General features: G+C 56.2%; 46 protein-coding genes and 3 tRNA genes (1 of these 49 only partly in view). 13 read left to right on the top strand and 36 right to left on the bottom strand.

The features are described from left to right. Positions 1-279: transposase (locus AB5Y97_RS05670; RefSeq protein WP_368157254.1), on the bottom strand; the 279-nt coding region annotated here is incomplete at its 3' end. Positions 280-537: 258 nt separating this feature from the next. Between AB5Y97_RS05670 and AB5Y97_RS05665 the strand changes: the two genes are divergently transcribed. Together AB5Y97_RS05665 and AB5Y97_RS05660 are read left to right on the top strand one after the other, a co-directional pair. After that, the gene (locus AB5Y97_RS05665) at positions 538-2,487 is read left to right on the top strand and encodes an ATP-dependent endonuclease (protein WP_368157356.1); all 1,950 of its coding nucleotides are present in this window, start codon (positions 538-540) and stop codon (positions 2,485-2,487) included. Positions 2,488-2,489: 2 nt separating this feature from the next. Beyond that, the gene (locus AB5Y97_RS05660; RefSeq protein ID WP_368157355.1) at positions 2,490-4,241 is read left to right on the top strand and encodes a UvrD-helicase domain-containing protein; all 1,752 of its coding nucleotides are present in this window, start codon (positions 2,490-2,492) and stop codon (positions 4,239-4,241) included. A gap of 494 nt (positions 4,242-4,735) precedes the next feature. Here AB5Y97_RS05660 and cysS read toward each other — a convergent pair whose 3' ends face one another. Beyond that, entirely contained in the window at positions 4,736-6,112 is a 1,377-nt protein-coding gene (gene cysS / locus AB5Y97_RS05655) for a cysteine--tRNA ligase (protein WP_368157354.1), read from the bottom strand. A 212-nt stretch (positions 6,113-6,324) separates the two neighbouring features. Between cysS and AB5Y97_RS05650 the strand changes: the two genes are divergently transcribed. The 5 genes from AB5Y97_RS05650 to AB5Y97_RS05630 all read left to right on the top strand — a co-directional run bounded on the left by AB5Y97_RS05650 (position 6,325) and on the right by AB5Y97_RS05630 (position 9,265). Then, a complete protein-coding gene (locus AB5Y97_RS05650; RefSeq protein ID WP_005337417.1) occupies positions 6,325-6,822 on the top strand; it encodes a peptidylprolyl isomerase in 498 nt (165 codons plus the stop codon). Then, on the top strand, positions 6,812-7,609 hold the full coding sequence (locus AB5Y97_RS05645; protein ID WP_368157353.1) for a DUF4269 domain-containing protein: 798 nt from the start codon (positions 6,812-6,814) through the stop codon (positions 7,607-7,609). The genes AB5Y97_RS05650 and AB5Y97_RS05645 overlap by 11 nt, the downstream gene beginning before the upstream one ends. Continuing rightward, positions 7,606-8,337 carry a UDP-2,3-diacylglucosamine diphosphatase gene (gene lpxH / locus AB5Y97_RS05640; protein ID WP_201946036.1) on the top strand — a complete coding sequence of 244 codons (732 nt, stop codon included), beginning with the start codon at positions 7,606-7,608 and terminating at the stop codon, positions 8,335-8,337. The genes AB5Y97_RS05645 and lpxH overlap by 4 nt, the downstream gene beginning before the upstream one ends. A 256-nt stretch (positions 8,338-8,593) precedes the next feature. Further along, the gene (locus AB5Y97_RS05635; protein WP_019445078.1) at positions 8,594-8,770 is read left to right on the top strand and encodes a DUF3606 domain-containing protein; all 177 of its coding nucleotides are present in this window, start codon (positions 8,594-8,596) and stop codon (positions 8,768-8,770) included. Positions 8,771-9,016: 246 nt separating this feature from the next. Beyond that, entirely contained in the window at positions 9,017-9,265 is a 249-nt protein-coding gene (locus AB5Y97_RS05630) for a GlsB/YeaQ/YmgE family stress response membrane protein (protein WP_368157352.1), read from the top strand. Positions 9,266-9,330: 65 nt separating this feature from the next. Here AB5Y97_RS05630 and AB5Y97_RS05625 read toward each other — a convergent pair whose 3' ends face one another. Both AB5Y97_RS05625 and tctD read right to left on the bottom strand, forming a co-directional pair. Continuing rightward, on the bottom strand, positions 9,331-10,686 hold the full coding sequence (locus AB5Y97_RS05625; protein WP_368157351.1) for a sensor histidine kinase: 1,356 nt from the start codon (positions 10,684-10,686) through the stop codon (positions 9,331-9,333). Positions 10,687-10,729: 43 nt separating this feature from the next. Beyond that, positions 10,730-11,404, bottom strand: a complete 675-nt coding sequence (gene tctD / locus AB5Y97_RS05620; RefSeq protein ID WP_368157350.1) for a transcriptional regulator TctD — start codon at positions 11,402-11,404, stop codon at positions 10,730-10,732. Between the two features lie 222 nt (positions 11,405-11,626). Between tctD and AB5Y97_RS05615 the strand changes: the two genes are divergently transcribed. From AB5Y97_RS05615 to AB5Y97_RS05600, 4 genes are all read left to right on the top strand, one after another. Next, on the top strand, positions 11,627-12,613 hold the full coding sequence (locus tag AB5Y97_RS05615; RefSeq protein WP_042082378.1) for a tripartite tricarboxylate transporter substrate binding protein: 987 nt from the start codon (positions 11,627-11,629) through the stop codon (positions 12,611-12,613). A gap of 11 nt (positions 12,614-12,624) precedes the next feature. Further along, positions 12,625-13,056: a tripartite tricarboxylate transporter TctB family protein gene (locus AB5Y97_RS05610; RefSeq protein ID WP_042082375.1), complete on the top strand. Its 432-nt coding sequence runs from the start codon at positions 12,625-12,627 to the stop codon at positions 13,054-13,056. 9 nt (positions 13,057-13,065) lie between these two features. Next, on the top strand, positions 13,066-14,598 hold the full coding sequence (locus tag AB5Y97_RS05605) for a tripartite tricarboxylate transporter permease (protein WP_368157349.1): 1,533 nt from the start codon (positions 13,066-13,068) through the stop codon (positions 14,596-14,598). Positions 14,599-14,781: 183 nt separating this feature from the next. Further along, a complete protein-coding gene (locus AB5Y97_RS05600) occupies positions 14,782-15,132 on the top strand; it encodes a hypothetical protein (RefSeq protein WP_368157348.1) in 351 nt (116 codons plus the stop codon). A 48-nt stretch (positions 15,133-15,180) separates the two neighbouring features. Here AB5Y97_RS05600 and AB5Y97_RS05595 read toward each other — a convergent pair whose 3' ends face one another. The 23 genes from AB5Y97_RS05595 to AB5Y97_RS05485 all read right to left on the bottom strand — a co-directional run bounded on the left by AB5Y97_RS05595 (position 15,181) and on the right by AB5Y97_RS05485 (position 35,780). After that, positions 15,181-16,740, bottom strand: a complete 1,560-nt coding sequence (locus AB5Y97_RS05595; protein ID WP_368157347.1) for a terminase large subunit — start codon at positions 16,738-16,740, stop codon at positions 15,181-15,183. 64 nt (positions 16,741-16,804) lie between these two features. Beyond that, positions 16,805-17,185 (bottom strand): phage terminase small subunit P27 family, encoded by a 381-nt coding sequence (locus AB5Y97_RS05590; RefSeq protein WP_216977918.1) that lies wholly within the window; start codon positions 17,183-17,185, stop codon positions 16,805-16,807. Beyond that, complete coding sequence (locus tag AB5Y97_RS05585; protein ID WP_368157346.1) at positions 17,133-17,393, bottom strand: hypothetical protein; 261 nt, start codon at positions 17,391-17,393, stop codon at positions 17,133-17,135. The genes AB5Y97_RS05590 and AB5Y97_RS05585 overlap by 53 nt, the downstream gene beginning before the upstream one ends. Before the next feature lie 206 nt (positions 17,394-17,599). Then, a complete protein-coding gene (locus AB5Y97_RS05580; protein ID WP_236356527.1) occupies positions 17,600-17,779 on the bottom strand; it encodes a hypothetical protein in 180 nt (59 codons plus the stop codon). Positions 17,780-17,793: 14 nt separating this feature from the next. Further along, positions 17,794-18,096 (bottom strand): phage head closure protein, encoded by a 303-nt coding sequence (locus AB5Y97_RS05575; RefSeq protein WP_368157345.1) that lies wholly within the window; start codon positions 18,094-18,096, stop codon positions 17,794-17,796. Between the two features lie 14 nt (positions 18,097-18,110). Then, positions 18,111-18,398, bottom strand: coding sequence for a head-tail connector protein (locus AB5Y97_RS05570; RefSeq protein ID WP_335829251.1), 288 nt, complete (start codon positions 18,396-18,398; stop codon positions 18,111-18,113). Continuing rightward, positions 18,395-19,399 carry a phage portal protein gene (locus tag AB5Y97_RS05565; protein ID WP_368157344.1) on the bottom strand — a complete coding sequence of 335 codons (1,005 nt, stop codon included), beginning with the start codon at positions 19,397-19,399 and terminating at the stop codon, positions 18,395-18,397. Before AB5Y97_RS05565 ends, AB5Y97_RS05570 begins: the two co-directional genes overlap by 4 nt. 31 nt (positions 19,400-19,430) lie before the next feature. After that, a complete protein-coding gene (locus AB5Y97_RS05560) occupies positions 19,431-19,955 on the bottom strand; it encodes an HK97 family phage prohead protease (RefSeq protein ID WP_368157343.1) in 525 nt (174 codons plus the stop codon). A gap of 50 nt (positions 19,956-20,005) precedes the next feature. After that, a complete protein-coding gene (locus AB5Y97_RS05555) occupies positions 20,006-21,145 on the bottom strand; it encodes a phage major capsid protein (RefSeq protein WP_368157342.1) in 1,140 nt (379 codons plus the stop codon). A 629-nt stretch (positions 21,146-21,774) separates the two neighbouring features. Further along, a complete protein-coding gene (locus tag AB5Y97_RS05550; protein WP_368157341.1) occupies positions 21,775-23,916 on the bottom strand; it encodes a VapE domain-containing protein in 2,142 nt (713 codons plus the stop codon). Positions 23,917-24,045: 129 nt separating this feature from the next. Further along, on the bottom strand, positions 24,046-24,261 hold the full coding sequence (locus AB5Y97_RS05545; protein WP_368157340.1) for a hypothetical protein: 216 nt from the start codon (positions 24,259-24,261) through the stop codon (positions 24,046-24,048). A 192-nt stretch (positions 24,262-24,453) separates the two neighbouring features. Further along, entirely contained in the window at positions 24,454-25,476 is a 1,023-nt protein-coding gene (locus tag AB5Y97_RS05540; protein WP_368157339.1) for a tyrosine-type recombinase/integrase, read from the bottom strand. 89 nt (positions 25,477-25,565) lie between these two features. After that, positions 25,566-25,652, bottom strand: a tRNA-Leu gene (locus AB5Y97_RS05535). A gap of 41 nt (positions 25,653-25,693) precedes the next feature. Continuing rightward, positions 25,694-25,767 (bottom strand) — tRNA-Cys (locus AB5Y97_RS05530). Between the two features lie 35 nt (positions 25,768-25,802). Beyond that, a tRNA-Gly gene (locus tag AB5Y97_RS05525) sits at positions 25,803-25,878 on the bottom strand. Between the two features lie 181 nt (positions 25,879-26,059). Continuing rightward, entirely contained in the window at positions 26,060-26,614 is a 555-nt protein-coding gene (pgsA, locus tag AB5Y97_RS05520; RefSeq protein ID WP_031227442.1) for a CDP-diacylglycerol--glycerol-3-phosphate 3-phosphatidyltransferase, read from the bottom strand. A gap of 199 nt (positions 26,615-26,813) precedes the next feature. Then, positions 26,814-28,667, bottom strand: coding sequence for an excinuclease ABC subunit UvrC (gene uvrC, locus AB5Y97_RS05515; protein WP_368157338.1), 1,854 nt, complete (start codon positions 28,665-28,667; stop codon positions 26,814-26,816). Positions 28,668-28,794: 127 nt separating this feature from the next. Continuing rightward, positions 28,795-29,439 carry a UvrY/SirA/GacA family response regulator transcription factor gene (gene uvrY / locus AB5Y97_RS05510; protein ID WP_005337448.1) on the bottom strand — a complete coding sequence of 215 codons (645 nt, stop codon included), beginning with the start codon at positions 29,437-29,439 and terminating at the stop codon, positions 28,795-28,797. 212 nt (positions 29,440-29,651) lie between these two features. Next, positions 29,652-30,401: a 3-deoxy-manno-octulosonate cytidylyltransferase gene (gene kdsB / locus AB5Y97_RS05505; RefSeq protein ID WP_368157337.1), complete on the bottom strand. Its 750-nt coding sequence runs from the start codon at positions 30,399-30,401 to the stop codon at positions 29,652-29,654. Further along, a complete protein-coding gene (locus AB5Y97_RS05500; protein WP_005347033.1) occupies positions 30,398-30,586 on the bottom strand; it encodes a Trm112 family protein in 189 nt (62 codons plus the stop codon). Before AB5Y97_RS05500 ends, kdsB begins: the two co-directional genes overlap by 4 nt. Positions 30,587-30,709: 123 nt before the next feature. Then, positions 30,710-31,711 (bottom strand): tetraacyldisaccharide 4'-kinase, encoded by a 1,002-nt coding sequence (gene lpxK, locus AB5Y97_RS05495; protein ID WP_368157336.1) that lies wholly within the window; start codon positions 31,709-31,711, stop codon positions 30,710-30,712. Continuing rightward, entirely contained in the window at positions 31,711-33,474 is a 1,764-nt protein-coding gene (gene msbA / locus AB5Y97_RS05490; protein WP_005359702.1) for a lipid A ABC transporter ATP-binding protein/permease MsbA, read from the bottom strand. The genes lpxK and msbA overlap by 1 nt, the downstream gene beginning before the upstream one ends. A gap of 104 nt (positions 33,475-33,578) precedes the next feature. After that, positions 33,579-35,780, bottom strand: coding sequence for a DNA internalization-related competence protein ComEC/Rec2 (locus AB5Y97_RS05485; protein ID WP_368157335.1), 2,202 nt, complete (start codon positions 35,778-35,780; stop codon positions 33,579-33,581). Between the two features lie 27 nt (positions 35,781-35,807). Between AB5Y97_RS05485 and AB5Y97_RS05480 the strand changes: the two genes are divergently transcribed. Next, on the top strand, positions 35,808-36,326 hold the full coding sequence (locus tag AB5Y97_RS05480; RefSeq protein WP_368157334.1) for a DUF2062 domain-containing protein: 519 nt from the start codon (positions 35,808-35,810) through the stop codon (positions 36,324-36,326). After that, the gene (locus AB5Y97_RS05475) at positions 36,320-36,823 is read left to right on the top strand and encodes a DUF2062 domain-containing protein (protein WP_368157359.1); all 504 of its coding nucleotides are present in this window, start codon (positions 36,320-36,322) and stop codon (positions 36,821-36,823) included. Before AB5Y97_RS05480 ends, AB5Y97_RS05475 begins: the two co-directional genes overlap by 7 nt. Before the next feature lie 107 nt (positions 36,824-36,930). Here the strand turns inward: AB5Y97_RS05475 and AB5Y97_RS05470 are convergent, their stop codons facing one another. The 9 genes from AB5Y97_RS05470 to glpT all read right to left on the bottom strand — a co-directional run. After that, positions 36,931-38,121, bottom strand: a complete 1,191-nt coding sequence (locus tag AB5Y97_RS05470; protein ID WP_368157333.1) for an amino acid aminotransferase — start codon at positions 38,119-38,121, stop codon at positions 36,931-36,933. Positions 38,122-38,266: 145 nt separating this feature from the next. Further along, positions 38,267-39,208: a hypothetical protein gene (locus tag AB5Y97_RS05465; protein WP_368157332.1), complete on the bottom strand. Its 942-nt coding sequence runs from the start codon at positions 39,206-39,208 to the stop codon at positions 38,267-38,269. Positions 39,209-39,379: 171 nt separating this feature from the next. Further along, the gene (gene hdfR, locus AB5Y97_RS05460) at positions 39,380-40,252 is read right to left on the bottom strand and encodes an HTH-type transcriptional regulator HdfR (protein WP_279498441.1); all 873 of its coding nucleotides are present in this window, start codon (positions 40,250-40,252) and stop codon (positions 39,380-39,382) included. Next, positions 40,252-40,623, bottom strand: a complete 372-nt coding sequence (maoP, locus tag AB5Y97_RS05455) for a DUF413 domain-containing protein (RefSeq protein WP_005337527.1) — start codon at positions 40,621-40,623, stop codon at positions 40,252-40,254. The genes hdfR and maoP overlap by 1 nt, the downstream gene beginning before the upstream one ends. A 298-nt stretch (positions 40,624-40,921) precedes the next feature. Beyond that, a complete protein-coding gene (gene eco, locus AB5Y97_RS05450; RefSeq protein WP_005337529.1) occupies positions 40,922-41,404 on the bottom strand; it encodes a serine protease inhibitor ecotin in 483 nt (160 codons plus the stop codon). Positions 41,405-41,622: 218 nt separating this feature from the next. Continuing rightward, positions 41,623-42,711, bottom strand: a complete 1,089-nt coding sequence (gene glpQ, locus AB5Y97_RS05445) for a glycerophosphodiester phosphodiesterase (RefSeq protein ID WP_368157331.1) — start codon at positions 42,709-42,711, stop codon at positions 41,623-41,625. A 106-nt stretch (positions 42,712-42,817) separates the two neighbouring features. Next, positions 42,818-44,305, bottom strand: coding sequence for a glycerol-3-phosphate dehydrogenase (glpD, locus tag AB5Y97_RS05440; protein ID WP_368157330.1), 1,488 nt, complete (start codon positions 44,303-44,305; stop codon positions 42,818-42,820). Between the two features lie 317 nt (positions 44,306-44,622). Then, positions 44,623-45,381, bottom strand: coding sequence for a DeoR/GlpR family transcriptional regulator (locus AB5Y97_RS05435; RefSeq protein WP_005337538.1), 759 nt, complete (start codon positions 45,379-45,381; stop codon positions 44,623-44,625). Positions 45,382-45,483: 102 nt separating this feature from the next. Then, on the bottom strand, positions 45,484-45,896 hold the 3' portion of the coding sequence (glpT, locus tag AB5Y97_RS05430; protein WP_005337540.1) for a glycerol-3-phosphate transporter. 946 nt of this gene lie beyond the right edge of the window; only the last 413 of its 1,359 coding nucleotides appear in the window; its start codon lies beyond the right edge, outside the window; its stop codon occupies positions 45,484-45,486.

The raw sequence follows: 45,896 nt of genomic DNA, 5'->3' as shown, positions 1-45,896 counted from the left end.
TATCTGCTCCGGGCTCCACCACCAGGCGAGTGTCAGCTCGACAAACTGGATGACATCGGCAGATAGCCGAGATTTGGCCGCACTGGCCCGTCGGTGGGTGGCGTGCTGATGCGCATTGTCTGGCTGGTAGCCCTGCGGCCCGGCGTTACGACGCAGCTCCCGGTAGAGGGTGGAGCGATGAACGCCAATGGCGCGTGCGGTGGCAAGGATGGACATCCCCTGTGCGCGAAGCACCGATAACTGGTATCGTTGCCCCTCGGTCAACTGCTGATAGCTCATGGTGATACTGCTTTTACTTTGGCGAGCATAAGGGTACCACCAATCATCAGTTGGCCACCTCTCGCCATTCATCCATGAGTGTCGCACTTATTATCTGAATTCCCGCGATAGTGAGTATTTCACCGTAATAAAACCTGATTTCTCATACGTCCGATTACGCTTAGCTACTCGCCCCTTGGCCCTGAAGAATTAAAATCATGCCACCAAACCCATTTAAATATAGAATGATTGCAGAATAGAATATATAGGGAAAAATATATGTACTTAAGTGAGTTAAGAACACAAGGATTTCGCTGCTTTGATAATGAATTCAAGATCCAACTAACTGCGGGTTTGAACGTAATAGTTGGTGAAAATGGAGCAGGGAAAACAGCTATCATCAGTGCAATGCGCCAGCTTTTCTACGATTCCGAATCAGGAAGATACAGCATCAGTAGTGATGATTTTTTCTGTCCATTTAGCATAGATGGAAAACCAGCTAAATCTTTTTCAATTCAAGCTGAGTTTGATGGTTTAGATATAAACGATAAAGTAACTTTACTTCCATGGATTGGCACATCTAACACTGCATTGTTGAATCTACAAGCTGAGAATAAAGAAATACAAGGTAGATTTAAAAAACTTATCTGGGGAGGTATTTCAAAAAGCTCTCAGTTTGACCCTGAGTTATTAGACCTAATCCAATGTATCTACTTACCACCATTGAGAGATGCCGAATCCAAGCTATCCAATGGTCGTCAGTCTCGATTATCAAAGCTCCTTAAAGCTCTAAACCGCAAAGAGTTAATCCAATGCAGAAAAGCTGGAACACTACATCCACTTGAAGAGAAAGTTAAGGAATTTAACTCTTCCCTAGCCACAAATACAAGCTTGAGCATAAAGGATGCAAATAAGTTAATAACTGAAAATTTAACAATGGCTATTGGTCATCATTTTGGGCAAAACACTAGTATTCAATTTGCAGAAACTGATTTCACGAAAATTGCTGAAAGTCTTACATTATTATTTTTCCCTAATCTATCAATTGACGACCAGGAGTTATTCAGAAGTTTAAGTCAGAATAGTTTGGGCTATAATAACCTATTATATATAGCGTCTATTCTTGCTGAGCTTACATTGGATGAAGAAGGTGAGGGACAACCACTTTTTAAATTGCTTCTCATTGAAGAGCCTGAAGCACACTTACATCCTCAATTGCAAATAAGGCTACTAGACCACTTAAAGTCAGTAGCTGAAAAGAATAAGAATGTTCAAGTTATTGTGACTACACACTCTACTGTTTTAGCCTCATCTGTCAATATTGAATCGATTATTCATCTGTCTAAATCTTGTAATCCTATTGCAACCCCATTGAGAACCTGTGGGCTTCGCCAAAATAGCTCTCAATTCATTAACCGCTGGTTAGATGTCACAAAATCTAACCTTCTATTTGCAAGTGGTGTAATCCTAGTTGAAGGAATAGCAGAACAAATGCTCATTCCTGCCATAGCGAAGATCGTACTCAAAGGTCAAGCTGAAGGGAAAAATAGTCTTGAAAACCTAGGTGTTTCTACAATAAATCTAAATGGGATATATTTTAAGCATTTCATGCAATTATATTGCAATATCAAAAATGTTGATGACGATGATGAAGAAATTGAAGGAAGCAATATTCCAATTAGATGCGCTGGACTGACAGATTTAGACCCACCCAAAACCATAACAACTAAAGTTCCCAAGCCAGAGAAAGAAGATGAGTTACAAGAGATAATTGAAGATTTTATTCCTTATGATGGGAACTTAAAAGAGGGAACTAATCATGCTATACAGCTCATAGGTTCAATTAATAGTTCAACTCATGCTAGATTATTTGTAAGCAAGTACAAAACTTTAGAGTATGACTTAGCAATGGAAGGTAATAATGCTGCACTAATGTCGGAAGTAATTGCGTCTCTTTGGCCTAAACCAAAAACAGGGAGCAGTACTATAATCAATGAATTCAGTCTAATGTCTAAGATAGACTGGAGAAAAAAAACGCCAAAGGAAATTGCAGAGGCCGCTCATAAAATTCTCTATCGGATTGATGATGATAAAATTGGGAAAGGGATATTTTCCCAAGTAATGACTGATAGGATACTTAAAGAAAGCGCAGATTTTACTGTTCCAGAATATATAAGGAATGCCATTTTCTGGGCGTCATCATTGGATGACAGCTCTGGAGTTGAATAAATATGGAATTCACTGATGAGCAACTTAAATATATTAACTCCAGCATTGAAAAACATACTTTCTTAGAAGCCTGTCCGGGCAGTGGTAAAACTGAGGTTGTTGCTGCCAAAGTAGCAAAAGAAATCAGCAGCTGGAAGAAGGCACCGGGAGGTATTGCGATACTTTCCTTTGCCAATAGTGCTACAGATGAGCTAGCGAATCGGATATCAAAGCATACTAATCCAAGCAAAAGTATGTATCCTCATTTCCTAGGAACATTTGATAGCTTTATCTATAAAAATATAGTCTCTCCACTAGCGATAGACCTCACCGATTATGCAGGAGAAGGGAAAGATGCATCAATTAAAATAATTGAGCCTTCTGCATTTTTAGGCTACAGAACAAAATATAGTTATGCCTCACGCGGGAATATCTCAGCACATCATTTTTCTTTTGATTTAATAAACGAAAAAGTACTATTCGATACTGGCGATTCAATTTTAAATAGAACGTTAAGTGCTATTTCTCTGGCAGAGTGGCAAATTAAAGATCTATTTGAAACAAAACTAAAAATGCTCAAAGGTGGTTTTGCAACCTACAGAGACATTGAGTTTTTAACTCTCAATGTCATGAAAGATATAAAATACGAAAATTTTATCGAGCTGCTTGTAAAACGCTACCCTTTGATATTTATTGATGAATGCCAAGATCTGTCAAAAGAGCAACTATTTATCCTCCAAACTCTTGCTGACAAAGGATCAATCCTGCACTTTGTGGGAGATCTTCATCAAGCTATTTACGGTTTTCGTGATGTTGAACCAGCAGCAGTAAAACAATTCACTGACGACAACAATTTTGAACACTATAAATTAACTCGGAACTTTCGCAGTTGCCAAAACATCGTTGATATCTGCGCGAAGCTAACTGGTCGCCACGATATCACCGGAGATGTATCTTGGTTATATCCAAGGTGCATCGTTGTTCAATATAGCAACTGCCCGACCGAACTCATTGGTTTCTTTGAAGAAAAATTTGTGGGTTTTAATAAAAATGTCATTTTATCGAGAGGGCATTCAATACTGCGTAGGTTTCAAACTACAATTGATGAATTTAATAACATTCAAAGGTTAGCTCTAGCTATTAAACTATATAATCCTAATGATATAGATGCATTAAAAAATTCGCTACAACTACTCTCTGAATTCATTATGTATCATCTTAAGGAAAGTTCTAGATCAAATAGCTTCAATTGTCCTCAATCTATAAGTTCAAATATTGCATGGAGAATATTTTTATGTGATTCATTAACCTATTTTATCAGTAGTGGCCTTAATAACATGAATGTTTCTTGGTCTACATGGGCTAAAAGTGCAAAATCGATGATTCGTACATTGTCCAAACAAGGCTTCTGTTCAGAATCAATTTCGATGGTATTAGCTCCATTAGATGATGTAAATCTAAAATCGCCATCTGGCTCAGCCAAAACCACTGTATCAACCTCATTGGGGCCTATTTTAAAATCAAATGTAGAGTATAGAAAATCAACTATTCATGGCGCTAAAGGAGAAACTCATGATGTAACCGTAGTCATATCCTCAGCTACTGCGGGAAATGATGCTCATTGGATGAACTGGATTAAAGATCCAAATAGTGAAGCAGCTAGGTTTGCTTATGTTGCATCATCTAGACCCAGACATTATCTAATATGGGCAGTAAAAACACTTAAAGAGCCTGAAAAAGAAATACTTAAAGCGATAGGTTTTTGCATTCATTAATATACTCTGAGCAATAGAGTATTTATTACAATGAAATTATATTCAACATGTCTGTCTACAAAATATTGTGTTGTAGCTAAATGGATTCATAGTAAAAAACGCAGCCCTTGGGCATCATTTTTTATTCCTAGTTTCTATTTCCCCACCCCCTTGCACTGCTCTCCCCTTCCAGCGGAAAAGGCGGCCAACATGCACGCTAAAGCCATGGGCGGACACGGTATTGGTTCCCCCTGCAAACCGCCGAGTCGAGTTCAACGGGTCAGGAGCGCGATCAGGGATGATGAGCCATGCCATCCAAGCGTTGGACGACATTCAGCCGAGGAATGACGTTAGCCCCCCTCACCCTAACCCTCTCCCACAAGGGGAGAGGGGATCAGAACACAGGCCACCGAGGCTTAAGAGGTGTCGAGGGAAAAACCACAAACAAAAACCGCAGCCCTTGGGCTGCGGTTTTTTATTGGCTCAACCTGTTGGCACCAACAGGCCCATCGCCCTTACGCACGGCGCCAGCTGGTTTTACCGGCGCTGTCTTCCAGTACGATACCCATCTCGGTGAGACGGTTGCGGGCGGCATCGGCAGCAGCCCAGTTCTTGTCGGCACGGGCCTGATTGCGCTCGGCGATCAGGCGCTCGATCTCGGCAACCTCTTCGTCCGCTTCATCACCCTTCAAGAAAGCCTCAGGGTCTTGCTGCAGGATACCGAGCACGGCGCCCAGCTCGCGCAGACGGGCGCCCAGTGCGGCGGCAACGGCCATGTCTTCACCCTTCTGGCGGTTGATCTCGCGCACCAGATCGAACAGGGCGGAGTAGGCTTCCGGGGTGTTGAAATCGTCGTCCATCGCTTCCTTGAAGCGAGCCACCTGCTCGTCGCCACCGGCAGCAGGGGCCAGCGGCAGATCGCGCAGGGCGGTGTACATCCGCTCCAGCGCGGCGCGGGCTTGCTTGAGGTTATCTTCCGAGTAGTTGAGCTGGCTGCGGTAGTGGCCAGACATCAGGAAGTAACGGACGGTTTCGGCATCGTAGTGGGCCAGCACGTCACGGATGGTGAAGAAGTTGCCAAGGGATTTGGACATCTTCTCTTTATCCACCATCACCATGCCGCTGTGCATCCAGGTGTTGACGTAGTCGCCACCGTGGGCGCAGCAGGACTGGGCGATCTCGTTCTCGTGGTGCGGGAACTGCAGATCGGAGCCACCGCCGTGGATGTCGAAGTGGTTGCCAAGGTGCTTGGAGTTCATGGCGGAGCACTCGATGTGCCAGCCAGGACGGCCCGGGCCCCAGGGGCTTTCCCAGGTCGGCTCGCCGGGCTTCGACATCTTCCACAGCACGAAGTCGAGCGGGTTGCGCTTGGCATCGACCACGTCAACACGGGCACCGGCTTGCAGCTGCTCCAGATCCTGACCGGAGAGCTTGCCGTAGTCGGCGTAGGATTCGACGATAAACATCACATCGCCGTTATCCGCCACATAGGCGTGCTCTTTATCCAGCAGGGATTGCACCAGCTCGATGATCTCTTCGATGTGCTGGGTGGCGCGCGGTTCGATATCCGGGCGCACCATGCCGAGGGCGTCGAAGTCGGCGTGCATGTCGCCGATCAGACGCTCGGTCAGCTCGTCGCAGGTGACGCGGGTTTCAGCGGCACGCTTGATGATCTTGTCATCCACGTCGGTGATGTTGCGCACGTAGGTGAGGTCATAACCGGCGTAACGCAGGTAACGAGCGACCACATCAAAGGCGACGAAGGTGCGGCCGTGGCCGATATGACAGTGATCGTAGATGGTGACACCACACACATACATGCCCACCTTGCCCGGGTGGATAGGTTTGAATTCTTCTTTTTGACGAGTGAGTGTGTTGTATATCTTCAGCATCTTCTAACCACTGCCTGTGAGTAAAATGGTTGGTCATAATACCCCGTTCAGGGGCAGAAAACGAGGCAGAAAAGAGGGCCAATCCCGCCTGCCAGCACGGTTACGGCGCCTGAGAGACTATGCCGCCAGCCCCTGATGGGCTAGAATTGCCACCACTTTATGCCATACACCTGCGGGCACTTCGTCGTCCGCATCAAATGAAAGGACATATCATGGTCACTCTGCACACCAATCACGGCGACATCACCCTCACCCTGAATGCTGAAAAAGCCCCGGAAACCGTGGCCAACTTCCTGCAATACTGCCGTGACGGTCACTACGACAACACCATTTTCCACCGCGTTATCGACGGCTTCATGATCCAGGGCGGCGGCTATGCCCCGGGCTTTGAAGAGAAAGACACTCGCGCTCCCATCAAGAACGAAGCGGCCAATGGTCTCTCCAACAAGATCGGCACCATCGCCATGGCCCGTACCATGGAGCCGCACTCTGCCAGCGCCCAGTTCTTCATCAACGTGAACAATAACGACTTCCTCGACTTCAAATCCGCCACCACTCAGGGCTTCGGCTACTGCGTATTCGGTGAAGTGACCGCCGGTATGGACGTGGTCAACAAGATCAAGGGCGTCAAGACCGGTAACTACGGCCGCATCCACCAGGACGTGCCGGTAGAAGATGTAGTGATCACCAAGGTGACCCTTGCTGACTGATCTCTGCCGACTCGGCACTGACAAAACTGCGGCCCCGGCCGCAGTTTTTCCATCTGCCTCCCCCACTGCCAGCCCAAACTGGCGCCGCCTCGACTATCTGGCCCACGGCAACCCGCGTCAGCGCTCGGCCCATACCCTGCTCACCGCCGGTGTGTGGGATGAGCTGGCCGCACAGTGCGCCGATCTGGCGCTGGTGAGCACGCTCGCCATCGGCCTCGATCGGCCGGGCAGCGATCTCGATATCCTCTGCCAGCATCCAGATCCCGCCGAGTTTGCCGCTATTTTTGCAGAGCAAGGCTGGCAGGCGAGCCCCAAGGGCGACAATATCTGGTTGCTGGAGCGCATCTTTGCCTGCCTCGACCAGCACAGTGTCGATAGCAGTTGCGACAAGAGCGAGGCCAGCTGGCCGCTGGAGCTCTACGTCACCGCCGCCCCCATCGAGACGCTGAATGGCTGGCGCCACCTCACCCTGATGGCCGCGTTGCTCAAGCGGTTTGGCGATGCTTTCTACCGCGAAGTGCTGCGTCTGCGCCTTGAGGAGGGATTGAAAGGGGAAGCGGCCATGTGCCGGTTGCTGGGGCTGGCGGGCGATCCTTACGCCGCCCTGCTGACGCTGGAGGGACGCAATCTGGCCGAGCTGTCATGGCAGCCGCCATCCCGTGACGATATCCATACCTCAACTGGCGCGGCGGCGCCCGCAGCGCACTATTCGTCCCCAGTTGTTTCTACTATCTCTGCCACCCCTGTTTGCCCTGTTTCGACCGAGAGCCCGACCCCCACATCATGAGCACCCTCTTTATCAGTGACATTCACCTCTCTGCCCAGCGGCCCGATATGACCGCGGCACTGGTGCGCTTTCTCGAGCACGACGCCCCCGGCGCCGATGCCCTCTATGTGCTGGGGGATCTCTTCGAATTCTGGATTGGCGACGATGATCCAAATCCGCTTCATCAACAGATGGCCGATGCCTTTTTGGCCCTGAGCCAGCAGAACGTGCCCATCTACTTTATCCACGGCAACCGCGACTTTCTGCTGGGCCAGCAGTTTGCCAAACGCGCGGGGATGACATTGCTGGGTGACCCTTGCGTTATTGACCTCTATGGGGAGCGGGTGCTGCTCAGCCACGGCGATCTGCTCTGCACCCTGGATGAGGGGTATCAGAAGTTTCGTCGCATCACCCAGCTCAAGTGGCTGCGCTGGCTGTTCCTGCGCCTGCCGCTCGCCCGCCGTCAGGCCATCGCCTGCAAGATGCGCGGCCAAAGCCAGATGGAGAATGCCCACAAGAGCCAGATCATCATGGATGTGACGCCCGCGGCGGTGGACGACACCCTGCGCGCCCACGACTGCCGGATGATGATCCACGGCCACACCCACAGACCCGCCATCCACGACTTCACCCTGGACGGCCAGCCCGCCCGCCGCATCGTGCTGGGGGACTGGTTCGAGCAAGGCTCGGTGCTGATCTGCCGCCCCGGCGAGCAACGGCTGGAAATGCGGGCGCTGGCAGAGGCTTGATAGCCCGTCAGTCCGGTTGACCACAAAGCCCCCAGCCCTCCATCACTCCCCATCGTTCGCGCCATCCGGTTCACTGCCCATCAGGCGCGAGCGAATAAGTGGTGATCGCTCACAGATCAACAAAGCAAACCTGCACTCCTCCCTCAGTCCCCGGGTTGTGTGAACCCCGTCACCTTGCCCCTTGCCAATTGAGAGGATGATGGCGCTCAGGCAGAAACGTCTTTCTCGCCAGCTATTTCAACAAGTTGAGGTTTGTATGCCTGACAGCAATGCGGTCGCTCACCCGTTCGATGCCAAGAAGATCAATGTCAACGATCCCTATGAGATGAAGCAGTGGATCAAAATGTTCGAGTGCACCGAAGTCCAGCTGAAACGGGCGGTCAAGGCAGTCGGCACCTCAGGCAAGGCGATCAGAAAACACCTCAAGAAGTGAGGGCACAACCCCGTCACAAACCCGGCCCCGCTTGCGGGGCTTTTCTCATTTTGGCCTTTACGTGGGCCATCCCCCGCCTGTTTGGCGGCGCACATAACGCCATTCAACCGCTCATAACCGGACTGTGCAGCCCGACCAGCGCCGGCCGCCGTCCGACAGCTTGTGACCAGCCAGCGCCGTCCGGCCCTTCGCATCCCGGCAACCCTGCTTATAATGCGGGCTCAAACACACAGAGAGGATTAATCCATGGGCTTTATCGCCTGGATCGTATTGGGACTGTTGGTGGGTATTCTGGCGAAGTGGATCATGCCGGGTCGCGACGGTGGTGGTTTCTTTATGACTGCCCTGCTGGGGATTGTCGGCGCCATGGTTGGCGGCTATGTGGGTACCCTGCTGGGGCTGGGCTCGGTGACCGGTTTCAATATCCCGAGCATCGCGCTGGCGACCGTGGGTGCCCTTATCGTCCTGTTTGTCTTCAACAAGATCCGCAGCTGACCCCCAACGCCATCTATGTGTAGATAAACAGGGCACCGCGAGGTGCCCTCTCTTTTTTATCGCCCTCACGATGTTGCCAGCGGCAAGATCAACCTCACCAACAAGCCCCCCAGCTGGGTTGCCGGCAGCAACACCACTTCGCCGTGGTGGTAGTGGGCGATATCGCGCACCAGCGCCAGACCCAGCCCCGCTCCCGGCTGTTCACTCCCCTGCTCGAGGCGCTGGAACGGCTGCCAGACTCGTTCCGCCAGCTCGGGGGCGATGCCGGGACCGCTATCCTCTACCTCCAGCCAGATCTGCCCGTTGCTTTGCACCACCCGCGCCGTCACGGTGCCGTGGGGCGGGGTGTATTTGATGGCGTTGTCGAGCAGGTTGGCGCACAGCTCCCCCAGCAGCAGCGGCTCCCCCGCCACCATGATGGCGGACTCCTTCCCTTCGTAACCGAGATCGATCCCCTTGCTGCGGGCCTGCGCCAACCGTGACAGACAGGCCTGCTGCACCAGCGCCGTCAACTCCATGGGCTCACGCTGGCGCAGCCCGGAGCACTCGTCCGATTTGAGCCGGGCCAGCAACAGTAACCGTTCGGTCAGGGCGATGGTGTGATCGAGCCGCACGGCCATGGCATCGAGGCTTTCGCTCATCAGGGCCGGATCGCCACTGCCGCGGGCCACCTCAACTTGGGTTTTCAAAATGGTGAGCGGCGTGCGCAGCTGATGGGCGGCATCGGCGCTAAAGCGCTCCTGCCGGGCCACCAGCTGGCGCAATCGGGCCAACTGGCGGTTGAACGCCTGCACCAGCGGCCGGGTCTCCTGCCAGGGGAGCAAATCCGGCAAGGGGGCGAGATTGGCGGCATCGCGGCGCAGGATCTCCCGCGACAGGCGCCGCATCGGGGTGAGCAGCCGCTTGAGCAACAGATAAGCAAGCAGCAGGGTGAGCACCACCAGTGCCCCCTGGGTCAGCAGGGCCGACCAGAGCAACTGCTCCGCCAACTGCTGGCGGCCGAGCAGGGTTTCCGCCACCGTGATGCGGGCCATGCCGTTGACGCCCCCCTCACCTACCGGTTGCAGCAGCATCACGGCGCGGATCGGCGCCTCCTGATAAAGCCCGTCATAGAAGTAGGCGAGCGCCGGATAACGGTCGGTCAGCGGCGTACCGTCCGGCATGGGGGGCAGATCGTCAAAGCCGGAGATGACCCTATCGTCGATACCGCGCACCTGATAGAAGAGGCGATCGCGCATGTTGCGCTCGAAGCTGTCGAGCACCACATAGGGCACATCCACCCTGAGGCTGCCTTCGGCTGCCGTCAGCCGCTCGGCAACGGTGCGGGCCGAGGCGAGCAGAGTGCGATCATAGGCCGAGGTAGCCGCCGCCAACGCGCCGTAGTAGCTGTACCAGGCCGAGGCAGCCCAGAGGATCAGCAAGGGGCCCCCCAGAAACAGCAGCAGTTGATGGAGCAGGGAGCGACTAATGGGAGGCCTCCGGCGCCGCTTCCAGCAGATAGCCGAGGCCGCGCAGGGTGGTGATTACCACCCCGCTGCCCACCAGTTTTTTGCGCAGCCGGTGGATATAGAGATCGATGCTGTCGAGCCCTACCTCGTCATCGAGGTTGAACACCTGCTCGAACAGCTGCCCCTTGGCGACCGGCCGCCCGTGGCGGTACATCAGCGCTGTCAGCAGCGCCAGTTCGCGCGGAGTCAGGGCAAGGCGGGCATCGGCCAGCAGAAAATAGCCATCGGGATGCAGGGTCAGACGCCCCAGCCGCAACTCGGTACCGCCACTTTCGCTGCGCCGCAGCAGGGCTCGCAACCGGGCATCCAGCTCCCCCAGATCGAACGGCTTGGCCAGATAGTCATCGGCTCCCGCATTGAGACCGCAGATCCGCTCCTCCACCGCGCCGCGGGCGGTGAGCAGCAGCACCGGCACCCCCTGCCCCCTACTGCGCAACCGGCCGAGTACCGCCAGCCCGTCGAGCTTGGGCATCTCGATATCGAGCACCGCCAGCGCGTACTGTTCGTGGCACAGCAGGTGGTCAGCCTGAGCCCCGTCAGCCACCCAATCCACCGCGAAACCGGCGCTGGTGAGTGCCCGCGACAACCAGTGGGCCAGTTCGTGATTATCTTCTGCCAACAGCAAACGCATCCCTCTCCCCTTGTTCCTAACCACGGCATTCAGCCGCACTGCTTCAACTGCATCCCTTCGTCACTGCTATTGCGGGAGAAGGTGCGATCAGGGTCACACTCCCGGCTCTTGGTCAGCGATTGAAAGGTGAATGAAAGGTTGTTGTTTTAACAATTTCGCATCACTTCGTCCATCGACGGAGTCACACCCAGGAAAAACAACGACAAGATGGAGCACACAACCATGAAGCAACGCACACGTCATGCCCTCGCCCTGCTGACCCTGCTCGGCGCCCTGCCACTGCAGGCGGCCGAAAGTGCCGCGACCCCGAGCCGTACCGAATGCATCGCACCGGCCAAACCGGGCGGTGGTTTCGATCTCACCTGCAAGCTGCTGCAGGTGAGCCTGCAAGAGACCGGCACCATCGACAAGCCGATGCGGGTCACCTACATGCCGGGCGGGGTCGGCGCCGTGGCCTACAACGCCATCGTGGCCCAGCGCCCCGCCGAGGCGGGGACCGTGGTCGCCTTCTCCGGTGGCTCCCTGCTCAACCTCTCACAGGGGAAATTTGGCCGTTACGGGGTGGACGATGTGCGCTGGCTGGCGGCGGTGGGCACCGATTACGGCATGATCGCGGTGCGCCACGATGCCCCCTATCAGAACCTCAAGGAGCTGGTGAGCGCCATGGAACGCGATCCCAACAGCGTGGTGATCGGCGCGGGTGCCTCCATCGGCAGTCAGGACTGGATGAAGACGGCGCTGCTGGCCAAACAGGCCGGGGTTGACCCCCACAAGATGCGCTACGTCGCCTTTGAAGGGGGTGGCGAGCCGGTCACCGCGCTGCTTGGCAACCATGTGCAGGCGGTCTCTGGCGATCTGAGCGAGATGGTGCCCTATATCGGCGGCGACAAACTGCGGGTGCTGGCGGTGTTCTCTGCCGAGCGGCTGCCCGGCAAGCTGGCCACCATCCCCACCGCCAAGGAGCAGGGTTATGACCTGGTGTGGCCGGTGATCCGCGGCTTCTATGTCGGCCCCAAGGTGAGCGACAGCGAATACCAGTGGTGGAAGCAGACCTTCGATCAGTTGGTGAAGACCGACACCTTCAAGGCGCAGCGGGATCTGCGCGGCCTGTTCGAGTTTGACCTCACCGGCGAGGCGCTCGACAGCTACGTCAAGGAGCAGGTGGCGCAATATCGCGAGCAGGCCAAAGCCTTCGGTCTGGCCAAATAGGAGCCGCAGCCATGAGCGATCGCATCTTCGCCGCCATCTGGCTGCTGCTCTGTCTGGCAGGCGCCGCTATCGCCTGGCAGATCCAGAGCGAATACAGCTATGAGCCGCTGGGGCCACGCCCCTTCCCGCTCGGCATCATCGGCCTGATGGCGCTCTGCGCCCTGTTGCTGCTGCGCCGCCAGCCGGACACCGTTACCTGGCCGCCACTGCGTACCCTGCGCCACCTCGCCATCATGGTGGTGGCGCTGGCCGGGTACGGTGCCAGCTTCGAGTGGCTGGGCTTTCCGCTGGCCACCACCCTGCTCACCTTTGTGCTGGGGCGCCTGTTTGGCGCCTCTGCCAAGGCTGCCCTGCTCTCCGGCGTCGTCGGTGGTCTGGTGCTCTATCTCGCCTTCGACCGGCTGCTGGATGTCACCCTGCCCCTCGGCGTCTGGTTCTCTTAAGGAGTCAATATGGATACCTGGATGTACCTATCCCAGGGCTTTGCGGTGGCACTCACCCCGGAGAATCTGGTGATTGCCCTGATCGGCTGCTTTGTCGGCACCGTGGTCGGCCTGCTGCCAGGCCTTGGCCCCATCAACGGGGTCGCCATCCTGTTGCCGCTGGCTTTTGCCCTGAAACTGCCCCCCGAATCGGCGCTCATTCTGCTCGCCACCGTCTACATAGGTTGCGAGTATGGCGGGCGGATCTCCTCGATCCTGCTCAACGTGCCGGGGGATGCCGCCGCCATCATGACCGCGCTGGATGGCTACCCCATGGCCCAGCAGGGCAAGGCGGGAGTGGCCCTCTCCATCTCGGCGGTCAGCTCCTTTGTCGGCTCCATGCTCGCCATCGGGGGGATCATCCTGTTCGCCCCGGCGCTGGCGCGCTGGTCACTGGCCTTCGGCCCGGCTGAGTATTTCGCCCTGATGGTGTTCGCCATCGCCTGCCTTGGCAGCATGATGAGCCAGAACCCGCTCAAGTCCTTTATGGCGGCGCTGATTGGGCTGGGGCTCGCCACCGTTGGAGTGGATGCCAATACCGGCGTCTATCGCTTCACCTTCGACAGCGTTCACCTCTCGGACGGGGTACAGTTTATCGTGGTGGTGATCGGCCTCTTCTCGGTGAGCGAGATCCTGCTGATGCTGGAGCACACCAGCGGCGGCGGCAAGCTGGTGCGCACCACCGGACGGATGCTGTTCAACTTCAAGGAGCTGGTCCATTGCACCGGCACCATGTTGCGCTCCTCCACCATCGGCTTCTTCGTCGGCATTCTGCCCGGCGCTGGCGCCACCATCGCCAGTGCCATCACCTACATGACCGAGAAGCGACTGGCGGGGCCCAATGCCAAATTCGGCGAAGGGGATATTCGCGGCGTGGCCGCGCCGGAGGCGGCCAACAACGCCTCAGCCTGCGGATCCTTTATCCCCATGCTGACCCTGGGAGTGCCGGGGTCGGGTACCACAGCGGTGATGATGGGGGCGCTGACCCTCTATAACATCACCCCCGGCCCCACCATGTTCACCGAACAACCCGATGTGGTGTGGGGACTGATCGCCGCCCTCTTGCTGGCCAACGTCATGCTGCTGGTGATGAACATCCCCATGGTGGGGCTCTTTACCCGCATGCTCTCCATCCCGCTCTGGTTTTTGGTGCCCGCCATCGCCAGCGTCTCGGCGGTGGGTGTCTATGCGGTGCACAGCACCACCTTCGATCTGCTGCTGATGGTGGCCCTCGGGGTCTTTGGCTACCTGCTGCGCAAGATGCACTTCCCCATGTCACCGCTCATTCTGGGCTTCGTGCTGGGTGAAATGCTGGAGCAGAACCTGCGCCGCGCCCTCTCCATCAGCAATGGCGACACCGCCATCCTGTGGAGCAGCGGCATCAGCCAGACCCTGCTGGTACTGGCCATCGTAGTAATCACCCTACCCCCGCTGGTACGCCTGCTGCGCCGCCGCAAAGCCGATCCGCGGATCCCGGACGCCCGCCCGGAGCAGGGAACGTGACCTGATAAGACAGAGATGATGGTTTTATTAATACAAAAGGGCGAGACCTGAACAATCTCGCCCTTTTTACAGACCGCATCCATCTGTCACTAACGGTATAAAAACACCCAATATATCAACGCTAATCGCCCCGCGTTCCCTGACACTTCAAGAGCCTCAAACTGACGTCATTCAGCAGGTCTTATGAGCAAGCCGCTACGTGACAAGGAAATATTCAGACTGGCCGCTGTATCCCTTGTTCTCGATCTGTATTCCCCACCGAGTCAGGGGGGGGGCAAGCCTGATAGTGAGCTTGAACTGGCAATTAAACGCCGGAGGCTCTACCGGACAACACCTGTTTGGATCAAATGTGGATTCGGAGGAAAAAGAAAAAGGCCACTATTTCTAGTGGCCTTTCGTAACTCTTTGATTTTAATGGTGCCCGAGGCCGGAATCGAACCGGCACGACGCGAACGTCGAGGGATTTTAAAAGCTGTAAGTGCAGTCAACGGGGCAACCATATCATTGATTTATATGGCCTTCAAGTCATTGTGAATCACTCGATTTCGCCTAGTTTTTGGGTGTATTCCGCCTAGTTTACGCCTAGATAGCCACGCTCCACGCTGCATCAATTTGGCCTTGCTCGGCTTCCAGGCTCCAGGTTCGATAGGCGTTCAGTAGTGCTGCTACTGGGTCGATTTTGTTCTCTGATTTCTGCTTATCTGGCTTGATGTTTGCGGCTGCATCGGTAGCCAGACAGACGTTCTCGATGGCCCAATTCAGGATCGGATCATTACCGTGGATCACCTTCTGCTGAATGACTGCAACCTGTAGCGCTTTCGTTGGTGCTGACAGGCTGATAAAACCTTGCCTCACCTTCTCGACCGGTATCCCGTTGCTCTCCAGGCGTGTGAGTGTCTGGTTACAGTTCCAAGGGTCAAAGGAAACACTTTGCAGATCGTAATGCTCGGCCAGCTCGTAAATCTTGCGCTCGATGTGTTCATAATCAATCGTCCGCTCTCCTGCAATGGTCAGGTGTCCTTCTCGAACCCACTCGGCATAGATACCGGCGTTCTTTTTGCCTCGTTCGAGTGCTGCACGGGGTAGGAAGTTATAACCCCATACCCTCACCTCACCGACTGCGCCCGTAGGCTGCACACAATAAACGCTGGTGATATCGCTCGCTGCTGATAGGTCAATGCCCACATAGACGGGCTGGCGCTCAATTGGGGTGCTCTCATCGGGTATATGGCAGGCTGCCCAATCTGCGGCGCTGATAAACTCTTGCTGGCCTGAGGTGAACCGGTTAAACCGCTTAGTCTGGAATTCGGCCCATTGGCTTGGGATCAGTCTCGCCGTTTCCATGCTGTTGGCTATCTCATCGGCAAAAACTGAAACGCCCAGGTTAGGGTTCGCTTTGACCCACTGGGTCGGATCGTCCATCTCGCTCGGATCATCAAGCTCATAGATGGCACTGAACAATGTCTCACTGGTGCTTTGCTTGCACTGGTCATAGAACTGTTTGCAGTACGAAATCGTACTCGTCCCAGCCGTTGTGATAATGAAGTGCCAGGCCCGACGGCGAGCAGCCATAGCCAATTGCATGACGCTGAAAAGCTCGCCATCTGGGTGAGTGTGCAGCTCATCGCAGATACTCGACCCACCGAGTCCCTCGTTGCCGCCCGTGTTGCTGCTGATAGGCTTTAGGCGCGACTTGCTGGCGGGGCTGTCCACATGGTGGGCAAACACTTTCGCCCTCTTGCTCAGTGCTTTGGATTGTTGGATTTGCTGCTTGCAACCGTCAAAAGCAAGGCGAGCCTGCCCAGCGGTCTTGGCATAGGTGAAAATATCGTGTTGGCCTTTGTCCGCGATCAGTAGGTAGTTAGCGAAAGTCGAGGCCAGGAACGTCTTGCCATTCTTTCGCGGGACAAAAACGAAAATCTCGCGGTACTTGTTAAATCCGGTGTCGCGCCACTTCATGCACAAGGCATTGACCAGGATGAATGCCTCCCAGTCTTCCACCTTGAACGGCTGGCCTGCCAGCTCTCCCTTGTGATGCGTGATGAACTTGCAGAAGTGAAGCACTCGGGCGGCCTCATCCTCATCAAGATAAACGTCATCTCTCACAATCTCGGAAAAGTACCGCTCAACGGTCTTTTTCATGGCGGCACATGCAGGGATGGCACCGGAACGGATTGCTAGCGCGTAACGGTGCCACGGGCGGTCATCAGATCTGGTCAAAGCCATCATCTTCATCCGGTTGAGGCATACGGCTCACGTGCTTGGTCATCGCATTCAGGCCCAGAGCTTTGTTCAGGTGCAGGATCTGCTTGCTAGTGCTGTTGAACAGGTTGCAAGACGGGTTCGCGATACTACTGCCTGCCGCATTGGTCGCACGAGTGCCGTGGGTCTGGATGTCTTCTGCTGCTTGCTGGTTTACACTGGTCTGAATACAAAGCTGCTCCAGTAACTGCAAGTCACCATCGGTCGGGTTCACCAGGAGCGGGATCAGGCGCTTCCAGGTTGCTTGCCCCACCTTGCCCAATAGCTTCGGGTTAGATGGTCGCGGATATTTCACCACGGTGGAACTGGGCTTCTTCGGTGGCATCGGTGGCATCGGTGGCATTTTGTTCATTGTATAACCTCTTGGCTTGTTCTATTCGTTGGCGGTATTGCTCCAGTGCTGCTGGATTACCGTCATTTCTTGTTTTCGCGGCGTGGTGCGACTTGCACAGCCCTGCCAATCCGCTTGGGTGCGTGAGGTGCTCCAAGTCGCTGTTGTCGTCCAGCGGGATGATGTGATCCACCTCGTCCACTGGCGTGATCACTCCCTCCAGAAAACAAATCAGACAAAGCGGGTACACCTGAATAAATGCTGCTCTCGCTCTTTTCCATGATGCACTTCCATATTGTTTGCTGTGTAGCTTACGAACTCGGGTAAATGAGCGGGGGTGCTTATCACACCGCCCGCGATCACTCTCGTTTATGCGCAATCCACATCCAGGGTAAGCGCACCGATGAATCATTTGATATTCACTATCTGTAGGCCAATCGTGTCTTGATTGATATATTCAACTACGCACTTCCACAGCCCTAAGAAAACGACATTATCTTTAACAAGGGTTCCCTCCGGGCGAGGAATTTTATCCTCAAACTCAACCAAGCGCCCACGTCGAACTATTACCTGAATCTCTTTTTTCATATTTATGACCTCGTTTATTGGATGTGTTGTTTAGCTGTGACGTTCATATATTTATCTGTCGCATCTGGTGCCACAGACTGAATGGAGAAGCGCTTCCCATCTACTTCAATGAAATGTTTTGGCAATACAGCAGGCGAGTAATCCATAACGACTGTTATTACCTGCTCACTGAACTGGTATTGGTTCTCGATTACCTCTTTGCCCGACATGTAGCGAACATTCGCCCAACAGGTAACAACCGGCGTCCAAATTTCAACAGGTTCGCCCCAGTCGTTTGTCCCCTGTTCCTGCTCAAGTATGGTTACGCGCTTATTCAATCGACCTCTGTCCATCAGTAAACCCCATGAATCCGGTGAGCACTCCATAAACGTTCCACGGTCTGCGGTACTGCGTGGCGCTGTAACTCGGTGGTATCGGCTCTGGCCTCGTACAGCGTGCCAATCAGAAGCAAACAACCTGCCTTTATGCTCGGCTTCATCGTGCTGTCATTTACTACCGGCTCACCGATATGGTGGCTTGCTGCATCAACACTGGCCGCGATATAAAGCGTCAGGATGTTATCCTCTGCTGTCACTGCGGGTAATCGCAAATGCTCTTTCACTAATTCGAGAGTGATCATTTAAAACCCTCCGCCGATTTAATTTCTTCCGGAGTCAATGCGCCAATCTCAACACCAGTTTTATAAATATCGAAACGGGTCTTTGCGTCAAGGCGAGACAAGTCCATTTGTTTAAACGAGCAAGGCACCATCAGCTTTAGACTAAGTTCCGCTGAAATCAGGTCAAGATAAGGGCTAATAGTGTTAAGCATTAAGGAACGCTGCTCGCTGCCCAAATTGTCATATCTCGCGCCACCTTCATCAGCTTGTAAAAATATCTTGCTGATCCCGAAAATACGCGCCACCTCGATAACACTAAATTTCCTGCTTTCGATGAATTCGGCATCAGCGTTAGACTGGCTGACCGCTTTCCATTTGGCCTCCCCTTCCAGTACGAGGGTTTCCCCAGGATTTCTTTCGGAAAGGCTCGCCTTAAATTTCTTGCCGTTTTCACTGTTGAGATAGCCAGGGAATTCAATAATACCGCTCGGCTTCAATCCGTTGGCCTGCTGGTCTGCTGCCTGCTTCTGCTGCGCCAATCCCAAACCGATAGCGTCACGGGCTACTGTGACAGGCGAGCGACCGACGAGCCCATCCAGGCTGTGAATTTTCCAGTGCACCACGTTTTTGACCAGCTCGGCCTTGCCATCGATCCAGTAATTGCGGAGCGTGTGACTCTGGTCAACGTTCACGCCCACACGGTGCGAGGCGATAAACTCAAGGCGTTCCGGCCAGCCGGTCAAACCCCAGTGAATGCGAGCAAAGGCGTTACCGTGCTGCAATAGGTTTTGCATCAGCGCCATTTTGAAACTGTGAGCTGTCATTACGTCATCAGGCGAAACAGTAAGGAGCTGTTCCACTGCCTGATTAGCGGCGGTCAGTTGATAGCCTGAAACCTGCTTGCTAATAAAGCTGATAGCAGCAAACACAGCGGCCAGACCGTTGGCGCTCTCACTGGTCACGCTCACGCCCGAACTGCTATTGACTCGGGTCACTGCATCAATGAAAGCCTCGACACTCATGGAGCGGGTTTCGACTACCTCAGACTTACGATTAAAGGGCCACATAGTCGCACCACGCTTTTTCTGTTGCGTTGAGAGCCCCTTGGGCGCTGCGTAGAGCAATCGAGGATGTGAGATAGGCCGGACTAGCTGTAATCGTGACCTCGTGCAATCTGGCCTCAATTACACGGCGCACAGGCGGCTTTGCTCGCTGATCCCAGGCGTCCTTTACCACGGAGAATCCAAAGCTCATTGCTGACAGGTCGCCCCTCTTCACCAGCTCCACGCAATCGCTACCAGCTCGGGTCGCTGGCGGGTCTATCTCGACGGCAAGCCCCTGCGGTGAATCGCTCAGTTTCAGGGTGCCGCTGGCTGTCCTGCCCAATAGGTCTTTCTTGTCGTGCTCGTACAGGGCTCGAACGTCTGGATTAGTCGCAAGATGCTTGGAAAAAGCGCCAGGCTCGATGATCTCGACAAAGCCGCCCAGGTCTTGCGAACGGGTGCCATAAGCAATTGCAACACCAACGAGCTTGCCACTCTCAGCGCCTAGTTTTGATACTCGGGTTTCAATATTCATACTTTTCCCCTTTCAAAAGAGGCCCCCATTACAGGGGCCAATCTCAGTCATTACGGCGCGGTGACGGTGACTTTGACCTTGATAATTGCCTCGGGGTCAGTCAGTTGGCTGCCGCTATACATCCAGCTATAAAGAGAGACGTATCCCTTCTTGCTGTATGGATCGCGGAGGTTGCCGCCTGCGGGGTTGTCCACGACAAACAGCGCATCTTTCCAGCTCGCCAAATACATGGTGCCAGGTGCCAGTTCTTCGCACTCGTTCACCGGATAGCCCAGCAATGCAGTTCCTTCGCCGCCCTCGACACTGCCCCAAAGGGGTTGCTTGGTGGAGTCTTCCAAGTTGGAAAACGAAGTCACCACATCGGATGCAACCAGCCATTGAGCATTGGAACGGTGCACCAGGGGGAGAACCTTAGTAGCTGCGCGGAGCTCTTTCAGGATCACGCTGATATCACTACCGGTCAGGGAGCCAGCCAGGCGGACTTTGCCAAAGGTAAATGCAGCGGGGTCTTCCACGGCGTTGTTCAGGGTTTTGGCATGAAGGTCGTTATCATTGCGGATATACGCCTTAGCTACGGCTGAATTCAAAAAGCCCTCAAGGTCATAGCCGCCGCCGTTACCGTCAAGGATGCGCTGGGACACCATCGGTTGTGCGTAATGCTCCACGAGTGTTGCCTCGGCAAGCTCCACGGTTGGCGCTGCGGTCTCGCCACGTACAGTGGTCTCGTCACCAGGGAGCACGTCAGCAGCAGTCACTTCCACAGGTACGCCGAACTTCAGCGCGTCAGTGGTAAAACCAGCAGCCAAACGGCGGATCGGTGACGCTGCAACCATCTTTTCCTGAATGCTTTTCTGCACTGCCGGAATGACTACAGCGGCACCGGTTGTGGTGGTCATGCTTCGCTCGGAAACCGCACCATCGACCAGCCAGGCTTTCAGCTCGTCACGGGTCGGTGCCGGTTTGGTCGCCCCACTGTCGCTTTGGCTCGGCATTGCCCGCAGTTCGGTTTCTTCCAAGTCAGCGGCGGCCTGAATGGTGGCCTTCAGTGACTCAGCTTTGCCTTTCAGCTCATCGAATTTAGCCAGCTCTTGCTGATCCATGCTGCGGGTTTCGCTCTCAGCCTTGACCAGCAAGGCTTTCATTTGCTCTCGGGTCTCGTTCAGAGACCGTTTAAGAAGCTCAATTTTCATAAAAAGACCTCGATATCGGGTTACAAGTTTGTCATCTGACAGTCCACAAGCTAGCACCGAGATAATTCCCGATCAAGGAGTTAATTTCTTATAATTCAATGACTTATGTAAGAGTTGTTACTAGAGGTTTTTACCATTGAGAGTACAAGCGTTCGCTGAAATGGTCGTGTACGAAAATTTGAGGATGGCGCCGGTCGATATCCGGGTCATACGGAGGAATGATTGTTTCATTGAGTGAAAATCTTGATGGGTTTATTCAATATTCACTAAGTACATTCAAAATTATGCGTGTTGCTTTGGTGTTCGGTGACATGGCGTGACATGGCGTGACATGACGGTGACATGAGCACTATCGGGCTGTAACCCGCGCCACTGCTGGGTTTGCTCCACGTGGTGACATGGTGACGTGAGTTTTCCCTATATACCCCCTATACCCCTCTATATACCCCTATTACCTGTTACTCATATCTACTCTATTAGAAAGTCATGTCACCATGTCACCGATTACAGCAAACCCAAGTGTGGCGCGGGTTGTAGGCGTGACATGGGAAAAAAATCGTCATGTCACGCCATGTCACCATGTCACCGAATCCCATAAAAAAGGCCCACCGATTGGTGAGCCCAGGATATTACGCTTTGAAATATGTTCGTCGGTTACGTCCGTCTCCACGCTTCAACAGCCCATCCTTCTCCATCTGTGCCAAGTCTTTACCCACCTTCCGCGCATAGCTGGCATTTAGGCCCAGCCTGTAGCAGGCTTCGGCGGCACTGACGCCCACGGTATCATTGGGCCACCATAGCTCTATCTTCTCCATGATGAGGTGATAATAATCGCCCTTCACCATGAACCTGCTGTTGTTGGCCTCACTGTGTTCTGACTCTGAATCGGTGAGTACCCAACTCCAACCGGTGTCATACCAGTGTTTGACCTCAAGCCAGAATTGTAAAAGTTGCTCTCTGTCCGTCTGCCTAACCCGTCCATTATCGTAGGAATACCCGAGAATATCGTTAACTGCGTCCAGGCTGATCTTGCCTGTTAGCTCGATAACAGCAAAGCGGCTGTTACCCGTGGTGTCCTTGAAAAACTCGTCATCATTGACCGTGCCAACGAAAACGCCTTGCCTTCTCTTGTTAATAGCGCTGCGGGCGTATGGTGCTCGGAATGTGTCCACGTCCTTTGTGATATGTGCCTTGAGCGCCCCAGCCTCTTTGCGAGTTGTACGCTCAAGCTCCGATAGCTCAACAATGTGGTGGCTTGCCACAGCGATCACAGAATCCTTGTTCTCAGCATCCAGACTGGCCTCAGGTAGAAAGCTCCCCTCCACGATGGAACAGACACGAGACAGGAAAGCAGATTTTCTGGTCGATTGTCCCCCCTTCAGCACAGGCACCAATTTCGCGGAGAATGAAGGCTCGTAGATCGCCGCCATTGCCGCTATAAACCACTTTTTGAAAACTGTGTCTTTGTGCGGTGGGTCAGTGCAGGGCAAGCAATCGAGAACACGCTGCACCCGCTCTACGCCGTCCCAGTGCTTGCCATCGAGTGCCGCTGCGATAGGGTGATAACTGTTTTGCTCTCCGATGGCGGCTAGGTGGTAATCAATCGTCTGGATGGGGAGACCGGTCTTTTGCGCCTCATCTATAAGCATTGATCTCAAAGCTTCAAAACTCGGCTCAACTATCCGGCCATCTTGTTCAATGTCCAGGTTAAGGTTCATCTTATTGGTGGCGATTTGAATCCCCATGTTCTTTAGCAATGTCTTCAGATTGTCGCTTGTTTGTAGCGGTTTATTAGCCTTGTCGAATGTCCTATCCGGATAGGGATACTCACGCATCATCCCAACCAGCTTTGGCGAGTCTGGCGGTAGCTGGTAGCCTTTAAAAGCTTCAGTTGCATTCTGTCGAATAGGGATAACTTGGGCTCTCGTTTCCCCTGCTATATGTTTCACGCTTCCCCATGTCTTGCCGCCGCCTCGGGTTATGCTTCTCACCTTCGATTCAATCTCAGCTCTGCCGGAATACTTGGCGCTTTTGCTGCTCCAGTTGTCCAGAGTGTTGATCACTTCCTCCCCGTGCCCGTACTGGTCAACAGTGCCCGTGATAACTGTCATCCAATCATCATATCCAGCATCAGGATCACACTTGTTAATAATACGGACAGCTTCAGCGTCAAGCGTGTGGTTTGTATTAACATGAGTGCTCGCCGTACCCTCTATTTTTAGAGCAGCGAGCACAACAGGCGGGGCCTCGGTGGGAGTAAATCCGGTAATCCTATTTAATTTCGAGGCTTTCACATAGGCAAGCTGATTGCCTGTTTTTATATCTACTCCAGCAAGCCATTTTCCGTTATTTGCTTGTTTGAATTCTTCTACACTCACCCAGTCCGGCATAACGAAAAGGAAGTGCAACGAGGTGCTTTCAGCGTTCCACTGGACACAATGTGTCATTAACTCATCGCCTGTGAAACCTAAAGCCTCTGCCAGTGTGTCAAAGCTAATAGATTCCGGCTTGTAGCCGTCCCAATCGACCAGAACAAGCCTGTTAAGTCTTATGCCTACCCAGTCTCTACAAGCCCGTGACCACTCGGTATGCTGGATGGGGTACTTCTCCCCGTTGGCATACTTCGCCGGCGTGAATTCAGGTTTTTTCCCAGGTATGCAAGGTAAAGCTCGAACAGGAATCAGATCATACTGATCACTAAGATCGTGTAGCTGTTTATCTAACCAGTCGCCTTGACTAGGCGGCGGTGGTGCAATATTATTTAAAAGCATAGCTGCTCCAGTGGCTTTGTGTTTTCCAACGCTCTTGCAAAACGTTGGAAATCGGCAAAAACCTTTTAATGGTGTGGATACATAGTTGAAAGGGTAAAGGCTCCAGTGTGGATACATTGGAGCCTTTTTTCATTGCAGTAGCCCCGCCATCCACAGACCAAAAAGCGGCTTATTGAGAAACAAGCGGTTACCCACTTCGCGGCAGCACTTACGCAAACCCTCGTCTTCATCACGCTTACGCAAACAGCGTACAAGCTGTTGATAGTTCATGCCGGGGATATTGGCATTGCGGATCGGTGTCCAGTTATTAAGATCAATAGCAAGTTCATGAATTTGGTTGTTCATATGTATACCCTCAGATAATTGATTTAAATAAGTCAGTGCGAGCCAACAGTTGATATATTGGTTCACTGTGATTCGCATTGCAACCCCCTGTTTTTATACATTAAAAACGTAAATATATATTTTTACAAAATAACTCTTTTAATATCTAACTGAATGAAAAAACATTTAATTAGATTCCGTTTTATCCGGTCATTATTTATTTAAAATATTTCCAAAAACTTCATCCACCGCTGCCTTTTTACTCTCAACGGAGAGGTGAACGTACCGCTGGGTCGTGACAATGGTCTTGTGGCCCAGTACCTCTTTAATCACCGACAGAGGTTGTCCACTCATAGCCAGGTAACTGCCGGTGGTGTGTCTCAGACCGTGGAACACCAAGCCGGTGATCTCTGCCTGTGCCAATGCGGCGTACCAATGCTTGTCGAAGTGCTTGAAAGGGAATAGGGGATCATCAGGGTGCGGGAACAACCAGCCATTCCCGATCTCACGAAAGGCGGCCAGCTCGTTCAGACAGTCACCAGTAAGCGGCAAAACACGGTCTGTGCCGTTCTTGGTGTCGCTCAGGTATGCAGTCTTGTCTTGAAAGTTGATCGCGTTCCAGCGTAGCCCCAGGAGCTCAGAACGGCGAGCCCCAGTGCTGACGGCCATCAGTACCAGTAAGTGCAGGCGCTCCCACTGGCTAACCTTGCAAGCTGCTAATAGTCGCTCCAGTTCCTCACGGGATGCGAATCTCTCACGCTGGCGGGCTTCTTTGATTTGTTTGATCTGGCGGGCTGGGTTGTGCTGGCAGTCGTAGCGGTCGTTTATGAACTCGAACACGGAGGACAGCGCGGACTTGTACCGATTATGGGTAGCCGTAGCCATGCCATCATCAAGCATCGACTGAAGGCACTTTTTAACGTCTTGTTTTGTGATTTTGCCGATTAGCTTGTCTGCACCAAGCGCACAGGCCCACCAGTTGAGACGCCCTTTCACGTTGGGGTCTTTGCCTGTGTGCTGGTCGAGGTACTCAGCTATAGCATTTTGGAGGGTTAACGAGTTGAGCGTGACGTTAGCCAATGTTCCGGCCAAGTCAGCATTGAGGGTGATTAAAGCGGCGAATTTTTCCGCCTCTTTTTTAAGCCGAAATGTTTTAGATACGCGAGAACCCTCCCGCATGAATTCCACACGGTAGGTTTTACCTTTTGCGCCTTGTCGTTCTTGTACTTTTGCCATTTTCAACATCCTTACGCCTGATTGCGCCTAATGGGATGTTGACTCGCACTGACAGAGTTAGAGCTTTTCTTTTAAAATCATCAACTTAATGGTGCCCGAGGCCGGAATCGAACCGGCACGCCTCGAAAAGCGAGGGATTTTAAATCCCTTGTGTCTACCGATTTCACCACTCGGGCACCGCAATCGGTATCAAGCTCGCGTGGCGGGCTTGTCAATATGGAGGCACGTTCCGGAGTCGAACCGGACTAAACGGATTTGCAATCCGCTGCATAACCGCTTTGCTAACGCGCCATGCAAAAGAGAGTTGGCTCTCTATTGTCTGAATTTGGAGCGGGAAACGAGACTCGAACTCGCGACCCCGACCTTGGCAAGGTCGTGCTCTACCAACTGAGCTATTCCCGCATTGGTCTGGCTGACTGCCTGACTACGAGGACGCATTCTAGCGATGTTCCTCGCCCAGTCAACCAGAAATATTTAATTACCTGATCGTTCGGGCATTTTTTACCCTTTTTGAACAGTTTTAGCGCCTTTGGCCGTTTCCTGCCTCAAATCAGCGGAAACCTCACCTTGCAGCGCGGGTGACTCACAAGTTGGCGTGGTGGGTCAGATCGCCCCAGGCGGCCTTCATGTACTGGAACATCGACCAGAAGGTGAGCACGGTGGCGACATAGAGCATCACATAGGCGAGCCACACCATCCAGACGTTGTATTGCCAGATAAGGCCGGTGAGCGACACCATCTGGATCATGGTCTTCCACTTGCCAATCCAGCTGACCGCCACCGAGGAGCGTTTGCCGAGCTCGGCCATCCATTCGCGCAGGGCGGAGATGATGATCTCGCGGCCAATCATGGTCATGGCGGGGATGGTCACCCAGATGGTGTTGTAGTGTTCGACGATGACCACCAGTGCGGCAGCGACCATGATCTTGTCGGCAACCGGGTCAAGGAAGGCGCCAAAGGCGGTGGACTGATTGAGCTTGCGGGCCAGATAGCCATCAAACCAGTCGGTGGCAGCGGCCAGAATAAAGATGATGGCGGCAGCCAGATAGGACCATTGATAAGGCAGATAGAACAGGATGACGAAGACGGGAATGAGCAAAATCCGGAAAAACGTCAACAGGTTAGGTATGTTTGTCATTATTTTCAGCCACTTCTTGTACGTCGCTACATAGTGCGCCAAAGCCGATTTGCGATGCAACCGCACTGGCGCCCGTCTTGGTCTTTTTAATCCATCAATCTTCTCAAAATGCGAGGGCCATTATGGCATTTACGGCCCCCCCGCGTCACGGCTCTTGTGCATCAAAGAGTTAGCGATTTTGCCATGCTGCTAACCATACTCAGGCGCTGTGCAAGCCGTCGTGGATGGTCTGGGCCAGCTCCTGACTGATGCCGGGTACCTTGGCCAGTTCATCCACGCTCGCCTTTTTGACCTCCTGCAGGCCGCCCAGATATTTGAGCAGCGCCTGCCGCCGCTTTGGCCCCACCCCCGGAATATCCTCCAGACTGCTGCTGGTGCGGGCCTTGGCCCGTCTGGCCCGGTGGCCGGTAATGGCAAAACGGTGGGATTCATCGCGAATATGCTGAATAAGGTGCAAAGCGGGCATATCTGCCGGCAAATGCAGCTCTTCGTGGCTCTCCCCCATGATGAGTGTTTCCAACCCCGCCTTGCGGGTGACCCCCTTGGCAATCCCCACCAGCAGCGGATATTTGCCGCCGAGGAACTCCAGCTGACGGGCCAGGATCTCCTCGGCGCGGCGCAACTGGCCGAGGCCACCGTCAATAAACAGCACATCCGGCACCTTGTCCGGCTCCTGTTGCTTGCCAAAGCGGCGCTCCAGCGCCTGCTCCATGGCCGCGTAGTCATCACCGCCAGTGATACCGTCGATGTTGAAACGACGATATTCCGATGAGAGCGGCCCCTCCCGGTTGAACACCACGCAAGAGGCCACGGTGCGCTCCCCCATGGTGTGGGAGATATCGAAACACTCCATGCGGGCGATGGGGCGCTCCAGCTCCAGCAGCTCTTCCAGCTGGTCGTAGCGGGCGGTGATGGTGCTCTTGTGAGCCAGCCGCGAGCGCAGCGCCGTCTCGGCGTTGATGGAGGCGAGCTTGATAAAGCGGGCCCGTTCGGCGCGGGTACGGCTCACCACCCGCACCTTGTAACCTGCGGTCTGGCTCAGGGTCTCGGCGATGACGCTCTCGTCCTCCAACGCCACGTCGAGCAGCACCTCGCTCGGGATCTGCCGTCCCCCCTGCCCCGACAGATAGAACTGCAGCAGGAAGGATTGCACCACCTCGTCGAGCTGGGTATCGGCCGGCACTTTCGGGAAGTAGCTGCGCGAACCCAGCACCTTGCCCTGACGGATAAAGAGCACATGGATGCAAGCCGCCCCCTGTTCTAAGGCCACCCCCACCACATCCAGCTCGTCCAGCACGTTGCCGCTCACCGACTGCGGTTCGGTGACCCGACGCAGCGCCAGGATCTGATCCCGATAGCGAGCCGCCTCTTCAAAGCGCAGATCACCACTGGCGGACTCCATCTTACCCACCAATTCGCCAATCACTTGCTGGTTCTTGCCCGCCAGAAACAGCTTGGCCAGCTCCACCTGCTGGGCATATTCGGCCTCGCTCACCAACCCGGGTACACAAGGGCCGACGCAACGCTTGAGCTGATAGAGCAGGCAGGGACGGGTGCGGTTGGCATAGACCGCATCCTCGCACTGGCGTACCGGAAATATTTTCTGCATCAGGTGCAAGCTCTCGCGCACCGCGCCGCCAGAGGGGTACGGGCCGAAGTACTCCCCCTTCACCTTGCGGGCGCCGCGATGGACGCCGATACGCGGATGCTGGTGCGCGGTGATGATGATCCAGGGGTAGGATTTGTCGTCCCGCAGCAGCACGTTATAACGGGGCTGGTACTGCTTGATGAGATTGTGCTCGAGGATCAGCGCCTCGGTCTCGGTGTGGGTGACGGTGACCTGGATATCGGCGATCTGTCGCACTAGGGTGCGGGTCTTGATGCTGTCGACGTTGGTGCGAAAGTAGGAGGCGAGCCGCTTTTTCAGATCCTTGGCCTTGCCCACATAGATCACGGTGCCACCGCTGTCATACATGCGGTAGACGCCACTTTGATGGGTGACGGCGCTCAGAAACGCCTTGCTGTCGAAGAGAGGTTCGGGAGAGAGGGTCATCAGCTACTCGGCTCACACAAAGGCAAAAATTGACGGGCAGAGCATACTGCCCCCGCCGCCTGAAAAGCAAAAGGGCAGAAAAGCAAAAAGGCGGCACTCGCCGCCTTTGTGACCACACGCCACCCGATTAGAGGGTATCGGCATCCAGCATGCCATAGCGAATGGCCAGATGGGTCAGTTCCACGTCACCGTTGATCCCCAGCTTGCTGAACAGACGATAGCGGTAGCTGTTGACCGTCTTCGGGCTCAGGTTGAGCTGCTCGGAGATATCGGTCACCTTCTGCCCCTTGGTGATCATCATCATGATCTGCAGCTCGCGCTCGGAGAGGGACTTGAAGGGATTCTCGTCAGCGGAGGCAAATTGGCTGAGGGCCATCTGCTGGGCAATCTCCGGGGAGATGTAGCGCTGACCGGAGTGCACCAACCGGATCGCCTGGATCATCTCGTCAGGGGCAGCCCCCTTGGTCAGGTAACCGGCGGCGCCTGCCTGCATCACCTTGGTGGGGAACGGATTTTCTGAATGAATGGTCAGCACTATGATGCGCACATCGGGGCGGATCCGCAGAATTTTGCGGGTCGCTTCCAGACCACCAATACCCGGCATGTTCATGTCCATCAGGATCACGTCCGGATGGTGTTGGCGACAGAACGTAACTGCGGTCTCGCCGCTCTGTGCCTCACCCACCACCTTGATCCCGCGCACATCTTCAAGAATGCGTCTTATCCCTGTACGCACCAGCTCATGATCATCGACCAGGAATACATTTATCACCCAAACACCCCGTTTTATCTCGTTTTAGCCGCCCGGTTAGGGTTAACAGGGCGTCTTGCATCATAACCAAACTCGTCGCTTTGGCAAACCATGCACGCCAAAAGTTTGAGAAAACCCATGTTTAGCGTTTAAAATCAAATAATTATATAAATTTTCAAAACAAAAAACGGTGCCTTGCGACACCGTTTTTCATGACGTTAGTGCTGTGGCCATCACTTGGCCAAAAAGGTGCGCACCTTCTCCAGATCGGCCTGGGTATCCACCCCGACCGGCGGCGCTTCAAGGGCCTGGGCGACGTGGATCTTCTCCCCGTACCAGAGCACCCGCAGCTGCTCCAGCGCCTCGACCTGCTCCAGCACGCTCGGTGCCCAGTCTACGTAACGCTGGATAAAGCCGGCGCGATAGGCGTAGATACCGATATGACGCTGGTAGTGGTCACCAATCTGCTCATGGCTCTTGGCAAAGCGATCCCGATCCCAGGGAATGCTGGCGCGGCTGAAGTAGAGGGCGTAGCCATCCTTGTCAGTCACCACTTTCACTGCGTTCGGGTTGAACGCCTCTTCGGCATCCTTGATCGGCACCGACAAGGTCGCCATCGGCGCCGTGGCGGCGGCCAGATTATCCGCTACCTGACGAATGATGGCGGGCGGAATGAGCGGCTCATCCCCCTGCACATTGACGATGATGGTATCGGCGGCAAAGCCGTAGTGACGGCACACCTCGGCCAGACGCTCGGTGCCGGACTGGTGATCCGGTGAGGTCATGCACACCTCGACGCCGGTGGTCAGCAGTGCCTGCTGTACCCGCTCGTCATCGGTCGCAACGATCACCCGATCGGCCCCCGATTGCAGGGCTTTCTCCACCACGTGCTGCACCATGGGCTTGCCATGGATATCCGCCAGCGGCTTGCCCGGCAGACGAGTTGACGCATAGCGGGCAGGAATGACGACGACGAAACTCATGACGGCAGCTCGTCGCTATTGAGCGGACGAGCACGGTTCTCCAGCAGTACCGGGATCCCCTCCTCCAGCGGATAGGCCAGCTTGTCGAAGCGGCAGACCAACTCATGAACTGCTTTGTTGTAGTGCAGCTTACCCTTGCAGACCGGGCAGGCGATGATGTCGAGCAACTTGATGTCCAAAGCCAAAACGATACTCCTTCAACGATGTCGCGCTGGCAGCTTCATCACGCCAGCGATGGATGTCGAGCAACCAGATATTCCATACGGGACCGCTATTGGTCCACTTCTCCCCCGCTCAGGCAAGAGAGATTAATCTTGTGCCTTGGTTACGCCTTGCGCCTTTCCACTCGTGTTCAGCTTGTGCAACAAGGTATCGAGCAAGGAGGCGGGCAACTCGGCACTGACCGGCAGATACCACCAGTTATCGAGGGCAAACGCGCGGCACTTGACCGCATCCTTCTCGGTCATCAGCAACGGCTTGCTGGCAAAGCGGCCCACCAGCTCATCCCGATCGAAGGGGTGATGATCGCCGTAGGCGGCCTGCTGCTCCAGCTGATAGCCGAGCCCTTCCAGGGTGGCAAAGAAGCGGGGCGGATGACCGATCCCCGCCAGCGCATCAACCGGCCCCGACAAGGGGGCGGCCAGCGGTGCATCGTCGCGCACCCGGCGCGGGGTGTCGGCGACCAGTTGCATGGGGTACTCCCCCTTGCCCGGCTCGCCGCCGTTGCAGATGATGGCGTCCACCCGTTTGAGGCGAGTGACCGGCTCGCGCAGCGGCCCCATGGGCAGCAGGCAGGCATTGCCGAAACGACGGGCACCATCCACCACCACCAGCTCGATGTCGCGGGCCAGCGCGTAGTGCTGCAGGCCGTCATCGGTGATGATGATATCCACCTCACCGCTCTGCTCCAGCAGTCGTACCGCATCGGCTCGTTTCGGGGCAACCACCACGGGGCAGCCGCAGCGCCGGGCAATCAGCACAGGCTCATCTCCAGCCTGCGCCGTGGTGCTGGTCTCATCCAGACGATAGGGATAATAGGGCGCCTTGCCGCCATAACCACGGCTCACCACCCCGGGTCGATAGCCACGGGCTTGCAACTGCTCCACCAGCCAGACCACCACCGGCGTCTTGCCGTTGCCCCCCACCGAAATATTGCCCACCACGAGCACCGGCAAGGAGGAGCGATACCCCTTGCGCCAACCGTGACGATAGGCGTAGCGGCGGGTGCCGCTGATGATGGCAAACAGCAGGGCAAAGGGGGCCAGCAACCAGCGCCAGCCACTTTTGCGATACCAGAGCCGTTCCAGCATCAGGCCTTGCTTCCCGCGTTGCCAAACTGAATGGCGCGCAGCTGGGCATAGGTGCCGCGCTGCTCCATCAATGCTTCGTGGTTGCCGCGCTCGACGATATGACCTTCGTCGATCACCAGGATCTCGTCCGCCTTCTCGATGGTGGAGAGACGGTGGGCGATCACCAGCGAGGTACGCGCCTTGCAAAGCTCGTCGATAGCCGCCTGAATGTGGCGCTCGGACTCGGTATCGAGGGCCGAGGTGGCCTCATCCAGCAGCAGAACCGGCGCATCGCGCAGCAAAGCCCGCGCAATGGCAACACGCTGGCGCTGACCACCGGAGAGGGATGCACCGTTCTCGCCAACCACAGTGTCATACCCGTTACTCATCTTGCTGACGAACTCGTCGGCATGAGCGATACGGGCGGCCTGCACGATCTGGTCGCGGCTGTATTTGTCTTCTGCCGCGTAGGCGATGTTGTTGGCCACCGAGTCGTTGAACAGGTGGACATGCTGGGAGACCAGCGCGTACTGCTTGCGCAGCTCGCTCAACTTGTATTCGCGGATGTTGATGCCGTCCAGCAGGATCTCGCCCTGATCGATGTCGTAGAAGCGGGTCAACAGGCTGGCAATGGTACTCTTGCCAGAGCCGGAACGGCCCACCAGCGCCACCGATTTACCCGCCTCCACCTTGAAGCTGACGTTGTGCAGCGCCGGAGTATCCTTGGTCGGGTAGGTGAAGGTGACGTTGCGAAACTCGATCTCGCCGCGGGCACGCTCCAGAGTACGGGTGCCGGTATCCTGCTCCGGCTCGGTGTCGAGCAGGCCAAACAGGCTGTGGCAGGCGGTGATGGCCCTCTGGAACTGGTTGTTGACATCGGTCAGGCTTTTCAGCGGCTTGAGCAGCATCATCATGGAGGTGATCATGACGGTAAACGTACCGGCAGTCAGAGTTGACTTGACGCTGTCAATGGTCGCGACGTAGAGGAAGGCAGCCAGCGCGATGGAGGCCACCATCTGCACCACAGGACTGCCGATGGCATCGGCGGCGACCATCTTCATGGTCTGCTGGCGCATGTTGTTGCTGACCTGGAAGAAGCGTTTCTCTTCCACCTTCTGGCCACCAAACATCAGCACCTCTTTGTGCCCTTTGAGCATCTGCTCGGTGGAGGTGGTGATATCCCCCACCGCCTGCTGGATATGACGGCTGATCTGGCGGAAACGACGGCTGATAAGGCCGATGATGACCCCCACCAGCGGGCCAACCACCAAAAAGATCACCGACAGCTGCCAGGAGTGCCAGAACATCAGGCCGAGCAGACCGACCACGGTCGCCCCTTCCCGCACCAGGGTCACCAGCGTGGTGCTCGCCGCCGAGGAGACCTGACTGGCGTCATAGGTCACCTTGGAGAGCAGATGACCGGTGTTCTGGCGATCGAAGAAGCTCATCGGCATTGCAACCATGTGATTGAACACCTGCTGTTGCAGACGCATCACGACATGGTTGCCGACCCAGGCCATGCAGTAGTTGGAGAGAAAGTTGGCGACACCGCGCAGGGCCACGATGCCGAGGACGAAGAAAGGCATCCATTTCAAAACGGTGCTGTCGTTGCCATTGATGCCCTGATCGATCAGCGGCTTGATGGAGTAGACAAAGGTGGTATCCACGGCGGCGTAGCCCAGCATCCCGATGATGCCACCGACCAGGCCCAGCTTGCGATCACGGACATAACCGAGCAGGCGTTTGAATACTGGCCAGCTCTCTTGTGAGGTTTCTTGTTGCATGAATAGCCGTTAGTAATGGAAATGACGGGCTATTCTAGCCAAAGCGCAGGCTTACACCAAGCGCCGCCACCTATATCGCATTCCTACACGGCAGAAATGGCGGATTATTGCTCAAACCGCACTCGCGGTCGCCACCACTCACCACTTCGCCGATACCAGGGCCCCAGATCTCGCTCGGCGGTGACGCTCAAGCCCGCTGCGGTGGGTTCGACCAGCATCGCCCCTTGCTGACCGGTGATCCACTGGCGGGCATCCCGATAGCGGGCCACCACATCGGGACGGGGAAAGCCCCACTGGTTCATAAAACCGGCGCTGTGGATCACATCCTTTGCCGCCACCGCCGCGACAAACGGGGGCGTGGAGGAGGTGCGACTGCCATGATGGGGGCTCACCAGCAAGGTGCTGGCCAACCCATCTCCCTCCAGCGCCACCAGTCGCAGCTCTGCCTGCCGCTCGATATCGGCACTGAGCAGCACGCTGCGCTGACCATCGCTAATACGCACCACGCAGCCATCGTTATTGCGCCCGCCACCGGGGCGCTCGGGCCAGAGCAATGCAAACGAGAGCCCCTGCCAGCGCCACTGTTGCCCACGCTGGCAGAGCGTTGTTCCCTCACTGAAGGGGTAAGAGGAGAGCTCGTGACGTACCGGCATGGCGCTGAGCAGTCGCTTGCGATTGCCGGCATGGTCCCGATCCTTGTGGCTGATGATGAGGCGATCGATGACCCGGATCCCCAGATGGCTCAGCTGGGGCAGGATCACAGCGTCCGCCATGTTGTAGCCTCCGGGATAGCGATCGCCGGTGTCATAGAGGATGGCGCGCTCCCCCTTGCTGATCAGCACCGCCAGCCCCTGCCCCACATCCAGCACCCGCATTTCCCAGCGGGCGGGAGCAGGCCAGCACGCCAACACCAGCGCAAGGGCGCCCGGTAACCAGAGCCAGCGTGCCGGGCGCCACTGCGCGGCGAACCAGAGCAGCAACAGCAGGGAGCAGAGCGGCAGCCACCAGCCGGGCAGTGGCCACCACAGTTGCAGTTGATCGGCCAGCCAGCTCAGGATCGTCAACACCCACCCGAGCCCCAGATCCGCCAGCCAGAACAGGCCGTAGGCAAGCGAGGTGTATAGAGGCGCCAGCAGCACACCGATCAGGGCCAGCGGGATGATGGCGATACAAAAGAGCGGCACCGCCAACAGGTTGATCACCATGGCAAGGGGCGCTATCCCCTCGAACAACGCCAGTTGCAGCGGCAGCAGACCGAGCAGCAGCCAGAGCTGGATCTGCCAGAGCCCCGGTTTGTCGTGGACATATCCCACCAGCAGCAGGATGGCCACCGCCAGAAACGAGAGCCAGAAGCCGGCCGAATAGAGGGCGAAGGGATCCCAGAGGGTCAGCACAACAAAGGCCCACAGCCAGATGCGCCAGGCCGGCCACTCCCGCCGGCTCCAGCGCAGCACACTCCACACCAGCACCATGATCAGGGCCCGCTCGGTCGCCACCGCAAACCCCGCCAACGCGCTGTAGACGGCGGCAAACAGCAGGGAGGTGATGATGGCGCCGCGCAGGCCAAACAACCTGCCCAACCACCACCCGAGCACCGCCACCAGCGCGATGTGTTGCCCTGAGATGGCGATGATATGGGTCAGGCCGCTGCCGCGAAACAGCTCCCACTGGGCATCCGTGATGCCGCTCTGCTCGCCAAAAGTGAGCGCCGCCAGCAAGGGGGCATGGTCAAGCGGACGCCAACTCTCGGTCGCCGCGCCCAACCAGCGTTCGCGCCACCCCACAGGTGCCTGTTGAATATCTATCACCCGACGCAGATTGCCGGTGGCGGTGATCCCCTTGCCCAGCAGCAGACGCCGCCCATCCAGCCCCGCCTCGTTGGCCAGACCGTGAGCCGGTTTCAACGAGGTCACCAGGGTGATCCGGCTGCCTACTGTCATGGCGGGTAATGCCTGATAGGCATTGACCCGGATCAGGGGCTCAGGTGTCACCGGTTGCTCGTCGAGGGTGCTCACCCGCAGCAGCAGCCGGACAAATTTATCCCCCTCGGGCTCTGTACTTTGCAGCTCTGCGGTTATCATGTGGCTCGTCTGATCGCCCAACCGCTCCAGCCAGGCCAGCCGATAGGCAAGATTGGCCTGCATCCAGAGGATGCCGAGCAGGAGAAACAGCCACCGCCAGGCACGGCAATATGCAAGGGGGATCAGCAGGGACAGCAACAGGCCCCCCCATGCGAGTGAAGGTAACCATGGCCAGAGCAGTGAGGAGCTTGCCCCCAGGGCAAACGACAACAGACGCAGATCCATGGAGCAAGTATTTAGCAAGGTTTCAATATGCCCAAACGACTCATTAAACGCTGGATGCCCGATCAGCAAACCCTGAAAGAACACAAGCACCTGCGGCTGTTCGGCAAACTGCTGCTCGATGCCAACCTCTGGCACCTCAACCGCCGCTCGGCCGCCGGGGCTTTTGCGGTGGGCCTCTTCATGGCCTGGGTGCCGCTCCCCTGCCAGATGCTGCTGGCCGCCGGTGGCGCCATCCTGTGCCGAGTCAATCTGCCGCTCTCGGTGGCGCTGGTCTGGCTCTCCAACCCCTTTACCATGCCGCCCCTGCTCTATGGTGCCTATCTGGTGGGTTGCCAGCTGCTGGGACATTCAGCGCAGCAGATAGAGATTGAGTTCACCTGGGATTGGCTGGTCTCGGTACTGGGCACAGTGGCACCGCCGCTGTTGCTGGGCTCGCTGATCCTGGCCCTGCTCAGTTCCCTTATCGGCTACACCCTGATCCGCACCTTCTGGCGGATCAGCACGGTGCACCAGTGGCAAAAACGCAAGATGGCACGCCCATGCTGAGTCGCTGGTTTGCCCGCTTCAAGCTAGATCCCGAGACGCTTCGCCAGCAGAAGTGGTTTGCCCTGTTTGGTGAGCGACTGCTTGCCCCAGCTCTCTGGCAAGGGGGCACTCGCGCCCTGAGCGGCGCGGTGGCGGCCGGGATCTTCGCCTGCTGGTTCCCAATCCCGATGCACTCGCTCATCGCAGTCGGTCTGGCGCTGGCATTCAGCCTCAACCTGCCGCTGGCACTGCTGGCGGTCTGGTTCAACAATCCGCTGACCCTGCCGTTCATGTACCTCTACGCCTATCGCACCGGTTGTCTGGTACTGCACCAGACGCCGGAGCCTTTCCACCTCAGCTGGACCCTCCACTGGCTGGAGCAGGAGGCGGCCACTCTGGTGCCCCCCTTCCTGCTCGGCAGCCTGCTGCTGGCGGTACTCACCGCCCTGAGCGGCGGTGCCCTGACCGCGCTGCTGTTGCAACTGCGCAAGCTGTGGCAAGGCGTCCGCCACCACTGAATCCCCCCTTGCGATTGTTTGGCGATCAGCCGTTGGCGATCAAAAAAGCCCGTCACCAAGGTGACGGGCTTTTTCATGGCATAGTGCCAGAGCACAAGGCGATGCGATTACAGCACCTTGGCGATCGCCTCGCACAGGGGATCGATATTGGCGCGGGTAATACCGGCTACGCTGATCCGGCCTGAGCCGACGATGTAGATGGCAAATTCACTCTTGAGGCGCTCAACCTGATCCTTGGAGAGGCCGGAGAAGGAGAACATGCCGTTCTGCTCGCGGATAAAGCTGAAATCCTGGCTTACGCCGAGGGCAGCCAGCTTCTCGACCAGCAGTTCGCGCATCTCGCGAATACGCACCCGCATGGCAGCCACTTCTTCGACCCACTCGGCATAGAGAGCCGGATCGCTCACCACGGCGGTGACCACAGCGGCGCCGTGTGACGGCGGGTTGGAGTAGTTGGCACGGATCACTGTCTTGACCTGGGTGAAGGCCACATCGGCGATCTCTTTGGTCGCGCTGACCAGCGTGAAGGCGCCGACCCGCTCATTGTAGAGGCCGAAGTTCTTGGAGAAGGAGCTCGCCACCAGCAGCTCGTCATGGCACTCGGCGAAGATACGCAGGCCTTCGGCATCCTCTTCGATACCACGGGCAAAACCCTGATAGGCGAAGTCAAACAGCGGCAACCAGCCGGCAGCAGCACTCTGCTTGGCCAGCGCGCGCCACTGATCGCTAGTGGGGTCGATACCGGTCGGGTTGTGGCAGCAACCGTGCAGCAGCACCAGCTCACCCGGCTGCACTTCGGCCAGCGAGGCCTGCATGGCGGCAAAGTCGAGTCCCTTGGTGGCGGCGTCGTAGTACTTGTACCACTTGACGGTCAGGCCCGCGGCCTGGAATACGCTGACGTGGTTGGCCCAGGTGGGATCGGAGATCCAGATGGTCTTGGCCAGACCGTTGCGCACTACAAATTCGGCCGCGATACGCAGGGCACCGGTACCACCCGGCGCTTGGGCGGTCTTGGCGCGGCCGCTGGCAACCAGCGCAGAATGCTGCCCGAACAGCAGTTGCTGCACGATGCGGCCATATTCGATATTGCCTTCAATACCGAGGTAGTTCTTGGTCTTCTCGTCGGTCAGCAGCTTCTGCTCGGCTTTCTTGACGCAGTGAAGAATGGGGGTGGCACCGGACTCGTCCTTGTAGATCCCTACGCCCAGATTGATCTTGTGGCTGCGAGAGTCAGCGCGGAAGGATTCGGTCAGGCCCAGGATCGGATCCGCTGGGGCGGCAACAACCTTTTCAAACATGGTATTCCCTGTATTCCGTTGAGTTCGTTGGGTGGCAAAGCGGCTTGATAAACAAAAGCGCTCATCTGGCGAGCGCTTCGTCAACTCTTTATATCACCGCGTTCAATGGGGGAAAACCGCTTTTTGGCTCGCTTTCAGGCCAATTTCAACCAACGGCATGCCACGCTGGCGCCAGTGCGCACACCTCGGCCGACAAGCCACCATTGGACTCAACCAAACCGCTACAAACTGCTAACAATGGCTTGGGGATCCGGCTCGGCTCCCAAGGCCGGGCCTCAGTCAAAGGTTGGGCATATGCACTGAGAATGGGGGCCAGATCACGGGGCATCCACCAGCTGGCCGGACGACCCAGCCTCTGGGCCAGCGCCTGCAGCCGATCCACCCCGGCAGGGTCGAGGGCGGTGAGATGACTCCACAGCACATTGGGGGGCAAGGCGGCCACCACCTGCTGCAAGGCAAGGGGAGCCGATGGGGGTGCCCACACCAGCAAGGTGCCGGGTTCAAGAGGCAGCTCGGCAAAGGCGCCGACGCTGTCTGTGGTGATCACCCGCTCGATGCTCCCCTCCCGCCACAGGATCTTGCCAAGACCCGCCAGGGTGCGCTCGGGCAGCGCCACCTCCCCCAGCGCCTGCAACCAGGGGGCTGCGTCGATCAGGGTGCCGCCGCTGAAAAAGAGGCTGAACGGCTGGGCGGCGCGCAAGCGCAACAGCTGATCGGCACAGAGCCGGATCCCCTTGTCCTCGAAATCGATCTGCTCGTTGGGGGTGAAGTTCACTTCGCTCTTGCGATAGAGCGCCGCCAGCACCCGTTCGTTGACCTGCTCCCCCAATTGCCAGCCCTGAGCATGCAACCACTCCTCGGGCTCGGGGGGAGCGGTGGCGATCTCGGCCAGCATCAGCTCGCGGGTGAGATAGCGCCGCCCGGCCGGGGTGAGCTCATAGCTGTGGTTGCCGTGGGCAAGCAGCAGCTGGTTATCCTTGAGCAGGCCCACCAGCGGTTGCCACTGACGGCCACGGATCACCACAGGTGAGTGGCTCAGCAACTGCTGCGCCAGCGCCCGCCATTCGGGGTGACTAAAGTCGATCAATTACAATCCATCCCTGTCAGTGCTCAATCGGATAAACAGCCTGAAAAGGTACCGTTACAGGCCGATGACGCCAAGCCTCCCGCGCCAATTACGTGACCTCGCTCCCTGCAATCTGCTCCAAACAGAAGAGCCCACCGTGGGGTGGGCTCTTTCTTGGATAACACTCGACGCTTATTCGACGTTGAGGCGCAACTCGGCATCGTGCCAACCCAGTGGCAGGGTCAGCAACTGATCGATCAGCTCCCGGCGATCGGATTTCTCCAGATAGGCGAGATAGAGCGGACGGCTCAGCGGCTGGCCCCCCTCCACCAGATGGAGCGCCCCCTTCTCGAGGAAGGGGCTGACCATCCGCCGTGGCAGGTAGGCAGCACCACCGTTGGCCAGCACGAACTGCAACGCCATGCTGGCGGAGCTGGAGTGCAGCACCGGGGTCTTTTGCAGGCTCTGCAACCGGCTGGGTTGCGGCTCGAAGCTGGTGCCCCAGTCGAGGTGGATGTGCGGCATCTGCATCAGGTTGTCGGCCTTGGCGGCCGGATCCCGGCTCACCAGCTCGAACACCAGCTCACCGATGGGATGCAGGGCAATCTCGTCGATCTTGGTGGGCTCGGAGAGCAGGGCCAGATCGAGGGAGCGCTCCAGCAACTGGCGGCAGAGGTGCTCGCGGGAGGCTGTTTCCAGCCGCACCGCCAAACCGGGCGCCAATGCATAGATGTGATTGAGCCAGTCGTTGAAATCGAGCTCCCAGAACACCGCGGGCGCGCCGATGGCCAACTGCTGGCTGAATCCTGGCGAGAGCGCCACATCCTGCTTGGCACGACCAAGGGTGTGCAAGATGGCGTCTGCGTAGGGCAGCAGACGCTCACCGGAGGCGGTCAGGCGGATGTTGTTGCGATGACGGGCAAACAGACTGACACCCAGTTGCTGCTCTAGCTGGCGGATCCGGAAACTCACCGCCGACTGGGTCAGGTAGAGATTTTCAGCAGCCCGGCCAAAGTGCCGGGTCTTGCTCACCTCGATAAAGGTCCGAAGCAGCTCGGTATCCATTAATCGATGGACTCGTCACTGCCACCACCGCTGCCACCACCGACATCAAAGCTGCCGCCACCGCTGCTCTCTTCGCTGGCGCCGCCAACGACGGTGCAGAGGCGATGAACGCGCTTGGGACCGATCACCTTGAGGTACTTGAACCACACCTTGGCATGGGGGTTGGCACCGGCTGCGCCGGATTTGACCTGCTCGACGAAGGCGGACTCGACATCATCACGGGGTGCAAGGTTGCCCTGGTAGAGTGCCAGCATGGCGGTACCATACTTTTCCAGACTGTCCGCTTCGGCCACAGTGAATTCGCCACTGCGACGCAGGCCACGGGGAAAATGTTTGAAGTCGTTGAAACGCTTGTCTGATTCGAAGCTCATAGTGCTCTTTTTTCTGGTTAGTTTGACCTTTGCGGGCAAGTATCATCAGGCCATCGCCGAGTGCAAAATCAATTTTCTCACTATGTTAATAAATATCTTTTATCGATGTCACTTTGCCCCATCACTGACGCCGATTTTGTGGCATAACACACAAAAAACGTTGATAAATAATAAACTTATGTAAACGTGCAGCCAATTTACACGTCACTTTCTGGACTGTGTAGGCAAAAATAAAGCGCCATACGGCGCTTCATTTATCACATCAGGTGAACCAGCTGAACCTTTGGTTCAAACATGCTTACTCAATCATGGCCGGTTGGGCCAGGTTGTCGGCACGCCACAGACGGTAGCGCACTTCATACTCCTGCGGCACGTAGATCACGAACGGCAGTTTTGAGTTGTAGTTCACGAAGAAGCCCTGACCGTAGATCTGGACGAAGGTCTCTTTCTGCTGGTTATCCGGGCACATCATCAGGGTGCTGATGGGGTCGGAGACTTTGCCCAGTTTCAGGTAGTTGTAGCCCCAGCCTTTGACGCTGTGCTGTTCCAGGTTGCCTGCAAAACGCGGTACGTTGCAATCAACCATCATCTTTTTGCCGACCTGCAGCTCGACCATCATGTCGGCTTCTTTCTCGACTTCAGGCAGGCGGATCACCACACGTTCCTGATTCACGTCAGCGGCTGGGAACATGCTGATATCAAATTTTTTCGGCTCGGCGGCGAAGGCATGGCCACCCAGCAACAAGGCGCCCAGCAGGCTAAAACGCAATACGGTTTTCATCTGTACCTCATGGGGTTGGTTCAACGCCGCTAGACTAACCGCTCTGCCGATTTCATGCCAGCGATCTGCTACGTAAAAACTGCGTAAAATGATGCAGATCCGGCACACCATGACGTGATCTGGCTATTTTCTGACAGGGCGCACACTCCCGTTGCGGGAACCTGAAACAAAAAGCGAGGCCAATTGGCCTCGCTTTGCATTCAAATGGCGCCAGAGTGCTATTTGGCCGCCTCTTGATGGGCCTTGATGACGGCCACCGCCTTGTCGGGGAAGTCGCTGAACACCCCATCCACATCGGCCTGATAGAGGAAGATGTTAAGGAGATCGGTGAAGTCCTTGGCATAGGCCGGGATCTGCCCCTCATCCTGACGGAAGGTATAGGGGTGAACTTTCAGGCCCACCGCGTGGGCTTCTTTTACCATGCCGGTGAAGACCGGCTTGCCCAAAGTACCCGGCTCGGTGACGATCATCGGCTTCCACGGGCCAATCCCTTCGGCATAGCTGGCGATGGTTTTCATCGCCCCCGGCTTGAACATCCAGTCATAGTTGTAGGGGGTCGCCTTGCCCTTGGCGTCGTAGACCATGGTCTCGTTCCAGTCGGTCTCGGCCATCAGCTGCACCAGTTTCAGATCCATACCCATGGCGGGCATCAGCTCGCTGTTGATGCGCTTGAGCTCATCGGCATCGAAACACTGCAGATAGACCTTGTCATCCTTCCCGGTGTAGCCGTACTCCTTGAGCACCTTCAGCACTGCTTTGGAGATATCCTTGCCTTCGTGACGGAACAGCCAGGGCGCCTTGATCTCCGGGTAGATGCCGATGTTCTTGCCGGTGCTCTTGTTGAGCCCCTGGATCATCTCGATCTCCTCCTGGAAGGTGTGGATCTTGAAGTCTGACTTCCAGAGCGGGAAGCGGGCCGGATAGACCGGCACCTGCTTGCCATCCACCAGCTGGAACGGTTCGGTCATACGCAGGGAACGCACCTCATCCAGGGTGAAATCCACCACATAATAACGGCCGTCCGGACGGGCACGGCCGGGGAAGCGCGCCGCCACATCGGTGATACCATCGAGGAAGTGATCGTGCATCACCACCAGCTGATCATCCTTGGTCATCACCAGATCCTGCTCCAGATAGTCTGCCCCCATGCCATAAGCCAGCGCCTTGGACTCCAGGGTATGCTCGGGCAGGTAGCCGGAAGCGCCACGGTGGGCGATCACCACCTTGCCTTCATCGGCAGCCAACGCGGGTAATGAGAGGGATGCCCCAAGGCTCAAGGCGATGAGGGAAACGGCGAGTTTTTTCATATGTGATGCTCTTTATTATTGTGTGTAGGTAATTGTTCTATCAGAGGTTTGTTGCATATTTACGGTGGAAAGCGGTGGGCAGCAGCGCACTGCCCACCGTCACTCATCAGCTCGCCTTGCGCAGAGCCTGATGGTATTGGTCGAGCCAGATCTGCAGCATCTGCTGCTCTGAGTCGTTCAGGCGCAGCCCCAGCTTGCTGCGGCGCCAGAGGATATCCTCCAGTGAACAGGCCCACTCCCGCTCGATGAGATAACGCACTTCCGACTCGTACAGGCCACCACCAAAGTGAATGCCGCGATCCTCTTTCAGCCATAGACGGGCATGGGCGCCATAGGCCTCGGCAATGCGAAGGGCACTGCGATCATCGAGCCAGTCAAACTCCAGCGCAAAGGCACGGGCCAGCTCGCGCACCGAGCAGTCAAACTCGCCGCCGGGCAGACGGCTGGTCGCAGTCCAGTCATCCCCCATCTGGCTGAACCAGGGCTTGAGCTTGTTGCAGGCGGCCTGCGCCAGCTTGCGATAGGTGGTGAGCTTGCCGCCAAACACCGACAAGAGCGGCGCACCATCTGATTCGCCAGAGAGCTCGAGGGTGTAGTCGCGGGTCACCGCCTGCGGCGAGTCTGACTCGTCGTCACAGAGCGGGCGCACCCCGGCATAGGTCCAGATCACATCTTGCGGCGCAATTTGGCGAGTGAAGTGGGCGTTGACCACCTTGCACAGGTAGGTAATTTCGGCCTCGCTGATCTTCGCTTCCCTCGGGCTGCCGTGGTGCTCCACATCGGTGGTGCCGATGAGTGAGTAGTCCTGCTGATAAGGGATGACGAAGACGATGCGGTTGTCTTCGTTTTGCAGGATATAGGCCTCTTCGCGCTCATGGATGCGCGGCACTATCATGTGGCTGCCTTTAATAAGGCGAATGCCGCGGGGGGATTTCTCGTGCAGGCTCTCGTCATAGAAGGTCTTGACCCAGGGGCCCGCTGCATTGACCAGACCACGGCAGGTGACGGTGAACTGCTCGCCCCCTTCCCGCTCCAAAGTGAGCGTCCAGTGTTTGGAACCGCGCACCGCCTTGATGCAGCGGGTGCGGGTCTGCACGTCGGCCCCCTTGTCACGGGCCATCATGGCGTTGAGTACCACCAGCCGGGCGTCGTCGACCCAGGCATCCGAGTATTCAAACCCCTTGTTGATCCCCGCGCTCAAGCCATCTTGCGGCAGGAAGCGCACGCCACAGCTCCCCTTGAGCTTGTCGCGCTTGGCCAGATTGTCATAGAGGAACAGACCGGCGCGGATCATCCAGGCCGGACGCAGGTGCGGGCGGTGCGGCAGGCGAAAACGCATGGGGCGGGCGATGTGAGGCGCCATACCGAGCAGCACCTCACGCTCCGCCAACGCCTCTTTCACCAGCCGGAATTCGTAATGTTCGAGATAGCGCAAACCGCCGTGGATCAGCTTGCTGGAGTTGGACGAGGTGGCAGAGGCGAGATCTTGCGCCTCAAACAGGGCAACCTTCAGACCCCGTCCTGCCGCATCGGCTGCGATGCCGACCCCGTTGATGCCGCCACCGACGACGACCAGATCATAATGTTCGCTCATGTTCACCTACTTTCATTTTTATGATTGCTATAACAGCAATGTTTGATTTCGCTCATTTTAGAACATGAAAATACAACAAACGAACATTTTATGATGAAAGTGTGATCGCCACAGCCCGCCAGAGGTGGCAAAGGGGACAGGTCAGCGGAGCAAATGGCGTCGGGCCAAAATCGGCGGGTTAATAGCCAAAAACACCAGATTGAATAGTGGTTTTTGCAATACCTATAAAGGGGTGATATGGGTGCAGGGATGGGGGAGAGAAAGAGAAAGGAGGCCGCCCTGACGGGCGACCGGCACAGCCTTGGCGTGTTTCGCCGTCAGCAGATGTGGCAGGCGATCTGGTGTTGCGCCATCAATCGCGCCAGCTTTTCCGGTGGCTCCTGATCGGTAAAGAGGGCGTGGATCTGGCTGAGATTGCCCAGATTGACCATGGCATTGCGACCGAACTTGGTGTGGTCGGCGGCCAGGAACACCTGACGGGAGTGAGCGATGATGGCCTGGGCAATCTTCACCTCGTGATAGTCGAAATCGAGCAGGGAGCCGTCGTTGTCGATCCCCGAAATCCCGATGACACCATAGTCCATGCGAAACTGACCGATAAAGTCGCGGGTCGCCTCCCCCACGATACCGCCATCGCGGTTGCGGATCTCGCCGCCGGCAATGATGACGGTGAAGTCATCCTTGGCCGTCAGAATGCTGGCCACGTTGAGGTTGTTGGTGACGATGCGCAGCTCACGGTGATCGAGCAGGGCGCGGGCAATGGCTTCGGTGGTGGTACCTATGTCGATAAAGAGCGATGAACCGTCGGGAATATTGGCCGCGACCTCGCGGGCGATGCGCTCTTTCTCCTTGAGTTGCATCACTTTACGGGCGCTATAGGCGGTATTGACGGTACTCGAATGCAGGGAGGCACCGCCATGATGGCGCCGGATCTTGTTCTGTTCGGCGAGATCGTTCAGATCCCGGCGAATGGTCTGGGGGCTGACGTCAAAGTGGGTCACCAGATCGTCGGTCGAGACAAATCCCTGCCGCGTCAGGACGTCCAGGATCTCCAGATGTCGTTGGGTTTGCTTCACGCTTGCACTCCGATGATGAGACAAAAAAAGGCCCCGGCAGATGCGGGGCCTTTTGGCAGTTTACCTGATCCCCTTTGGGATCAATAAGCTGAGGATCACGTTTTATGCCTTATGGGCAGCCGCTTTCTTGGCCGCAACGGCAATGTTCTCATGCTTGAGGGTCATCGCCAGCAGGATGATGGAGAGCACACAGGAGACGGTCAGCACCATGAAGCCGCCATCCCAACCGAAGTGGTCAACGGTATAACCCAGCATGGCGTTGGCTGCCACGGCGCCGCCCAGATAACCGAACAGACCGGTGAAACCTGCCGCAGTACCGGCTGCTTTCTTCGGTGCCAGCTCAAGAGCATAGAGGCCGATCAGCATGACAGGGCCGTAGATCAGGAAGCCGATAGCCACCAGCGCCATCATGTCGATGGTCGGGTTGCCGGCCGGGTTGAACCAGTAAACCAGCACAGCCAGGGTCACCAGCACCATGAACAGGATACCGGCCGGGGCACGGCGGCCCTGGAACA

The organism is Aeromonas sp. R10-2 (assembly GCF_040908445.1).
In the GTDB taxonomy this organism is placed as follows: Bacteria; Pseudomonadota; Gammaproteobacteria; order Enterobacterales; family Aeromonadaceae; genus Aeromonas; species Aeromonas veronii.
The sequence above is the reverse complement of the archived record's forward strand: the minus strand, read 5'-3'. Positions and strand labels throughout refer to the sequence as shown.

Coding starts and splice junctions, on each gene's coding strand:
- AB5Y97_RS05615 (WP_042082378.1), top strand. CDS start 11,627: ATGAAGCAACGCACACGTCATGCCCTCGCCCTGCTGACCCTGCTCGGC.
- AB5Y97_RS05485 (WP_368157335.1), bottom strand. CDS start 35,780: ATGGATCTGCGTCTGTTGTCGTTTGCCCTGGGGGCAAGCTCCTCACTG.
- glpQ (WP_368157331.1), bottom strand. CDS start 42,711: ATGAAAAAACTCGCCGTTTCCCTCATCGCCTTGAGCCTTGGGGCATCC.
- AB5Y97_RS05560 (WP_368157343.1), bottom strand. CDS start 19,955: ATGAATATTGAAACCCGAGTATCAAAACTAGGCGCTGAGAGTGGCAAG.
- AB5Y97_RS05590 (WP_216977918.1), bottom strand. CDS start 17,185: ATGCCACCGAAGAAGCCCAGTTCCACCGTGGTGAAATATCCGCGACCA.
- AB5Y97_RS05595 (WP_368157347.1), bottom strand. CDS start 16,740: ATGAAAAAGACCGTTGAGCGGTACTTTTCCGAGATTGTGAGAGATGAC.
- kdsB (WP_368157337.1), bottom strand. CDS start 30,401: ATGAGTTTCGTCGTCGTCATTCCTGCCCGCTATGCGTCAACTCGTCTG.
- AB5Y97_RS05665 (WP_368157356.1), top strand. CDS start 538: ATGTACTTAAGTGAGTTAAGAACACAAGGATTTCGCTGCTTTGATAAT.
- AB5Y97_RS05605 (WP_368157349.1), top strand. CDS start 13,066: ATGGATACCTGGATGTACCTATCCCAGGGCTTTGCGGTGGCACTCACC.
- AB5Y97_RS05555 (WP_368157342.1), bottom strand. CDS start 21,145: ATGAAAATTGAGCTTCTTAAACGGTCTCTGAACGAGACCCGAGAGCAA.
- AB5Y97_RS05630 (WP_368157352.1), top strand. CDS start 9,017: ATGGGCTTTATCGCCTGGATCGTATTGGGACTGTTGGTGGGTATTCTG.
- AB5Y97_RS05470 (WP_368157333.1), bottom strand. CDS start 38,121: ATGTTTGAAAAGGTTGTTGCCGCCCCAGCGGATCCGATCCTGGGCCTG.
- AB5Y97_RS05480 (WP_368157334.1), top strand. CDS start 35,808: ATGCCCAAACGACTCATTAAACGCTGGATGCCCGATCAGCAAACCCTG.
- AB5Y97_RS05610 (WP_042082375.1), top strand. CDS start 12,625: ATGAGCGATCGCATCTTCGCCGCCATCTGGCTGCTGCTCTGTCTGGCA.
- cysS (WP_368157354.1), bottom strand. CDS start 6,112: ATGCTGAAGATATACAACACACTCACTCGTCAAAAAGAAGAATTCAAA.
- AB5Y97_RS05545 (WP_368157340.1), bottom strand. CDS start 24,261: ATGAACAACCAAATTCATGAACTTGCTATTGATCTTAATAACTGGACA.
- AB5Y97_RS05650 (WP_005337417.1), top strand. CDS start 6,325: ATGGTCACTCTGCACACCAATCACGGCGACATCACCCTCACCCTGAAT.
- maoP (WP_005337527.1), bottom strand. CDS start 40,623: ATGAGCTTCGAATCAGACAAGCGTTTCAACGACTTCAAACATTTTCCC.
- AB5Y97_RS05540 (WP_368157339.1), bottom strand. CDS start 25,476: ATGGCAAAAGTACAAGAACGACAAGGCGCAAAAGGTAAAACCTACCGT.
- AB5Y97_RS05580 (WP_236356527.1), bottom strand. CDS start 17,779: ATGAAAAAAGAGATTCAGGTAATAGTTCGACGTGGGCGCTTGGTTGAG.
- glpD (WP_368157330.1), bottom strand. CDS start 44,305: ATGAGCGAACATTATGATCTGGTCGTCGTCGGTGGCGGCATCAACGGG.
- AB5Y97_RS05635 (WP_019445078.1), top strand. CDS start 8,594: ATGCCTGACAGCAATGCGGTCGCTCACCCGTTCGATGCCAAGAAGATC.
- AB5Y97_RS05660 (WP_368157355.1), top strand. CDS start 2,490: ATGGAATTCACTGATGAGCAACTTAAATATATTAACTCCAGCATTGAA.
- eco (WP_005337529.1), bottom strand. CDS start 41,404: ATGAAAACCGTATTGCGTTTTAGCCTGCTGGGCGCCTTGTTGCTGGGT.
- lpxK (WP_368157336.1), bottom strand. CDS start 31,711: ATGCTGGAACGGCTCTGGTATCGCAAAAGTGGCTGGCGCTGGTTGCTG.
- pgsA (WP_031227442.1), bottom strand. CDS start 26,614: ATGACAAACATACCTAACCTGTTGACGTTTTTCCGGATTTTGCTCATT.
- lpxH (WP_201946036.1), top strand. CDS start 7,606: ATGAGCACCCTCTTTATCAGTGACATTCACCTCTCTGCCCAGCGGCCC.
- AB5Y97_RS05570 (WP_335829251.1), bottom strand. CDS start 18,398: ATGATCACTCTCGAATTAGTGAAAGAGCATTTGCGATTACCCGCAGTG.
- uvrC (WP_368157338.1), bottom strand. CDS start 28,667: ATGACCCTCTCTCCCGAACCTCTCTTCGACAGCAAGGCGTTTCTGAGC.
- AB5Y97_RS05475 (WP_368157359.1), top strand. CDS start 36,320: ATGCTGAGTCGCTGGTTTGCCCGCTTCAAGCTAGATCCCGAGACGCTT.
- hdfR (WP_279498441.1), bottom strand. CDS start 40,252: ATGGATACCGAGCTGCTTCGGACCTTTATCGAGGTGAGCAAGACCCGG.
- tctD (WP_368157350.1), bottom strand. CDS start 11,404: ATGCGTTTGCTGTTGGCAGAAGATAATCACGAACTGGCCCACTGGTTG.
- msbA (WP_005359702.1), bottom strand. CDS start 33,474: ATGCAACAAGAAACCTCACAAGAGAGCTGGCCAGTATTCAAACGCCTG.
- AB5Y97_RS05550 (WP_368157341.1), bottom strand. CDS start 23,916: ATGCTTTTAAATAATATTGCACCACCGCCGCCTAGTCAAGGCGACTGG.
- AB5Y97_RS05600 (WP_368157348.1), top strand. CDS start 14,782: ATGAGCAAGCCGCTACGTGACAAGGAAATATTCAGACTGGCCGCTGTA.
- AB5Y97_RS05565 (WP_368157344.1), bottom strand. CDS start 19,399: ATGAGTGTCGAGGCTTTCATTGATGCAGTGACCCGAGTCAATAGCAGT.